Genomic DNA, 57,671 nt, shown 5'->3' on the forward strand with positions numbered 1-57,671 from the left:
GCGCTCGGTCTGCTGCAGGTGTTCGGCATCAACGTCAACCTTCCAGGCTTCCGCAGCGGCGGGGGCACGGGGCCCTTTGCCGTGATCGCGCTCGGAGCCGTCTACGGTCTTGCCGGTGCCTGCACCGGGCCGCTGCTCGGTGCCGTGCTCACCATGGCTGCTGTCGGTGGATCGCCGCTCTACGGCGCCCTGCTGCTGGCGATGTTCGGCGCGGGCATGGTGGTGCCCCTCATCGTTCTGGCCTGGGTCTGGGACAGCACCTCCCTGTCGGAGAAGCTGCGCCCCCGCCCGCTGACGATCGGCCCCGTCACCACGTCGGTGTGGGGTCTGGTGTCCGGGGTGCTGTTCATCGTGCTCGGTGTCCTGTTCCTCACCACCGACGCCACCAGTGCTCTCGGCGGGATCTTCGACGCCCGCCAGCAACTCCGGTTGGAGACGGCACTCGGGAATTTCGCCGACGCGATCCCGGACATCGGCGCACTCCTGGTGGTGGCAGCCGTCGTCGGCCTCATCGTGTGGCACGCGCGAAAGCCACGCGCCAAGGTCTCCTCCCCGACCAAGGACGATTCAGAAGCCCGCTGAAAAGCGTCCTCTGACCGCATTGTTGGACCCAGTCTGGAACCGGTGCCTGACGTTGAGCGATGTGCCGGGTTGCATGCCCGGGAACGGCTTTCCCTTCGGTCTTTCCCTGGGCAGAGCGTGAACACTGTTGACAGGATTCAGGCCGCCCTCTCACCCGCAAGGCGTCTCGATTGGGCCCTAGATGGACCACCTGCTCGTCACACAGCAGAGGTGGTGGGGCGGTGATCGCCTTCGTGAAGGACTGCATGCGACGTGTTCATACGACGCCGCATGAGAGAACGCAGCAGTGCGACCACCCAGACCGCGAGCAATGCGGACCAGAGAAACGCGATGACGTCCAGCCGTACAAGGATGAGCATTTGATCTGACATCCACAGAGTCACCACACCACCGGCTCCACTGGCGAAAGCGAGGAACACGCGTTTCACCGGGGCCTTTGTGGAATCCGTCAAGAACGCCGCTGCCGTGCACAGCCCAACTCCCACGAATGGCACTAGAACAACGGCCATCAGCTGCGCCCCAGGGTAGTCATACGACACCCTGTCACTGAAGGGGATCATCGAAAAAATAGCCCATGGAACGATGGCCGCGGCAACAAAGGGAGCAATGGCGGGGACGACAAATGACGAGGCGCTGGGTTTTGGATTGTTGGGCATGACTTCCTTCGAACGTCGGTGACGCGATGACCATGAGGGAATCATGCCTCATGGCGACCCGTCGCGCTACGGAAAACCGTAAGCCGGCCAGTGCGGGACTACTCCCGAACCGTGCGATTCATCGTGCTCAGGATGGTGGGTTGTGAGCGTGTCGATATACCCCGTGTCCTCATCAACGAGTCGGATTGTTCGTGATGCTGCTGGAATTGTTTAGTGGATGCGGCGGGTTCCGTTGTTGTCGAGGGTGTAGCGGAATCCGAGTGGGCTGGTCCACACGAGTTGGCCGATGCAGGGTTGCATACATGTCCAGAATCCGGCCGTTTTGCCGCGGTGGAGTCGGCGGCTGAACGGCCCCAGATTCCCCAGCCGGGTTTGTGGGTCCCGGCAGGATTGTTGGTAGGCGGTGGTGTGATCGAGATCGAGGCCGCGGCTGGTGCGGTTGCTGTACGGGAATGCCTCTGTGGGGAACAGCAGGCACGCAGCTTCGCGTAGCCGGCGGGAGGGCCGGTATTGGTGCTCCGGGGGGATGGTGTTGAGGTCCAGGACGGGTGTCACGCGGATCTGTTTCCCGTCCAGCAACTCCCGGAGCGTTGCCACGGCGATGGTGGCGGTGTTCTCGATGACGGCTGTTGCGTCGGGGTGGAGGTGGATGTAGATCTGCACTCTGGGCTGGAGCCTGGCGGGGTTGATGGTGATGGTGCCGCAGGTGTGGCCGGTGCAGTGGGCGGGGTCGGAGGCGACTCTGCCGGTCTCGGGGTCAATCGGAAGTCCCTCTCCAACCGGCGCCTCATCCAGTCCGCCCTCGGATCGGTAGCTGGCCGTCTCGTACTGAGTGGTGCCGAACGTGTGGGGCTGGAGTGCTGCCTGGAGCATGGCCAGGGCGATGGCGGGGTGGGCCATGATGCCCAGTGCTTTGGATCGCAGGACATCGGCTGCGTCCCGGCTGTACTCAGGCTTTGCGTGGAGGATCCCGGCCAGTTGTGTGATGGTGGCGTTGACGTATTTCGCGTCGAGGAGGTCGAGTTTGGCGGTGAGGTTCACGGTGGCCTCATACGGTTCCCAGAGGCGGACGTTGCGGTCCTGCAGTTGGCGGGCTTCCCGCGCCGCCGCGATGGCGGGGTCGGCGGCGATGATCAGTGTGTCGCACAGGTCGATGGCGCCCTGCCACGAGAACCGGTGCTGTTTCGTGACCCAGGCCCGGCCCACAGTGTCGGCGGTCTCCGGGTCGAGGATGCCGAACTTCCCGGCGGCTTTTCGGGCACGGTGGGCGTCCAGGCTCAGGTCCTGCACCGCATCCCACAGGCTGGGGTGGCGGTGGTACAGGTTCAGGGTCTCGAACATGATGGTCTTGGCCCGTGCCGGGCTGCATCCCATGAGGGGGCCGAGTTCCATGGCGGCGAATTCGGAGATGGGTGCAGTTCCGGGGGACCCGCCCGGTGTTGTTTGCTCGACGAGTTCGTCGAGGAGTTCATCATTGATGACGGAATCGGTGGCGGCGGTGTAATTCTGGGCGAGCGAAACAATGGCGCGCAGCTGGTCGGCCTGTGCCTGTTTCTCTTGCGTCACGGCGTTCAGCAACAATGTTGTTGCTTCAACACATCTCTGCTTCTCCATATATACAGAATAGATGGCATCACTGACAATTCCATTATGGGCTCAGTGGATGCATTCCGGAACCATGGAACAGGGCTCAGCGGTTGTCGTCGTCGTCCTTGTTGGGGTTCGGGAGCTCATTGGTGCCGCCGGATCCGGGGAATCGTTCGTTGCCGCGCTTCGCCCTGCCGATGATCTGGGGGAGGACGAAAAACATGAACGGCCAGATCATCCACACCATGGCGCTGCCCGCGCCGTTCAGGACCAGCAACAGGACCGCGACGGCGATGAGTGCACCGGCTGATGCACTGATGGCGCGCACCAGGGGAGTCCTGAACCATGGCACGACGGGGCGCGGCACCTCCGGGACCACCAGGGCCGTCGGTAGGGCCAGGTCACTGACGAGTGGCATGAAGTCGCGGAGATAGGTGGCCTGCAGAGCCTGCTCAAGTCGCTGGGAATACTCGGGGTCGCGAAGCCGGCCGTCGGCGTATGCCTCTGCGAGGATGTCGGCGGCGTGGTCGCGGTCGAAGTCTGAGGCACGCAGACCCGAGGCCTCAGGGCTGCGTGGGTCCCGGGCGAAGCCTTGCCATGGATTGGACTGTGGTGTGTTCGTCATGATCTCTGCTCAAGCGTACTGCCCCTGAAGTGCCTGTTCGTGGGGCGGCAGTCCTCGCCCGTCAACCGCTCGTGCAGTTCGTAGACGGCGAGTGCGGCGCTGGCGAGTTCGGCCCACGGCTCGTTGCCGGCCGGTGAGCAGGCTGAGGCGGCGAGAAGATCGCCGACGATGGGTGTGCGACGCAGCCACGCGCGGCCGCTGTCGGGGGCGAGACCCCAGTCGGGGTCCGGGGTGCCACGACGGTGGTCGTGGGTGGTGGCCATGAGAGCGTCCGCCACGGGACGCAGCCAGGTGGTCACAGGGCCTGTGGGGGTGTGCTCGACCGTGGTACGCAGGGCAAGGATGCCGTCGTCGTCGCGCAGTGCGTGGGAGATGGCGGGTCGAAGAGTGCGGCGAGGGGCGGGCCGGAGCAGCGACCGGGTGGTGCGGGGGCGGCAGTCGATGGAGGTGGGTGTTGCGCTGTGGTTCACGACGGAGACCCCGCGCTCGATGACACGATCCGCCAGCAACTCCACGAGCCGTGACGCCCTCTGGCCCCGGCCATCCTCGTCGACAAGCTGCCAGCGGCCAAAGGTCCGATCGATGGCGTGGGTGGCTGCCAGCAGAGCCGGGGCCGAGGGGGAGTGTGTTCCGAGCATGGGGCCGAGGTCGGTGACGAGGACGGACAGTTGCGGATGGTCGAGACGGTCACCCAGGCCGCTCAGCGTCCGATCCAGCCACAGTTGCTGGCGGCCAGTTCTCTCCAGGGGAAGCCCCGGGCCATCGATGCCGAACGCCCGTCGCGCCGCCCAGACCGCGTCCAGGTCATCGATGAGGTCGCGCCACCGCTCGGCAGCCGGGGTTCCGAAGCGATGCGAGATGGCATGGAACTGGGCCCCCCGTTCCGCAGGCAGTTCCAGCGTGGAGCCGTCAGGGAATCGATGCTCGACGGCAGGGGCCTCGACGAGCGCCAGTCCGGCACGGTTCAACTCGGTGACGAGGTGCCCACCCGACTTCTTGAACACATCGCGCCATGTCGCGGGGAGGGACACGAGCTGCGGAAGCGCGTCGACGAGGTGCCCACCGGGGCCCTCGGTGGCGGCCCACCGTCCTCCCAGGGAGGCGCCTTCGGTGACGAGTTCCACGTCGTGGCCAAGCTTCGCCAGACGGGCGCCAGCAGCCAGACCGGAGAGCGTTGCGCCGTGCACCACCAAGGACATGGCCATCAGGATAGTCGGCAGTCACGCTCTGCGACCCGCTGCAGCCGGGGGGCGGATGGCGTGAACGGTCACGGAACCGAGTGGTCCAGGAGAACAGCCAGGGCCCCACGGCGGAAGCGGCAACAAGAGTGTGTGCAGACGCCACCGAAACGAAGCTGGAGATCGAGAACCCCGGGTCGAAGGTGATCGTTCCGCGAACCGAACCACTGGTCGCTGCGCTGCGCAGCGACACCGCACCGGTTCTCACCAGCATCCTTCTGCGCTGAGCGAGCGGTGGGCCCAGACGACACAGGTCCTCCACCGTGACCTGGTTCTGCGGTTGCGGTTGCGGGGGACCGTGCGGTGTCTGGACGACCACGAGACCGGTCAGCCGATACGGACCAGACCGTGAGGCGTCTCCAGTTCCACTGAGAGGGACACGGCACCCTTCCGGATCTCCGACACCGACTCGAGGGCGTCGACGGCTCCCAGAGCTGCCCGGACATCGTCGGGTGCGGGATGGGTGAGCGTCAGCGACAGCAGCGTGACGTCGGGCAATCCGACGGAGGGATGTGTACTGTCCTGCCAGTCGATGAGGAACGGGATGGTGCCCTCGAGTCCGCCGCGGGGCGGGGTCAGACGCCACGTGAGGATGTGCCCGTCGGGGGTCGCGCGATCCATGGGATTCGGCTCGCCGGGGTCGTAGCCGGCCTCGCGGGCCGAGGCGACCTGCGCGTCGAGGTCATCCGGCCGCACCGCCCACCCCACCACCGTGGTGGCGGTGACCTCGTCGACCCGCAGCGGACGCGGTTGCCCGGGCTCGTCCTGGGATGGGTCAGGACCGATGAGCTCGATGTAGCGGCCCTCACCCAGACCGACGAGGTGGTTCGCCGTACCCTGGCCCCCGTGTCTACCACCGGCCACCGGTTGGACGCCGGTGAGGGTGTGGAACTCGGCGACGAGCGCCTCCAGATCCGGGGATGCGATGACGATGTGGTCGAGTTGCGACATGCGTCGACTCTAGTCCGGGATGGTGGACAACGCGTGAGCTCGGCCCAGGGTGACCTGGCCTCTTCGTGTACCGGTGGGGGGGTGTACCTGGCCCGGAGAAGACGTCGACGACGGCCGTCCGGCACGGGTCTTCAAGGTGCTCGCAGCGATCACGGACCGTATGGCTGGCGCTGGTCCTCCATTGGCTCGGTGGACCATGGCGCGATCCACGCCCCCGTGCCCTCGGACGTGTCGATGATCCCGGATTCCAGCCAGGTGAAGTCCCCGGCCAACACCTTCTGTGACAGCTTCCTGTCTGTTTTGTCGCTGTTGGCCCACAGGTCCCGGAACAGGGCTTCGCAGCGATGCTCGGACTGTTCGCAGAACGCCAGGGCCAGCAGCTCGGCCGATGCCGCGTTGTCAGGATCCTGAGTGCGCATGAGCTCGACGCGGGAGATGCAGGCCGCCATGGCGAAGAGTTCCGCTCCCACATCCACCACCCGGCCCAGGAACGCCTGGTGGGTCTCCATGCCCGCCTGCCACGTGGCCATCCCGGCGAAGGTGTGCCGGGCCAGGCGTCGCGAGGAACGCTCGATGAAGCGCAGGATTTTCGCCATCCGGCCATGGTCCGCGAAGGAGTTGGGCAACATGCCGGAGCCAACGGCCAGGGTCGGCAACCATGTGGCGTAGAACCCGGAGGCGCCCATGGCGGCCCTGGCCTTTGCGGACAGATCGGCGTCCTTGTTGGCCAGGTCCCCGGCCGCTTTGAGGTGGGAGTCCACGGCCTCCCGGGCGATGAGGAGGTGCATGATCTCGGTGGAGCCCTCGAAGATGCGATTGATGCGCAGATCCCGCACCAACTGTTCGACGGGGACGCCACGTTCGCCGCGTGCCCGTTGCGACGAGGCGGTCTCGTAGCCGCGACCCCCACGGATCTGCAGCAGCTCGTCGGCGATCCTGCTGGCGACCTCCGAGCAGAACAGCTTGGCGAGGGCGGCCTCGATGCGCACGTCCTTCATGCCGGAGTCGGCCAGGGCGGCGGAGAGCTCGAAGACGGACTCCATGGCAAACGTGCTCGCCGCGATGTAGGAAATCTTCTTGCCGACTGCCTCGTGCTCCCCGACGGGCTTGCCCCACTGGACCCGGACGCTGGACCATTCGCGCGCGATCTTCAACGACCACTTGCCGGCGCCGACGCACAACGCCGGAATCGACAGGCGTCCGGTGTTGAGGGTGCTGAGCGCGATCTTCAGTCCGGCACCCTCCCTGCCCAGGCGGTTCTCGACGGGGACGACCACCTCGCGGAAGCGCGTGACGCCGTTCTCGATTCCGCGGAGCCCCATGAAGGCGTTGCGGTGCTCCACGATGATCCCGTCGGAATCTGCTTCCACCACGAACGCGCTGATCCCACCGCGGGCTGCCGTCCCGTCGGGCAGCGTGTGGGGTGGGACCGTAGCCATCACGACCAGCAACTCCGCCACCACACCGTTGGTGGTCCACAGCTTGGCCCCGTTGATCCGGTAGCTCTTCCCGTCCTCGGACAGGGAAGCTGTCGTCCCGAGACGTGCCGGATCCGAGCCGACGTCGTTCTCGGTGAGCAGGAACGCCGAAATGGCACCTGCTGCGCAGCGCGGGAGATAGGCGCGCTTCTGCTCCGCGGTGCCGAACATCTTCACGGGCTCGGGAACACCAATCGACTGGTGCGCCGACAGGAGTGCGCCCAGGCTGGGGTTCACCGACCCCACCAGCACCAGAGCCCGTCCGTAGTCGGCCAGATCCAGGCCCAGACCGCCGTATTCGCGCGGGATCTTCATGCCGAAGGCACCCACGTCGCGCAGCACCCGGATGACCTCGTCGGGGACACGGGCGTCACGCTCGATGGTGGAGGCGTCAATGTGGGCCATGGCGTCGCGCAGTGTGATCAAGAATTCTGCGCCCCTGGCTGCGGCGTCCGGATCCTGCTGTGGGTGGGGGTGGACCAGGTCCCAGTCGAACCTGCCCATGTAGAGGCCCTTGGCGAAGCTGGGACGTTCCCACCCCTGCTCCCGGGCGGCCTCCGCCACCTGACGGGCGACTTTCTCGTCGACGCGTTCGTCGGCATGCCTCTCATCGATGCTCACGGCGGGCTCCTCTGTTCAGGAAAAGGGCCTGCCACGGACTCCCACAGGCCCTGACGCAACTGATGTCAGCCTATCCCTGTGACGCTCGACCCGTCGGTGAATCCTCTGCTCTGTGAGGTCTCGATCCCGCCCCTGATGGGCGACGTGGGCTGCCCCGCCGTGATGGCCTGCAGCGTGTAGCTGAGGGGAGTGGTTCGTGGCGCTCCCGGAGCCAGAACTCGCCCCCACGGGCCGGCCACCGTGGCAACCCACCGTTGAATGCGCGGCAGCCAGCCGATGGCTCCCACGCGGTGTTGTCCCACGCCGGTGTGGACGAGGCCGAACCGTTGCGCGCCCCAGGCCGCCAGCCATGAGAATTCATTTCTGACCATCCTGATCGCCCTCCCGATCTAGTATGGCGAACAGTCCTGCGGCGCACTCCTCCCTGTTCCCCCCTGAGGTGGGCGCCGGTCTCAGAGAGGAGACACTGGCATGAGATCCATCCCAAAATCTGCTGCAGCGGTTGTCGCTGCCCTGGTGCTCGCCGTCACGAGTGCCACCCCCAGCGTGGCGCACGGTCCCGATCCGAAGCACCACGACCAAGCAACCCTCCCCGTCGTGATCGCCCACCGTGGCGCGTCCGGATACCGTCCCGAACACACGATTGCGGCCTACCAGCTCGCCATCAAGCAGTGCGCCGATTACATCGAACCTGACCTGGTGGTCACCAGGGACGGGATCCTCGTGGACCGTCACGAACCGGAAATCGGTGGTACCACCGACGTGTCGTCCCGGCCCGAGTTCGCCAACCGCAAGACCACCAAGCAGCTCGACGGGAAGCCGGTGACAGGTTGGTTCGCGGAAGACTTCACGCTCGCAGAGCTGAAAACCCTGCGCGCCGTTGAACGGCTCCCGGAACTTCGCCCCGACAACACCGCCTACAACGGCCTGTACCAGGTGCCCACGTTCGAGGAGGTGTTGAAACTCGCGGTGAAGACCAAAGCGTGCTCAGGAAAACGCCTCGGCGTCATTCCTGAAATCAAGCACTCCACCTACTTCCGTCACCAGGGCTTCGACATGGAACGAAAGACCGTGGCGATGTTGAAGAAGTTCGGTCTGACGAGTCATCGCGACCCCGTCGTGATCCAGAGCTTCGAAGTGAGCAATCTCGTGCGGCTCAGCTGGATGACCCGGGTGCGTCTCGTGCAGCTGGTCGACTGTCAGGGCGGCCCCTACGACGCGACCGCCAACGGCATCCCCCTCACCTACGCCAAGATGTCCACCGCCAAGGGGCTGAAAGCCATCAGCCTGTACGCGGACCAGGTGTCATTCTGCAAGGACGTCATGATCCCCAGGCAGGCCGACGGCAGCCTGGGTACACCCACTCGCGTGATTCGGGATGCACATCGCGCGGGGCTGGTGGTGGTCGGCTGGACCTTCCGGCGAGAGAACAACTTCCTGCCGCTCGAGTTCCGCAGCAGTGACAACCCTGCCGATCCGGGTGATCTGGTCGGTGAGATCCAGGTGTTCCTCGACGCCGGGATGGACCAGTTCTTCACCGACAACCCCGATCTGGGGGTGGCCGCGGTCAAGGAATGGAACGGATAGACCACCTCGGCACTGCACATCTCGACATGTTCGACTGCTGGACGGGCGATCCCATTGCCTGTCCGGGACTTCTCGACCGAGGGTATGGCACCCTCTTCCCGCAACCGCACCGCTACCCCCAGGGAGCAACACAATGGTCGCACCACATCGGACTCGGGGGCTGGCCGCACTCGGCCTCGCCCTCGTCCTTGCCGGCGTCTCCGGCACCCCCACCTTCGCCTCACCTCCTACCGACACCGTCTCGAACACCCCACCCTCTGTGACGGCGACGCCATCCGGAACCGTCGCGTCCCCTGCGGGGGACCTCAACACATCCGACAAGAAGCGCTGTCCGCAGCTTGAACTGGCCGCCAACTGGTCCGGTGACAACGCTCGACTGATCCAGGACGCCATCGACAAGTACGGCCGTTGCAGTTGGAAGGCCGGGAACCCGCCGCAGGTTCGCCCGTACGCCGTCTTTGACTGGGACAACACCGTCATCAAGAACGACATCTCCGACCAGACCATCTTCTGGGCTCTCCGCAACGACAAGATCCTGCAGCCGCCCGGACGCAACTGGCACAACACCAGCCGCTACATGACGGTCCAGGGTGCGGTGGCGTTGCGCCGGGCCTGCGGCAGCCTGGCCAAACCCGGCAAACCGTTGCCCACCAGCACCAACCTCCGGTGCGCCGACGAGATCCTGTCGGTGCGCAAGACACAGAAGACCACCGACGGCAAAGCAGTGTTCTACGGCGAGAACCAGCGCTACATGCAGGCCATGTACGCGTGGGTCGGCCAGATCATGCAGGGCTACACGCCTGCACAACTGCGCGCCATCGCCGCCGAGGCAAGGGACGCCGCGCTGAGTGCCCCCATCGGGGCGACGCAGGAGGTGGGTTCCAGCACGGAAACGGCGTGGATTCGCTACTACCCGGAGATGAACGACCTGATCCGCACGCTGAAGCGCGCAGGCATCGAGCCGTGGATCGTTTCCGCCTCGCCGAAGGAGTTCGCCGACGTCTGGGGGCCCGGTGTGGGAGTTGATTCCGCCCACACCATCGGCATCAGCCAGGTGGTTCGCAACGGCAAACTCACCGGTCACCTCAAGGGATGTGGGGGTCTGCCGGACGGCTCGGATGCGATCATGCCCTACATCGATGGGAAGCGTTGTTTCATCAATCAGACCATCCTGGGTGTCAAGGGCGCCCGCGCACTCCGTCCGATGCCGACATCGCTGAGACCCGTCCTGGCGGGCGGCGATGCCACCACGGATGTCTCGATGGTGCTGGATGCCAAGGGTGTGCACGTCGTGCTCAACCGCAACAAGGCAGAACTGATGTGTCGCGCCTACGACAACGCCGACAAGCGCTGGGCCGTCAACCCGATGTTCATTGAGCCGTTGCCGAAGATGGAGGGGACCTACCCCTGCTCCACCACGGCCTTCACGGACGCCGCGGGCAATCCGGGTCCCGTGCGCAGAGCCAACGGATCCATCATCCCGGACCAGGAGGACACTGTTTTCGGTCTCACTCAACCCTGAGATCACACGCACCACCGCCCCGTGCCTTCCGAGCCCCTCCCGTCCACGACGGGGAGTTCGGAGGCACGGGGCCCGGTCCGCTTCGCCGCCCGCGAACCGGAGACGGGAAGTCGCCGATGACAGGACCGCAACGCCTGTCACGGTCAGCCCTGGACAGTCGACGAAAAGGACCCAAGGTCAATGATGAGCCACAGCAGCCCCGAGATCGTCAGCCCTGAATCGGTGGGCATGTCCAGTCAGCAACTCCGCCGCCTGGACGAACTGGTCGCACGCCACATCGAGAGCAATGCCTACCAGGGCAACGTCGTGTTGGTGGCGCGCCACGGCCAGATCTGCCACTTCGCCGCCGCGGGCAAGGCGGATGATGGCGTCGAGATGACCACCGACGCCATTTTCCGGCTGGCGTCGATGTCCAAGGTCCCGGCGGCCGTCGCCGTCCTCCAGTTGTGGGAACGTGGGCTGATCAGCCTGGCGGACCCCATATCGGCGTACCTGCCCGAGTTCGCCACGCCGCAGGTGGCGGTCTGCGCCCCGGACGGCACTTACGAACTCCGGAACGCGAGCCGCGAGATCACCATCCACCACCTGCTCAGCATGACGGCCGGTATGACGAACACCTGGTGGGACGGTGCCTTCACGCACCCCGCCTACGGCGTGGTGCCGGCGCTGTATGCCGAGGCGGGCGTCCGTGATGACATGAATGCCCCGGACCTCACCCTCGAGGAGAACATCAGAGCGGTCGCCACGGTGCCTCTGATCGCGGACCCGGGCGAGATGTTCGACTACTCCAACAGCAGCGTCGACACCCTGTGCCGCCTCGTGGAGGTGGTGTCCGGGAGCAACTACGACGATTATCAGCGCGCCCACATCCTGCAACCGCTGGGGATGGACGAGACGTGGTTCTTCCTACCCGACGAGCACCGGTCCAGGTTGGCCGAGGTGTACTGGCCCGGACGTGACGAGAAGCAGACCCACAACGTGCAGGTGGGGCCGTTGACCCTGGGCCCGGAGGGTGCCCACAGTCCACACCACACCTACTTCAGCGGTGCCGCGGGTCTGCACGGCACCACCCACGACTACTTCAAGTTCGCCCAGATGCTGCTCAACAAGGGCGAGTTCGGCGGAGAGCGGATACTCAGCCCCGCCGCCGTGGGGCTGATGACCAGCAACCAGATCGGTGACCTGGACAACTGGCAGCTCACCCAGAACAAGTGGGGCTACATGCTCGACATCCAGCAGGGGGTCAACGCGGCACCCGGATCGATGCACTATCTGGGAGGGCCGGGCGCCTACAGCTGGCAGGGGTACTTCAGCACCAAGTTCGTCAACAACCCGGCACTCGACACTGTCATCCTGACGATGACCACCCCGGCTGCCGACGGCGCGCTACCGCACAACCTGCGCCTGATAGCAGCGGCAACGGCTGCCGTTGTCGACTGAAGGACGCAGTCCACTGAAGGTGTGACAGGGCCTCAGGGCATCTGACTCCCCGACACATGCCCAGGGTATTCAATGGGTGCATGGTGAATTCCGTCGATGTTTCGTGGCAGCTGGATGGCATGGCGATGGAGGGCACGCTCGCGCGCCCGGAGGGGGAGGGACCGTTCCCGGCCGTGGTCCTCGTCGCCGGGAGCGGGCCGACGGACAGGGATTGGTGTTCGCCCATGCTGCCCGGCACCCAGGGCAGCGCGCGGCTCTTCGCCGAGGCGTTCGCCCGGGCCGGTATCGCCTCCCTGCGCTACGACAAACGGGCCTCGGGCCCGCATGTCATGGACAACCTCCCCCGGTTGAGCGGCAGGATGAGCATGCAGTCCCACCTGGACGAACTGGCCGCCGCCGTCCGGGTCCTTGCGGGGCAGGATTTCGTGGACGCCACCAGGATCGTGGGGCTCGGCAACAGCGAGGGCACGCTGCACGTGCTCCACTACGCGACCAGTGATCAGGACGTGCCGTTTGCCGGTGTCGTCCTCGCCGCTCCGCCGGGGCGTCCCATCAGCGAGTTGCTGGTGTCCCAGTTGGCGCTGCAGGCAGCCCAGGTGCCGGGCGGTGCCGCCATGATGCCGAGGGTGGAGGAGGCCGTCGCCCGCTACACGGCAGGGCAGCCGATGGATCCCGACCCCACGCTGCCGGAGAGCGTCCGGATGGTGCTGTCCAGCTTCGAGACACCGATGAACCTGCCGTTTGCGCGCGAACTGTGGAGTGAATCCGCGAAGGAAGCACTCGTGCGGTTGGAGATCCCGGCGCTGGTCCTGATCGGTGGGAGGGACGTGCAGGTGGACATGCACGCCGACGGCGACCCGCTCCAACGAGCCGCAGCCGGGATGCCGAACGTCACCTTCGCGTTCCCGGCCAACGCCAACCACGTGTTCAAGGAGGACACCCGGACGCCCGCCGAGGTCGCGGCGTCCCCGGGGAACGGGTACAACGATCCCGACACGCACCTGGACCCCGAGAGCCTCACCACCATCCTCGACTGGTTGCGCACCATCCTCAAGGCGTGAGGCTGGGGCTGGCGGGTCACCCACTGGCCCATGTGGGTCTGGAGGTGGCCGGTTGCTGGCCGACTTTTCAGTTGAACAGGACCTGGTTGTTGAACACCCAGAGGTTGTCCTGGGTGTACTTGCCGCCCTTGTGGTCGATGACCGTCGTCAGGATGTAGCTGCGGCAGGCACCACGGCCTGTGTTGGGTGTGTCGCACTCGGTGCGCCACTGACGGCCCTCGGCGCTGGTCCATTTCCCGGTGCGGCCCAGGGGGTTGGTCTTCCACAGGGCGCGGTCGGACCAGCGGTAGGTGAGGGAGTTGAAGGCCCATCCCTTGACGGTTTCGAAGCCAGTGGGTGTCTTCTTGATGACCGTGGCGAAGATGTCGGTGCGGCATCGTGCGGTGGCGGAGTAGCTCTCGCAGGTGGTGCGCCACTGGCGGCCGTTGACGGTGCGTTCCCCGGGGATGGTGTAGACCTCCATCATCGGCCGAAACAGTTTGGCGACCGGCACTGTTGCTTTGCTCAGCCATGTGAGGCCGAGGTCCATTCTTGCTACGGCGCCGGGGGAGAACTGCCAATTGACATCGGTGAAGATGCTCGCATCGGCCCACGCGAACGCCCCGCTGCCGAGCGCCGGAAGCGGTTGCGGCGTGAATTCGTAACCGATGGAATTACTTTCGTAGACTGCCCGGATGCTGTCCTCGACCTCTTTGGGACTCGAGAAGTCGGGGGAGACGAAGAATATCAACCCCAAGGGGATGTCGGGGAGTCCCTTTACCCCGTAGCTGCAGGTGGTGGGAGTTGCCTCGAGGCTCGCCAGGAGGGGTTCAGTGGAAGCGGCTGGGCGGAACTTGTTGATCTCGGCCACGCTGGGACAGGACACACGCTTGACGGGCGCGACGTCAGCGGCTGCCGTGGACACCGGCCAGAGCGCCGAGGCGAGTGCAACGGCAAGCGCCGCTGCAAGGACACGGGGATGACGCTTCATGGCTGCTCCTGGCGTTGTCGAGGAAACCGAGTTGGCTCACCATACGTCGGGCGGGTGCTCTGAGGCCCGACTCGTGGCAATGTGCGTCAGCCAACGGTGCAGCGGTCCCGTATTCTGTGTGGTGACCGCGGCGGGGGATCCGACTTCCCGCTGAAACGGTTCGCAGGCGTGGAGGTTGTTCGTGGTCGGTCAGATCGTGTGGGCCGTCGTCGTGGCTGTGCTCCTCGTGGCGGTGTCCGTCGGATGGGCCATACGCGGGGCCGTGGTGGTCCGCGAGGCTCTCGTTCCACCGAAACAGCGTGGGCAGGTGGCCGTCGTGCACCCCGCGCTCCTCACGCTGCTCAGCGGACGCGCAACTGTCTTCGCGTGGTGCTTTCTCCTCGCCTTCGCGCTCCTGTTCCTGACCCATTCCATGGGTCGTGCCCAGACATGGGTGGGGGCGATGGTGCTGGCTTTCGCCTACGCGCTGTTGTCTGCGATGCTCACCGGGTTCACGGTCTGGGTGCGTGCCCAGCGCAGCGGCCAGGGCACTCTTCCCCCGATCCACGCCGGATCGTTCCGCTGGGCCGCATGGGTGGGGCTCGGTGTTGGCGTTGTGACCATCGCCTATCTCGTGGTCGATGTCGTCACCAGCCTGACCCTCTGAGGCCGCTGTGGTGTCCGCGCCCACGGCGTGTGACCGACTGGTTCGCGCTCATCGTCGCACCGGAATTGGAACACCCGGGTGCTGCCCGGCCACGCGACTCGCGGGGACCTTGACGGACTGTCAGGGGCCGGGCTTATAGTGGTTGTCGTATCGAACAGTTGTTCGAATGAAGCCTTGGGAAGAGGCTCCGAACCACCGCCGATGCACGGAGGGCCGCTTTGGGCCCCGGCGTGGCCTCGACCCCTGCGCCGGGGCCCAAAGCCTCCTCCGGGGACTCCGTCCCGGTGCTCTTGGGCGCCGGAACGAGCGTTTCAGGGGCGCCGTCCTGAGGAGCGAGCATGGGAAAGGATGCCGCTTCGAAGAGTGACAGGCGAGCGTCTCGAAGGATCGAACGCAGTTCTCACGAATGGCAACGAACCCGGAAGGCCCCCATGCGTAGTTATGACGAACCCATTTGCGTCCTGTTCAGCGACCGTCCCCAGCAGTTCATCTGGCGCAACCGGTTGCTGCTGGTCAAGGAGGTCCAGGGCAGGTGGAGCAGATCGACGGCCTGGTGGGAGTCCCCGCGGGTCTCCGCAGCCCGTGGCGATGCGGCCACCACGGGCGCAGCCGTCGACACCGGGCGCCCCCCTGCAGCGGACCTGCTGGAGGAAATGGAGGTATGGCGCGTCGAGGCCGGCAACGGCATGCAGCGGGGCGTCTACGAACTGGCCCGCTCCGTGGGCCGCGACGACTGGGTGCTCCAGGCGGTGTGCGACTGATGGCCTCCGCAACCTCTCGAATGATGGAGGCCCAGGAGTTGGCCACCATCGGCTGCATCGAGCACCCAGCTGACCGCTACATGGCCGCACATCGAGCCGCCGAGCAGTTGGCGCTCGTGGTGATCTCGGGTACACCGGGGCGGGTGCGGGGACGCCACGACGTCTGGGAGCTGCTGGCGCGTCGCGCCCCGCACCTGGCCGAATGGGCGGCCTTCTTCGGATACCTCTCCACACGGGTGAAGGTGGTGGCAGCGGGTGAGCGGGCCATCGTCGGCGAACGCGAGGCCGACGACCTGGTGCGGGACCTCGAACGCTTCCTCACCGACATCAGCCGCCGGACGCGTGTCCGGAGGGTTGTTTCGTGACCGACCAGTTCAGCCACCTGCGGGTGGCTTCCGGGTACTCGTTCCAGTACGGCGCGTCCCATCCCCGAGCCCTGGTGGCTGCGGCGGCGGACTTCGGCATGGACACCCTGGCACTGACGGATCGCAACGGTTTGTACGGGGCGGTGCGGTTCGCCAAGGCATGTCTGAAGTCGGGCATCGCACCCATCATCGGGGTCGACCTCGCCGTGGGTGACGGCAGGCCGCAGACGCGTCGCCCGACGGCCGCCAAGGGGGGACAGCTGCGCGACCTCCGTCTGCCCCGCGTGGTGGTGACGGCCACTTCGCGGGCCGGCTGGGCCACGCTCTGCGCACTCATCACCGACGCCCACCTCAGCGGGGACCGCGGGGACCCGGTGGTCACACCCGAACTGGTGTTCCGGCACTGCGCCGGCCGCGACGTGGTGGTCACGCTGGGCGCCGACTCCGACGTCGGCAACCTGCTGGCTGAGAATCGCTTCGACGATGCGCGCCGGCGTCTGTCCACATGGCGCGACGCGCTGGGCAGCCAGGTGGTGCTGGCGGTCACCAACCACCATGTCGGGGGCCGGGGCGCCACATCGGCCCACCATGCCGCGGGCATCCTGCGGCTGGCATCGGGGGCGGGGGTGCGCTCCGTACTCACCAACATGGTGCGGATGGCGCGCCGTGAACAGGCGGCCACCGTCGACGTCCTCGACGCCACCCGCCGACTGGTCCCGCTGGATCTGCGCAACATCGACCGCCGCAACGCCGAAGGTCACCTCAAGCCGGCCGCCGCCATGGCCTTCGCTGCGCAGGAGGCGGCGCTCCTGGCCGGGGAGGACCCCGACGCGCTGCTGCACCGCACCCGGGAGCTGGCGATGGAATGCGTGCTGGACCCCATCGCCGACATCGGGCTGGGGGAGATCCGTCTGCCGGAGTTCGAGACGCTCGGCACCACCACCGACCAGGCGCCGGGGGTGCTGCGCGCCCGCTGCGAAGCCGGTCTGGCCGCCCGGTTCCCCGCGCTGGGCCGCGACGTCTCGGACCGCCTCGAGGACGAGTTGGCCGTCATCGGGAAGTTGGGGTTCGAGTCCTACTTCCTGACGGTGGCCGACGTGGTCCAGCTCATCCGCGACCTCGGCATCCGTTGCGCCGCCCGGGGCTCGGGGGCCGGCAGCCTCGTCAACTACGCGCTCGGCGTCTCCGGCGTCGACCCCATGGCCCACGGCCTGCTCATGGAGAGATTCCTCTCCCCGCTGCGGCAGGCACTGCCGGACATCGACCTGGACGTCGAGTCCCACCGCCGCACCGAGATCTACGAGAAGGTACTGGAGACGTTCGGCGGCCAGCGGGTCTCGTGCGTGGCCATGCTGGAGACCTATCGGGTGCGCCACGCAGTCCGCGACGTGGGCGCGGCCCTCAGCCTGCCGCCCGCCGAGGTGGACGCCATGGCCAAGGCGTTCCCGCACGTCCGGGCCCGCGATGCGAAGGCGGCACTGCGCGACCTGCCGGAACTGCGGGCCGCCGGCCTGGGGGAGCAGCGGCTGGAGGTGCTGTTCACCCTGGTGGAATCCCTCGACGGGTTGCCCCGTCACATCGCGCTGCATCCCTGCGGCGTGCTGCTCAGCGACTCCTCGCTGGGGCAGCGCACCCCCATGGAGGCCAGCCACGGCGGGTTCCCCATGAGCCAGTTCGACAAGGACGACGTGGAGGACCTCGGCTTCCTGAAGCTGGATGTGCTGGGCATCCGGATGCAGTCGTCGATGGCACACGCCCTGGCCGAGATCGACCGCACGCAGCCGCCGGGACCCACCCCGGACATCGACGCGCTGGCCCCGTTCGACGACCCGGCCACCTACGACATGATCGCCCACCGGGCCACGCTCGGCTGCTTCCAGATCGAGTCGCCCGGCCAGCGAGAACTGGTGGGCAAGTTCGGGCCTGAAACCTTCCACGACATCATCATCGACATCTCCTTGTTCCGGCCCGGTCCCGTGAAGTCGGACATGGTGACCCCCTTCCTGGAGGCGCGGCAGGGCTGGCGGAAGCCGGAGTATCTCCATGCGAGCTTCATCCCGGCCCTCGAGCAGACGGGCGGGGTGGTGGTGTTCCACGAGCAGGTCATCATGTTGATCTCCATCGCCACCGGCTGCTCCCTGGCCCAGGGCGACGAGGTGCGTCGCGCACTGGGGGACAAGGAGGGCCAGGAGGAGGTCAGGCAGTGGCTGTGGCCGCGTGCCCGCGAGCGGGGATATGAGGAGGTGGTCATCGAGCAGTTGTGGCACATCCTGGTGGCCTTCGCCTCCTTCGGGTTCTGCAAGGCCCACGCGGCAGCGTTCGCCCTGCCCACCTACCAGTCGGCGTGGCTGAAACGGCACTATCCGGCGCACTTCATCTCGGGAATCCTCACCCACGACCCGGGCATGTACCCCAAGCGGTTGCTGCTGGAGGAGGCCAGGCGCATGGGCGTCCAGGTGCTGGGTCTGGACGTCAACCACAGCGGCGGCACCTACCACGTGGAGCGGCTGGACGGGGAGGAGAAGGCACTCGACCTGGATGCCACCGCCCTGCCACCGGCGTGGCGATCCACCGGCGACAGTGCGGCCACGGGGCCACCGGGCAGCAGGGTGTCGCAGGTTGCGGGGGTGGGGAAGCCCACCGCAACCACCACGGACACCATCGCCGACGGGGCACACACCGGTGTGCCGGTGGCCGTCAACGGACTACCCGTCATCTCCGGGTGGGGCATCCGGTTGTCCCTGGCGGACGTGAAAGGCATGGGCGAGGCGGAGATCGGACGCATCGTCGCAGGGCAGCCCTACGCGTCGCTGAGCGACTTCTGGTCGCGTGCTGCTGTGGAGTACCCCGTGGTGGAGCGACTCATCCTGGCGGGTGCGTTCGACAAGGTGTACGGCATTGGCCGCCACGCCGCCGTCGCACGCCGCGACCAGGTCACCCGCCGCGACCTGCTGCTGGCGCTGGCGGACCTGCACCGCATGCGCCGCTACGACGACCGCGCGCGGTCGCGTGCCGGTGGCCGCCGTCGCATGGTCCTCCAGGGCACGGAGGACCCGGGGACGCTTGCCCGCGCACAGAGCCAGAAGACCCGCGTCCCCGTGGACCTGGCGGTGCAGGGGGCGTTCGACTTCACGGAGGGCGACGAGGTCTCCGACGTGGTGGCCACGGGGCTGCCGGAGATGGATGACGACCAGCGGCTGCACTCCGAGCTGGAGATCCTGGGGCTTGACGCCAGCCAGCACATCATGGAGCGATACCTGCCGTTCCTTCGCGCGTTCGGCGCCACCAGTTCGCAGCGCCTCATGCAGCAGCGCAACCGCTCAGAGGTGTTCGTCTGCGGGGTGAAGGTGGCCACGCAGACCCCGCCGGTGCGCTCAGGTCGGCGCGTGGTGTTCCTCACCCTCGACGACTCCACGGGACCCACCGACGCGACGTTCTTCGAGGATGCGCAGGGGCCGTACGCGTCGACGGTGTTCAACAGTTGGATGCTGATGGTGCGCGGCACCATCAGGCGCACTGGTCCACGTGGTCTCTCCATCCGCGCCACAGGTGCCTGGGATCTCGGGTTGCTCTACGACGCGTGGCGCGGGGCACTGGACGTCGGCGCCAACGGCGAGGAGGCGCTGGCCGCCGTGCGGGAGATCGTCGATGCTGAGCCCATTGGCTTCGGACCGGTCGGAGAGTGGATTCCCGACGATTGGGGGGAGAAGGGTGAGCAGGAACGCCGCGACGCCCGAGCCTCACACCGCAGGGTTGGGGGAGTCGGTGACAAGCCGGCGGAGCCCGTGCCGGAGGGCTTCGAGCCGCCGCCGGACCCCCAGGAGCACACACGGGCGGGCGGTATGGGGCGCCGCCGTGTGATCGTGCACGCCAGCGGGTTCGAACAGTCGCCCTACGCCGACATCAAACCATCAGGGACAGGGGCCGCAGAGGCACCACGCAAGCTGTGGCACTCCAGCCCCGGAAGCTCAGGAAGATGAGACACATGAAGACGATCCTGCACGTGGACATGGACGCGTTCTACGCCTCCGTGGAGATGGCCCGCGACGCCTCGCTCGCCCACATCCCCATGTTTGTGGGGGGCTCCGCCCGCGGGGTGGTCCTGTCGGCCAACTACCCGGCCCGGGTCTACGGCATCACGGCTGGCATGCCGTCCACCCGGGCGCGGCGGCTGTGCCCGCAGGTGGCGGTGGTGCACCCCGACTTCGACCACTACACCGAGGTGTCCAAGGCGGTGGCGGAGGTGTTTGACACGCTGACTGACCGGGTGGAGATGGCCTCCATCGACGAGGCCTTCATCGACCTCACGAGCGCCCTGCGACGGCTCGGCGGGGACGCCGCCGCCGTCGCGGAGGGCGTGCGGGCGCAGGTGATGGATGAGCAGGGCATCGCCTGCTCGGTGGGCATCGGTCCCAGCAAGTTCATCGCCAAGCTCGCCTCCAAGGCGGCCAAGCCCGATGGTCTGAAGGTGGTGCACCCCGACGACGTGATCTCCTTCCTGCATCCACTGCCCGTCGACGCCATCTGGGGTGTGGGGGAGGTGACGGCCGAGAAGCTGCACCGGCTGGGGCTCATGACGGTGCGCGACATTGCGAACACGCCCCGCACCACACTGCAGCGGGCGATGGGGGAGGGGCAGGGCGGGTTGTTGTTCGACCTGGCGTGGGGGCAGGACGAACGGTCGGTGCTGGCCCGCGAACCGGCCGAGCGCAGCATCGGTTCCCAGGAGACCTTCGGGCGTGACACCGACGATGAAGAGGTGGTGGCCACCGAGATCCTGAGGATGGCGGCGCGCACGGCCTCCCGGATGCGGGCACAGGCGATGGTGGGCAGGGTGGTGACGTTGTCGGTACGGTTCGCGGACTTCACCACGATCACCCGCACGGGCACGTTGAAGGCCCCCACGGACCTGACGGGCGACATCCACTCCGAGGCCATGCGGTTGTGGCGCAAGCTGCACCTGTCCCGCGCTCGTATCAGACGGGTGGGGGTGCGGGTGGAGAAGCTGGCCTCGAAGGACGACACCTACACCCAGCCAGCACTCGACGAGCCCCGCTGTGGGTGGGAGCAGGCAGAGCAGGCAGTGGATCAGGCGGTCCTGAGATTCGGTCCAGCGGCTGTGCAGCGTGCGCGTCTCACGCGACGCGGCACGAGAGCCCCCGTGGGATGAGCCTCGGGGGTGGGGGGCGCCCTCAGAGGTCGCCGCCCTCCTGACGCTTGCGCCAACGCTCCTCGAGCTTTTCCATGAAGTCCTGGCTCGTGGGCTTCGGCGGAGGAGGCGAGTCGGATGGGCGCTCGGACGGCTGCCCCTCACCACTGACCCGTTGCCACGCGTTCACGCCGATGATGGCGGAGGCCAACATGACCACGAACCCCACGATGCTGACGGCCGGGTGGATCTGCACTCCGCCGATCAGCAAGAGAAGTCCAAGGACGAATCCCACACCCGCCAACGTGGCGCGTCGACGGTGGACGCGGATGCTGCCGGCCCCGCTCAGCGTCTGGGCGAATTTGGGGTCTTCGGCCATAAGGGACGCCTCAAGCTGTTCCAACAGCTTGCGCTCCTGCTCTGATAGAGCCATACCGATCTCCCTCGCCTCGATTCGGCTGATGTCCTCGATTGTATGTCCGCTCGACGCCCCACGAAAGCTTTAGCCTCTTCGTATGTTCATCGGTGCCAACGACAGGGGCAAGAGTAGTGCCCGTGTCTGTCGGTTACCCGGTTGGGTCCGTAACAGGGCGCGTCGGAATTGCCGCACATGGACCCCCAGATCGGAGGTGTCGGCGCCGTCCCGGGCGTAGCGCGCCCGCTGCACGATGCCCGCCACCGCGCCCAGCTCGGACGCGGCCGAGGGATCCAGGTGCTTGCCCAGTTCTTTGGCCGCCAGCACGGGCGAGGCGTCGCTGAACTCCAGTCCGGTGTCGGTGAACAACGCACCCACCTCCCGCCAGGCCGCGTCGGCTGCGGCAGCGGGTTCCTGCCCGGCCCGCAACCGCCACACTCGCACGCCGCTGCGTGCGGCCATGGGTGCGGCGAGGAGCACCAGCACACCCAGCAGCAGGAACCATCCACCCGGATTGGAGGAGTCGGACCCCCCCGGGGGTGTTGGGGCCACGGTGGGCTCCGGTGGCTCCACGGGAATGCTGGGGGATGCACTGGGCGCCCCCGTCGCGCTCGGGCTGGGCGTTGGGGAGGGCGACGCGTTGGGCGCCACGTCAGGGTCGGTGTACTCGGGCGGCGACGCCACGGACTTGGTGGGCTCGAAGGGGACCCAGCCCAGCCCCTCGAAGTACAGCTCCGGCCAGGAGTGCATGTTGTGGGTGGTGACGACCCATTCGTCGCCATCCCTCTTGCCGGGGGTGAACCCGATGGCCATGCGGGCCGGGATCCCCTCGATGCGGGCCATGGTGATCATGCCGGCGGCGAAGTGGATGCAGTAGCCGGCGTGGTCGGTCAGGAGGAAGCTGCTGATGGCGTCGGTGTCGGCCTCCTCCGGGGCGTTCAGGCTGTAGCTGAACTCGTCGGAGCGCAGGAAGCTCTGGATGGCCAGGGCTTTCTCGCCAGCCGTCCTGGCCTGCGCCGTGACGGAGGCGGTGAGTGTCGCCACACCGGGGTCGAGGCCCCCCGGAACGCTGAGAGTGTCGTCGCCGGCGGGATCAGTGCCCGCCGCCGCAGCCTCCAGTTCCGAGCGATCAGGTCTCGGAACTGTGGAGGACACCTCGTACTCAAGGCCCTCCGTCTGTTCGGTGCGTGCGCCGCCGGTGGCGACGATGCTCATGGTGTCGCGGTCGTGCGCCCAAGCGCCGGCCGCGGAGAACCGGTCCACCGCGAACGGCACGGGCAGGTACTCCGATGCCAGGAGCATGCGAACCCGGGTCTTGACGCTCTCCCCGGGTGCCGTGTAGGCGCCACTGAGGCCCGTGGTGGACAGGCGCATTCCCGTGAGTGCCGCACCGTCGGTGGTCAGCCGGGTCAGCGCCACGGTGCGCAGGTAGACGGGTGTCTCCGAGTCGGTGCTGTAACGCAGCACCACTTCGTCGGCGGGCCGCCGCAGGTTCTCGTTGAGGGCCACCGTGGGGTCGGACAGTGTGATGGGCTTGTTCCGGCCCGCCTGGAGCCACGGCTGCTTGTCGCCCAATGGAACGAAGTTCGTCAGAGCGGGTGCCAGCACCGATGCCACGACGAGCGTCACCAGGATCACGGCGGCTCGAGTGGCCTGGTGGCTGGTCCGCCCGGGGCTGGCGCCGGACAGGTGGGTGCTTGTCGCCAGGACGAGGGCGTAGCCCACGGCCACGGCCGCGAACGAGGTCCACTCCATCTCGTTGGCAAGGGTCAGCGCCCCCACCCCGTAGATCACGCCCAACGGGGCCAGGGCCCAGGCCGGCTGCTCCAGCACGTTGACGAGCGTCTCCATGGCCAGGACCACGAGGGCAAGGATGCACAACAACAGCCAGACCAGCCCGGGTTCGGTCGGCAGTGGAGTGCTGCTCTCCCGCACGGCCTTGGTGCCCAACGCCCCCAGCATCACGAGCGGCTCGTACCAGGATGCGTCCGGGTCATCACTGCGCGGAGCGTCCCGGAACCCCAGCCACAGGAGCAGGGAGGCCATGACCACGGCCTGCGCCCCCAGCGTGACGGCCCGGGGGAACCGCAGCAGGACGCCGAGAGCCCCCACCACGGCGGCCGCACCCACCAGGGCCGGAACCCAGGTGAGGAAGGCGGTGTCGATGAACATGGGGCGCAGTGTCCACGCGGCCAACCACACTGCCAGGGCGATCGCGACGGAACTCAGGGCGCTCGGCTGGAACCTCATGCTGCCTCCACCCGCGCCATGAGCCGGTCCCATGCGTCCACGACCCGTTCGTCCGGGCCGTAGTGGTGCAGTGTCCACCCCGACGAGGTGAGGAGCCGGCACGCGGCGCGGTGTGCGTCGGCGATGGCTGGTGTGACACCCCAGGTCACGGGGTCGGGCACGAGTGCGGACGCCTGCTGCATTCTGGACCCCACAGCCGTGAGTGCAGCCGCGTCGGCGGCCTGAAGGAAGCCGAGGGCGGCCATGATGGACTGCGAAGTTCCCATGGAGTCGGAGTTCGACAAGCCGCTGCTGAGGGAAGGACGGTCGGAGCCGGTCAGGTCCACCATGGCACCCATCATGGTTTCCCGGGCGGCCAGTGCGTCCGTGTGCAGGGTGGTGTAGATCTCGGTCTCCGCCGAGACGACGGTGATGCGGCAGCGTGAGGCCAGCAGGGTGATGGCGATGGAGGTCACCGCGGAGATCGACCACTCGAATCCACCGTCCGGGCCGGACCCGGCGTGCGCCGCGCTGCGGTTGTCGACGACGAGGGTGACGGACGGGTCCCAGGGGTGCTCTTCCAGGCGGACCATCAGCTCGCCCTGTTTGGCGGTCATCCGCCAGTGGACGCGGCGCAGGTCGTCGCCGTGACGGTGCTCACGCACCAGCACGTCGTCCTGGCCGAAGTGGCCGATGCGCTGTGGGGTGCTGTCCCCGGAGGAGCCGGACCCGATGAGGCGGCGCGGCAAGGTCAGGTTCCAGACGCGGGGGGTGACCCGCAGGCTGGAGGCGTTTCCCGGCACCTCCCAGGTGCAGCGGGCGAGGCCGAACGGGTCGTGGTGTGTCACGTCGAGAGGGCCGAGCTCGAAGTGTCCGCGGTGCTCCGCCCGCACCTCGTAGCCCACCGACTGGTGCCAGCGGCCGACGCCGTACGCCAGCGCGAACCGGGCGGCAGCACCGAGGGCGCCGGGGCACGTGTCCCGGAACTCCAGCGAGGAGAAGGACAGGAATCGCGAGTTCTCGATGGAGAGCTCCGTGCGGGGGCGTTCGCCGATGGGTACCTGAGGCGGGGTGATCTCGCGTGTCACCCGCAACTGGGGGCGGAGCAGGAATGTCAGCAGCAGACCCACCAGGGGCAGCCCCAGCAGGAGGAAACCCAGCCACACGAGGTCGGGTTCCCCCACCCATGCGGCGGCAACGATGATGATGACGCCGACGATCAGCAGCGCCAGGCCCCGGCCGGTGAGGCGCAGGGTCTGCCCGGCCAAGGGGTCAGCCCCTGTTCGGTCGGGGAACCTGGGTGACGACCGCAGCCACCACCTGTTCGCTGGTCCTGCGCGCCACCTGCGCGTCCACCGTGAGAAGGACTCGGTGGGACAACACTGTGGTGGCGAGCTGGGCCACGTCCTCGGGGATCACGTAGTCGCGCCCGGCCAGGGCGGCCTCCACGCGCGCCGCCCGCATCAGGTGGAGCGAGGCGCGGGGGCTGGCGCCGAGACGCAGGTCCGGGGAGTTGCGGGTGGCTTCCACCAGCGTGACGATGTAGTCGTTGATGATGGGTGCCACGTACACCTGCCGCACCGTCGTGACGGCGCGGGCGATGAAGTCGACGTCGGTGACGGGGGAGATGCTGGCCATCTGGTCCCCGGCGGCCTGCGAGGTCAGCATGGCCACCTCCGAGGATCGGGCCGGGTACCCCATCTGGATGCGTGCCATGAAGCGGTCGCGCTGGGCCTCCGGGAGGGGGTAGGTGCCCTCCATCTCGATGGGGTTCTGCGTGGCGATGACCATGAACGGCTGGGGCAGTGGGTAGGTGTGGCCGTCCACCGAGACCTGGTCCTCGGCCATTGCCTCCAGCAGAGCGGACTGCGTCTTGGGGGACGCACGGTTGATCTCGTCGCCCACCACGATATTGGCGAAGATCCCGCCGGGCTTGAACTCGAACTCGCGGGTGGTCTGGTTGAACACCGACACGCCCGTCACATCGCTCGGGAGCAGGTCGGGTGTGAACTGGATCCGCTTGGCCTCGCCGTCGATGGAGCGGGCCAGCGCCTTCGCCAGCGCAGTCTTGCCCACCCCCGGGACGTCTTCGATCAGGAGGTGGCCCTCGGCAAACAGCACGACGACGGCCGTGTGGATCTGACGGGGTTTGCCCTCCAGGACACGGGCGATCGACTGGCCCACAGAGGTGGCGACGTTGGCCACCTCGGCCAGGGACGGGGTCGCAGCGTTGTCCACGCTTGGCTCCTCACAGGTTTGCGTCGTGGGCGCAGCAGCGCACACCACAGCAGCGTAGTTGGTATCCCGCAACCACGACGACCCCGTGGGGTGGCTGCGACCCCCATGACACGCCGCTTTCGCATTCCAAGTGGAGGGATGTGGGGTAATGTGGAGGCAAGTGGAGGATCGTGGAGAACCGATGGCGAAGAAGGGGGGTGGCCGCGCGTGCTGATGGGGACATACACACCCAAGCTCGATGACAAGGGCCGCCTGATCCTGCCCGCCAAGTTCCGCGATGTCTTCGAGGGCGGCCTGGTGGTGGCCCGAACGCAGGAGCGGGCCCTGGCCATTTACACGGCCGAGGCCTTCGAGGAGTTGATGACCCCGGTCAGTTCAGCCCCCAACACCCTCAAGCAGGTCCGCGACTATCAGCGCATGATGGCCGCCGGTGCCAGCTTCGAGGTCCCCGACAAGCAGGGCCGGATCACCATCCCGCCCATGCTGCGCACGTACGCGGGACTGGACCGTGACGTTGTGGTCATCGGTGCGTTCGGCCACGCCGAGGTCTGGGACGCCACCCAGTGGGCGAGGTATTCCGAGCAGGCCGAGGCCGGCTTCTCGGAGATGGATGAGGAATTGCTGCGCCCGCCGGGGTGAGCAACGCGCCTGGTCGGTGGTTCCCGGCCGGAATGCGGCCCTGACTTCCCTTCCCCGATGTCAGGTCCGCAGGCCGGAAGGGAACCACCCCCCAGGGGCACAGAAAGCAACGAAGGGTCGAGATGCAGCAGTTCGCGGACGTGCACGATCCGGTCATGCGTGACCGGATCGTTGATCTGTTGCGCCCTGCACTGACCCGCCCCGGCGCCGTGTACGTGGACGGCACCCTGGGACTGGCCGGCCATGCCCGCGCCATCCTGGAGGCCTGTCCCGAAGCCCGACTCATCGGTATCGACCGCGACCTCGACGCGCACGAGGTGGCCCTGCAACGGCTCGGCCCGCTCGCGGATCGTGCCACCCTGGTGCACGCCGTCTACGACGAACTGCCCGAGATTCTGGAGGACCTCGGTATCGACCACGTCGACGCCATGCTCCTTGACCTCGGCCTGTCCTCCCTCCAGATCGACCGCACCGAGCGCGGCTTCGCCTACAGCGTCGACGCACCACTGGACATGCGCATGGATGCTGTGGACGGGCCCACGGCCGCCGACGTCCTCAACACCTACGCGCCCGGCGACCTCCTGCGGATCCTTCGCCGCTTCGGTGAGGAACGCTTCGCGGACAGGATTGTGCGCGCCGTCGTGGATGAACGCGCCAAGGAGCCCTTCACGCGCTCCGGCCGCCTCGTTGAGGTCATCAGCAACGCCTTGCCCGCCGCGGTGCGCTACAACGGCAGTCACCCCGCCAAGCGCACCTTCCAGGCCCTGCGCATCGAGGTCAACCGGGAACTCGAGGCACTCGCGGGCGCCGTGCCGGCCGCCATCGACGCACTCGCCGTCGGTGGACGACTGGCGGTGTTGTCGTACCACTCGCTGGAGGACCGGCTCGTGAAGAAGGCGTTCGCGGCCCTGGCCACCGACCGCGCGCCGCGTGGCATGCCCGTGGTGCCCCACCACCTCACCGCTGAACTGCGCCTGATCACCAAGGGCGCCGAGAAACCCGGCGACGACGAAGTCGCAACCAATCCGCGAGCCGCATCCGCCAGGCTCCGAGTGGCAGAACGAACGAGGGAATCATCATGAGTGCACAGGCAGCGTTCTCGACGGAGGAGCGCCAGGAGCAGGGACCCAGGCTGACGTTGGTCCCGCCGTTGCGCTCCACCGTCTCCACCGTCGGGTTCGCCCTCATCATCATGGCCCTGGTGGCGGTGGGCATGGGGTTGGTGATGGTGGTGACCACCTCCGTGGCCGCCCAGTCCAAGGAACTCTCGGGTCTGCGTACTGAGGCGACACTGCTGGAGTACCGGACCGCCTCGCTCACCACGGAACTGCAGACCACCTCTGCCACGGGACGCCTGGCCACGCGCGCAGCCGATCTCGGCATGGTGCCCAACCCGTACCCCGCCTTCATCCGGCTCTCGGACGGGAAGATTCTGGGCGAGCCCACACCCGTGCGCGGCAACGAGGTGCCCTACCTGCGGCAACACGAACTGACACCTCCCACGGCGCCCCGGATACGCGTGTTGGCCGGACAGGATGACGCAGCCGCGCCCACTCCGACGCTCCCGATGGCACCCGGGGTCGATCAATGACGGGCAGCCGGCGCCCCGCAGGCAGCAGCGGTCGGCCGCGCCCGGCCGCCCACCAGAAGCCCACCGCGGTGAAGCCCCGTGGTGCCAAGGGTTCATCCACGGCGCCGACGACCCCTCCGCATGCGCGGCGCTACCGCAGGAGTTGGCAGCTGCCTGTTGGTCGGTCCTCCCTGCGGATCCGGGCCTTCATGGTGGTGATGGCGCTGCTCGTGGCCGTCTGCGTGGGGCGTGCCTTCCAGTTGCAGGCCATTGATGCGCAGGCCTTCGCCGCCGAGGCCTCCAGCAAGATGCAGTCCACTCGTGAACTCCCTGCCACCCGTGGCACCATCACGGACCGCAACGGCGTGGTCCTGGCCGCCACTGAACCGGCCATGCGGATCACGGTGGATCCGGACATGGTGGCCAGCAATGGCGCCGACAAGCGGTATCCCATGAATGACAAGAAGCAACTGGACGCCAAGGCGGCCCCCGGCGCCGTCGCCCGGATTCTGGCAAAGCACCTCGGCGGCCAGCCCACGGACTACCTCAAGGTCCTGCAGAAGAAGAAAAAGGACTCCAAGGAGTACTCCCGCTACGAGATCGTCGCCAAGCAGGTGCCGGCCTCGGTCTGGAGCGAGATCCAGGCTGACATGCGCAAGGGCATCGACGCCGACGGAAAACGTCCCCTGTACGGGCTCTTCGCCGCGTCCGACCCCATGCGCACCTACCCCAACGGCCGCCTCGCCAGCAACGTGCTGGGTTTCGTGAACGCCGAGGGCAAGGGCGTCGCCGGTTTGGAGGGCGTCCTCGAGGACGACCTCGACGGCGAGCCCGGACAGAGCATCTACGACTCCTCCCGGTACGGGCGCATCCCGCTGGGGACGAACGTGCTCACCCCGCCGATCGACGGTGTCAGCTACGAGACCACGCTCGACAGTGACCTCCAGTGGCTCTCGGAGCAGGCACTGGCCGACGGCATGGCCACGTCCGGTGCCAAGACCGGTATCGCCATCGTCCTGAACGTCAAGAACGGGCAGATCCTCGCCCTCGCGAACGGCCCCTCCTTCGATCCCAGCGAGCTGGCCGGCGTCGACGCGGGCGACCTCGGCAACCGCGCCGTCACCGACGCGTACGAGCCCGGCTCCGTGCAGAAGGTGCTGACCATCGCAGCCCTCGCGGATGCGGGACTCGTGACCGGTGACACTGAAGTGGTGGTGCCACCCCAGATCGCCTCCGGTGGCGGCTTCGTGCGCGATGCGTTCAGCCACGGCACCATCAATCTGACGACCCGGGGCATCATCGCCCAGTCGTCCAACATCGGCACCATTGACCTGGCGCGCCGCATGCCCAAGGACAAGCTCAGCCAGTACCTGAAGGACTTCGGTCTGGGGAGCAAGCCCAATTCGGGCCTGCCGGGGGAGACGTCAGGCTCCGTGCCCGGCGGCGACATGGCCGACTACACGCGGGACCAGATCTCGTTCGGGCAGGGCCTGTCCGTGTCGGCCGTCCAGATGTCTGCGGCCGTGGCGAGCGTCGTCAACGGCGGCGTCTACCACCAGCCCACCATCCTCAAGTCCGCCACCCGCGCCGACGGCACCCCCGTCGAGCTCCCGCAGCCGGTGGAGCGCCGCGTCGTCTCGGAGAAGGCCTCAGCGGTCACCCTCGACGTCATGGAGGCGGTCATTGCACAGATGGGCAACGGCAAGCGGACCATTCCCGGCTACCGCACAGCCGGGAAGTCGGGGACCTCGCAGCGGTTCGACCCGAAATGCAAGTGTTACAACGGCTACACGGCATCCTTCGTGGGTGTGGCACCCGCCGAAGATCCCCAACTGCTGGTGTACGTGGTGCTGGACCAGCCGAAGAACGGCAACCTCGGCAGCCAGCTCGCGCTGCCCGTCGTCAACAACATCCTGCAGGCCGCCCTGCCGCGCTACAACGTGCTGCCCTCCACCACGCCGGCGCCCGAGCGTCCGCTCACCTTCGATTGACATGACCTTCTGAGATGACAGCGATCCGACCCGCCCGGTCCCACCCTGCCCCGCTGACCGAAATGGTCGCGGGGCTTGGCCTGTCCGGCCCCATCGACTCCACGGCGCTGATTCGGGACATCACACTCGACTCGCGCGACGCCGCGCCGGGAACGCTGTGGGTGGCGCTACCGGGCAGCCGCGGGCACGGGGCCTCCCATGCCGCGTCCGCGGTGGCGGCGGACGTGACGGCGATCCTCACGGATGAGGCCGGGGCCGCCCTGCTGGCGGGCGTTGACGTCCCGGTTCTCGTCTCCGGCGCTCTGAGGCGCGACATGGGTGTGGTGGCGTCGCGCGTGTTCGGGCACCCCGCCGACCGCATGATGACACTGGGCGTCACCGGTACCAACGGCAAAACCACGACGGTGGCACTGCTCGAGGCTGCACTGGCGGGAGCCGGCCACACGGTGGGCACCATCGGCACCATCGGATTCCGCCTCGCGGGACAGGAGCTGCCGTCGGCGCGCGGCACGGTGACCACCCCCGAGTCGCCGGACCTGCAGGCGCTCCTGGCCGTGATGGGGGAACGGGGCGCCGACGCCGTCGCACTCGAGGTCTCCAGCCATGCCATGGTGCTGGAACGCGCCACCGGGATGGTGATGGACGTCGCAGGTTTCCTCAACCTCGGACGGGACCACCTGGACTTCCATGGCGACATGGACAGCTACTTCGAGGCCAAGGCCCGTCTTTTCACTGCCGCACACACCAGGGCTGCCGTGTGCTGGGTCGACGACCCCCACGGCTCCCGCATCGCGGAGAGGGCACGCCTGTCCGGGCTGCCGGTGACAACCGTCGGTACCGGTGACGACGTGGACTTCCGCCTGTCGGGGTGGGAACCCGTGGACCCCCTCGGGGGGCGCGCCGTGATCAGCCACGACGGCCGGGATCTGGGGATCACCATCTCCATGCCGGGCCTGCACAACATGGTGGATGCGCTGATGGCCCTGGCCATGGCCCACACCGTCGGGGTTCCCCCGGAAGTGGCGGTGGAGGGCTTGCGCTTCGCCCAGGTACCCGGGCGCATGCAACTGCTGGACCTGCCCCACGGTGCGCCCACCGTGGTCGTCGACTTCGCGCACACCCCCCAGGCTGTTGCCGCCTCACTGGACGCACTGGCGTCGTCCTTCTCCAATGTGATCACGGTGTTGGGGTGCGGCGGTGACCGTGACCGGGAGAAGCGGCCCCTCATGGGCCGCGCAGCCGCCGAGCGCTCCGACCTGCTCGTGGTGACCGACGACAACCCCCGCACCGAGGATGCCGCCAGCATCCGTCGCGCCATGCTCGAGGGTGCCTGCGACGCGCGTGCGGACGTGGTGGAGGTGCCGGGCCGAAAGTTCGCCATCGAGCATGCGCTCGCGGCAGCCTCCGCCGGTAGTGTGGTGGCGATCCTCGGGAAGGGACACGAACGCGGCCAGCAAATCGGACATGAAGTCCTGGAATTCGACGATGCCGTGGAGGCGCGCCGTGCCTGGGGCAGGAACCTGGAAGGACACCCTTGATGAGGCAGCGCATGCTCTCTGAGCTCGTCGGGCTCATGCACCCTTCACCCGCGGAGGTCTTCGGTGACGATGTCCTCGTGGGCCCCGACATCATCCTTGACAACAGATCCGCCACACCCGGATCCGTTTTCGTTGCCATTCCCGGCGAACGGGTCGACGGCCACGACTTCGCCCCGCAGGCCGTGGCGGGTGGCGCCACCGCCGTCCTCGCGTCCCACACCACCGACGCCGATGCCGCGCACCTCCTGGTGCAGGACACCGTGGTGGGGCTGTCCGCGCTGGCGCGTGGCCTCGTGCGGGAGGCCCGCAGCCGCGGGATGCTGAGCCTGGGTATCACCGGCTCCTCCGGGAAGACCAGCACCAAGGACCTCCTCGCGCAGATCCTGGAGGGCCACGGCCCCACCGTTGCCCCCGTCGGCAGCCAGAACAACGAGATCGGCGTGCCACTGACGGCCTGCCGCATCGACGACGACACCGCCCACCTCATCAGCGAGATGGGGGCCCGGGGGCTGGGCCACATCTCCTGGCTGACCTCCCTGGTCCCCCTCGACGTGGCCGTCGTCCTCAACGTCGGTCACGCCCACGTGGGGGAGTTCGGTGGACTCGCCCAGACCGCTCAGGCCAAGGGCGAACTCGTGGAGTCCGTCGGCCCGAACGGCTGGGCGGTCCTCAACGGCAACGACGACGCCGTCGTCGGCATGCGCAGCCGCACCGGCGGCCACCTCGCATTCTTCGGCGAGGGTGAACTGCCCGCCGGCGACATGCATGTCAGGGCACGCAACGTCACGATGGGTGCTTTCAGCCAGGCGCGTTTCGATCTTGTCGTCAGCCGCGACGGGCGCGAGGAGAACGCCACCGTGCAACTACAGGTGGTGGGCCGCCACCAGGTGGCCAACGCGCTGGCCGCAGCCGCCGCCGCCGTCGCCGTCGGTGTCCCCGTGGATGCTGTGGCCGCCGCCCTCTCGGATGCGCAGGTGCGTTCGAGTTGGCGCATGGAACTCCACACCCGCCACGACGGCGTGCTGGTACTCAACGACTCCTACAACGCCAATCCCGACTCGATGGAGGCCGCCCTGCGCACCGCCACCGAACTCGTGCAGTTCCAGCGCGCCGAGCACCCCGACGCCCGCGTCGTCGCGGTCCTGGGGGACATGCTGGAACTCGGCCCGTTGGCCGACGATGCGCATGCCGCGCTCGGTCGGCTGGCCAAAGACCTGGGGGTTGCACAGGTGGTGGCGGTCGGTGGTTTCGCCGACCAGATCTGCGAGGGTGCCCGGCGCGAAGGCCTTGAGGCCCGCGTCGCACACCGCGACGACGTCATCGACAACATGGATTTGCACGCCGGGGACGTGGTGCTCATCAAGGGCTCCCGCGGCGTGGGACTGGAAGCGGTCGCGAACGCTCTCATGGAGGACAACGCATGATCACCATCGTCCTGGCGGGAGGGTTGTCGCTGATCTTCACGCTCATCGGCACACCCCGCCTCATCAAGTTCCTGACGGCCAGACAGTACGGCCAGTTCATCCGGGAGGACGGGCCCAAGGAGCACCTCGTCAAGCGCGGGACCCCCACCATGGGAGGCATCGTCATCGTCGCCGCCACGGTGCTCGCCTATTTCGTGGCGCACCTGGTCCGGTGGACGGAGCCCACCCTGTCCGGTGTGCTGTTGCTGGCGTTGACAGCCTCGCTCGGGTTTCTCGGGTTCCTCGACGACTGGGCCAAGATCTCCCAGGAACGCTCCCTCGGTCTGACGGCCCGCGGGAAACTGATCGGCCAGTTCTCCATCGGTGCCGTCTTTGCTGTGATCGCCCTCAACTTCCCCGACGAACGGGGCCTGCGTCCCGCCTCCCAGTTCGTCTCATTCCTGCGGGATGTTCCCTGGCTGTACCTGCCGTTCATCGTGGCCGTCCTCTGGATCCTGTTCCTCGTGATGGCATGGTCCAACGCCGTCAACCTCACCGACGGCCTCGACGGTCTGGCGGCGGGCAGCGCCACGCTGGTGTTCGCAGCCTTCGCCATCGTCAACATCTGGCAGTTCAACCAGTGGTGTGCACGCACGTCGACAGCCGGCCCCCGCTGCTACGAGGTGCGTGACCCGCACGACGTCGCCGTGGTGGCACTGGCACTGGCCGGGGCATGCTTCGGATTCCTGTGGTGGAATGCCAAGCCCGCGAAGATCTTCATGGGCGACACAGGATCCATGGCGCTCGGTGGCGCCCTCGCCGGCCTGTCGGTGCTGACCCGCACCGAACTGCTGCTCGTGATCATGGGCTTCCTCTTCGTCATGGAGGCCGGCTCGGTCACCCTCCAGGTGGCGTACTTCAAGGCCACGCGCGGCAAGCGCATCTTCAAGATGTCGCCCATCCACCACCACTTCGAGTTGTTGGGGTGGCAGGAGGTCACCGTCACCATCCGGTTCTGGATCATCGGCGGCATCTGCGTGGCTCTGGGCCTCGGGATCTTCTACGCGGAATGGGTGGTGGGACAGTGACGAAGGACTGGATGGCGACGGCGGACCGGCTGAGCGACTGGCGCTCGGCGCACGTCGTGGTGGCAGGCCTGGGGGTTTCGGGCTTCGCGGCCGCGGACGGTCTCATGTCCCTGGGCGCCAGGATCACGGTGCTCGACGAGTCCGAGGCGCACGCCGAGAAGGCCGGGCTGCTGGAGATGCTGGATGTCACGGTGCGGCTCGGTGCCGGGGCCACCGCCACGCTTCCTGACGATGTGGACCTGGTGGTCACCTCACCCGGGTGGCGGCCCACCGCGCCGCTCCTGCAGCAGGCCGCGGAGCGGGGCGTCCCCATCTGGGGAGAGACCGAACTCGCGTGGCGAATGATGCACCCCGATCGCGTCGTCCCCTGGCTGGCCGTCACCGGCACCAACGGCAAGACCACCACCACACAGATGCTCGAGTCCATGCTGCGGGCCGCCGGGCTGAAAACGGCCGCCGTCGGCAACATCGGACGGCCCATCGTCGAGGCCATCCTGGACGACACGGATTACGACGTGCTGGCCGTGGAGTTGTCGAGCTTCCAGCTGCACTGGATGCACACCGTGGAGATGCACTCCGCCGCGGTGTTGAACCTGCACGCCGACCACCTCGAGTGGTACGACGGCGACGACGGGTACGAGCGCTACGTCGCCGACAAGGCCAAGATCTTCACAGGGGTTCGCCACGCGGCTGTGTACAACGTGGCCGAGCCCGCCACCGAGAAACTTGTGGAGGAGGCCGAGGTCACCGAGGGCGCACGCGCCATCGGATTCACCACGGGCATCCCCAGCGTCAGCATGCTCGGCGTCGTCGACGACCTCCTCGTCGACCGCGCCTTCGTCACACAGCGCCGGGACTCCGCACTGGAGTTGGCGAAACTCTCCGACGTCACCCCGTATGCACCGCACAATGTGGAGAACGCACTGGCTGCCGCGGCACTGGCCCGCAGCTTCGGCGTCCCGGCCGCGGCGATCGCGCAGGGGCTGCGGGACCTCGAACTCGCTGGTCACCGGATCCAGAGCGTCGCCACAGGAGACGGTGTCACCTGGGTCGACGACTCCAAGGCCACCAACCCGCACGCCGCGAACTCCGCCATGTGCGCCTTCCCATCCTTCGTGTGGATCGCTGGCGGCCAGGCGAAGGGCACCACCTTCGACGACCTCGTGTCCGAGCACGCTGCGCAGATGCGCGGGGCCGTCGTCATCGGCGTCGACCGCGCCCTGGTGGCCGACGCACTTGCACGACACGCGCCCGAGGTCCCCGTCCACGTGCTCGAGAACACCGACAGTGGTGTCATGGATCAGGTGGTGACGCTGTGCGCGCAACTCGCACGGGACGGCGACGTGGTGCTCCTGTCCCCGGGCTGCGCCAGCCTGGACATGTTCACGGGCTACGACGACCGCGGCGACCAGTTCGCCGACGCCGTGCGCCGCCACCTCGCCACGACCGACACCGACCACTGAGAGCGACGGGAACATCATGGCCATCGCGACCGACACCGCCGCCCCACCGCGGCCCACGGAGGCTCCCACGGGGATCCGTGCCCTGGCCGCCTCGCCCATGGCTGACTTCTACCTGGTGACGTTCGCCGTCACCATCCTGTGCGCCATCGGCGGGATGATGGTGCTCTCAGCCTCCTCGGTGCTGGCCCAGGCCGACGGTCGCTCGCCCTACTACTACGCCACCCGCCAGATGATCTTCATGGTCGTCGGGGTCGTCGCCGCAGTCGCCATCAGCCGAATCAACCCCCGCGTGCTGCAGCGGCTGGGATGGGCGGGCTGGGGTATCGCCATGGGCGGTTTGCTGCTCGTCCTGAGCCCGCTCGGCCACAGCGTGAATGGCAACCAGAACTGGATCAACATCGGTGGCTTCACCTTCCAGCCCTCGGAGTTCGCGAAACTGGGCCTCATCATCTGGGCGGCTGCCATCTGGCACACGAAGCGCGGACGACTGCACGAGGTGCCCCAGTTGCTCATCCCCTTCGTGCCCGGCGCAGGGATCCTGCTGGCGCTGATCCTGGCAGGCAAGGACCTCGGCACGGGCATCGTCGTCGGCATCGTGATCATCGCCCTGCTGTTCTTCATCGGCACCTCGCTCAGGGTGCTCGTGCCCTCCATGATCCTGGGCGTCACGGCCATGTTGCTGCTCGTGATCGGCTCCGGCAACCGGATGGCCCGGGTCAACGTCTTCCTGGATCCGCAGTCCAACACCGACCTCTCGTCGCAGCCCATGGCCGCCGTCTACGCGCTGGCCTCCGGTGGCTGGTGGGGTCTCGGGCTCGGCGCCAGCAAGCAGAAGTGGGGAGGGCTGAAGGACGCCGCCCACACCGACTTCATCTTCGCCGTCATCGGGGAGGAGTTGGGGCTCTTCGGCGTCCTGGTGGTCATCGCCATGTTCGCCCTCCTGGCACGGGCCGGGTTCTCCATTGCCCTGCGCTCCGACAAGATCTTCAACCGCATCGTCGCCTCGGGCATCACTGCCTGGCTGCTGGTGCAGGGCCTCATCAACATCATGGTGGTCATGCACCTGCTGCCGGTGCTGGGAATTCCGCTGCCGTTCGTCTCCTCGGGCGGCTCGGCGCTCCTGGCGAACCTTCTGGCCGTGGGTGTGCTGCTCGCCTGTGCCCGCGACACCCCCGATGCCCGACGCCACCTGGCGTCGAGGAAACGCGTCGCCCGCCCCCGCATGACAAGCATTCTCGCGGCCGGCCGGGCCCGATGACCAGCGTGGTGCTGGCCGGTGGCGGAACAGCCGGTCACACGTCGCCCCTCATCGCCACGGCCCAGGCGCTGCAGTCGCTGCGGCCCGGCATCGACCTGGTGTGCGTCGGCACGTCCCGAGGTTTGGAGACCCGTGTCATCCCGGCAGCCGGGCTCCGGTTGGAGCTCATCACCCCGGTGCCGATGCCGCGCCGACCCAATCTGGACCTTGTGAAGCTGCCGTGGCGGCTGGCAAAGGCGGTGGGGGAGTCCCGCCGGATCCTGCGCAGCGCAGGCGCGGATGCACTCATCGGGTTCGGGGGATACGTCTCGATCCCCGCCTATCTGGCGGCCCGCACCCTCGGGGTGCCGGTGGTGATCCACGAGGCGAACAAACTGCCGGGCATTGCCAACCGGATCGGTGCACGGTTCGCCGCGTTCGTGGCCACCACCTTCGCCGAGACCGAATTGCCGAACTCCCACCTGCTCGGCATGCCCATGTCCGACGCCATCACCCGCCCCACCCTGGGCAGGGCCGAGGCGCGCGCACGGTTCGGCCTCGACGCCGACGCACCCGTGCTGCTCGTGAGCGGTGGCTCACAGGGCGCCCGGAGCATCAACGAGGCCACCCGCGCCGCCGCTGACGACCTCATGGCCGCCGGCATCCAGGTGCTCCACGTCCTTGGACCCAAGAATTTCACGCACGACGACGTCGCCCGCAGCCATCCCAGCGGCGGCCGTTACGAGCCGGTGGCGTTCGTCGAGCAGATGGCCGACGCCTACATTGCCGCGGACATGATGGTGGCCCGCGGGGGTGCGGCAACGGTGATGGAGACCGCCGTGAGTGGTCTCCCGGTGGTGTTCGTCCCCCTGCCGTGGGGCAACGGCGAGCAGGAGAAGAATGCAGCCGACCTCGTCGCCGCCGGTGCGGGCCTGCTGCTGCAGGACGACGCCTTGGATGGTCGTACACTGTGCTCGGTGGTGTTGCCACGGATCTCCGATCCGTCGGTGCTGCGGGGAATGTCTCAGAAGGCACGCACGCAGTACCCGCGCGATGCGGCTGAAGCCCTCGCCCGCGCGACCGTCACCGTGATCGAAGCGAAGGACTCCTGACTTGACTCTCCTGAACCCCATCGACGTTCTGCCTGCGCGCACCGTCGGCCCCGTGCACTTCATCGCTGCCGGCGGCTCCGGCATGAGCGGCATCGCCCGCCTGTACGCCGAACTCGGCATCGAGACCTCGGGCTCGGACCAGAGCGATTCCACGGCCCTGCAGTCACTCACCCGCGTCGGCGTGACGACGCACGTGGGTCACGACCCGGCCAACCTCGGGAACGCCGCCACAGTCGTCATTTCCTCCGCCATCCGCACCACCAACGTCGAACTCGTCGAAGCGCGCAGGCGTGGTCTCCGGATCTGGCACCGGTCGGCCGCGCTGGCCGCGCTGATGAGCGGCAAGCGAGCCGTCTCCATCGCCGGCACCCACGGCAAGACCACCACCACGGCCATGACCTCGGTGATGCTGGCTGAGGTGGGCGCCGATCCCAGCTATGTCATCGGGGGACCACTGTCCACGACAGGGGTCAGCTCCGCCATCGGCGACGGCGACGCGTTCGTGGTGGAGGCGGACGAGTCCGACGGCTCCTTCCTCCAGTACCCCACCGAGATCGCCGTCATCACCAACGTCGGCGCCGACCACCTCGTGAACTGGGGCACACCCGAGGCCTACGCCGACGGGTTCCGTGCGTTCGCCACCCGGCCCCATGTCCGTCACGTCGTGATCAACATCGACGATCCGGGTGCCCGCGTGATCGCCGGCCAGATTGCCGACGACGTGCCACACCTCATCACCTACGGCGAATCAGCCGACGCGGACGTGCGCATCACGGATGTACGGGCCGCGGGCAATGGGGTCACGGCCACGCTCACGTACGGGGACGATCACGGCCCCATCACGCTGCAGGTGCCCGGCAACCACAACCTTGCCAACGCCTCCGCCGCCTACGCCGTGGGACGTCTGCTCGGCTACAGCCACGACACCTGCATCATGGGCCTCTCGCGCTACGAGGGCACGCTGCGAAGGTTCCAACTCATCACCGACACCGCCGGGATCCGCGTTTTCGACGACTACGCCCACCACCCCACGGAGATCCGGGCCGCCCTGACGGCGGCCCGCCGCGCCACCGAGGCGGGCAACGAGGCCACGGGGCTCCCCGGCCGCCTCATCGCCTGCTTCCAGCCGCACCTGTACTCCCGCACCGTCGACTTCTCCGACGAGTTCGGCGAGGTCATGACGCTGGCGGACATCGCCGTGATCAACGACATCTGCGGTTCGCGGGAGGATCCCATCCCCGGTGTCACCGGTCAGATGGTGGTGGATGCCGCCAAGCGGCACGGCGCCAAGGACGTGGTCTACGTGGTCGACAAGTACGACCTGCCCGAGGCGTTGAACGACATCGCGAAGCCCGGGGACCTCATCATCACGCTGGGCTGCGGGGACGTCACGATCGTCGGGCCCCTGCTGGCTCCTCTCCTGGCGCAGCGGCCGGAGGCCCGAGGCGCTTGAGCACCACCAGTCCGGGAGAGTTCGCAGCGGCCCTGCAGGAGAAGAAGCTGCGTGACCGACGGCGTCAGCTGATCCGGTGGGGCGTGGGAGCCGGGACTCTGCTGCTGGCCGCATTCCTCGTGTGGCTCCTCGGGTTCTCACCCGCCTTCCGGGTGCACTCCGTCACCGTGTCGGGAACGTCCCTGCTGCGCGTCGACGACGTCACCGCTGCCGCCGTGGTGCCAATGGACACCCCGATCCTCGCCCTGGACACGGGTGCCATCGCCGCCCGTGTCAGGAAACTCCCCGCCGTGCGCTCCGTCGAGGTGACGCGCGACCTCCCCACGACCGTGGCCATATCCGTCGTGGAGCGCGCAGTGGCCTACCAGAGGGTGGAGGGGGAATCGTTCGAGTCCGTGGATGCCGACGGTGTGGTGTTCGCCACCTCCAGTAGCCGCTCGAAGGGTGCGATGCTGGCGGTCACGGCCGGCAAGGACACGCGGCTGCTGCGCGATGTCGCCACGGTGGTCAGCCATATACCCCTGGCGCTGCTCCCCAACGTCGAAAAGGTCCAGGCGCAGGCCGTGGACCGCATCACCCTCCAGCTCGATGACGGTGACCTGGTGGTGTGGGGGAGCGCTGAGCAGTCGCAGTTGAAGGCGGATGTCCTGCTGGCGCTCCGGTTGCAGGTGGAGGACGCGACGCTCTACGACGTGTCGGCTCCCAGCTACCCGACCACCAAGTAGCGGGGCGCCCGGCCGGGCCAACCCTGAAGTTGCACTTGAGGTGATGTCGGGGGGTTGGGGGTGTGCGTTGGACTGGCACGCATCAGGCCCCCTAGCCTTCAGTAGCAAGAGACTGGGCGATCCGACAGAACAGTAGGGCAGGCATGGCAAGCGCATCACAGAACTACCTCGCAGTGATCAAGGTTGTCGGTGTCGGTGGTGGCGGCGTCAATGCCGTCAACAGGATGATCGAGGCCGGTCTTCGCGGCGTCGAGTTCATCGCCATCAACACCGATGCGCAGGCGCTGCTCATGAGCGACGCCGACGTCAAGCTCGACATCGGGCGTGAACTGACCCGCGGGCTCGGCGCAGGCGCCGACCCGGCCAAGGGCCAGCAGGCAGCCGAGGACCACGCAGACGAGATCGAGGAGGCGCTCAAGGGCGCCGACATGGTCTTCGTGACGGCGGGCGAAGGCGGAGGCACCGGAACGGGTGCTGCACCCATCGTCGCCAAGGTCGCCCGCTCCCTCGGTGCGTTGACCATCGGCGTGGTGACGCGTCCGTTCTCCTTCGAGGGACGACGCCGCTCCAACCAGGCGGAAGCCGGCATCGATGCGCTGCGCGAGGAGGTGGACACCCTCATCGTCATCCCCAACGACAAGCTGTTGCAGATGACTGACCACACGGTGGCCATCCTTGACGCCTTCAAACAGGCCGACCAGGTGCTGATGCAGGGCGTCTCCGGCATCACGGACCTGATCACCACCCCGGGCCTCATCAACCTGGACTTCGCGGACGTGAAGTCCATCATGAGCCAGGCCGGCTCCGCGCTCATGGGCATCGGCTCCGCCCGCGGCGAGGACCGCGCCCGTGCCGCAGCCGAGATGGCCATCTCGTCCCCGTTGCTGGAAGCCAGCATCGACGGCGCACACGGCGTCCTGCTGTCGGTGGCCGGTGGCAGTGACCTCGGACTCTTCGAGGTGTCGGCTGCTGCTCAGCTCATCGAAGAGGCCGCACACGACGAGGCCAACATCATCTTCGGTACGATCATCGATGACTCCCTGGGCGACGAAGTCCGGATCACGGTGATCGCCGCAGGTTTTGACGGCGGAATGCCGCAGAAGCGCACGACCCGGCCCGATTCGGCGCGCCCGCCGCAGAACCGGCCGTCGCCCCAGCAGAACCCGTATGGCAGCAACTCGCCGTCGGCGCCCCACGCCAACCCGATGCCGTCGCAGCGCGTCGAGTACCAGAACACGGCGCCGCGTCCCGCTGCGCCGCGGCCGGCCGACGACGACGAACTGGATGTGCCCGACTTCATGAAGTGATCCCCACGGGGTCACCAGAGGTCACGAAGCGATGCAAGGGCGGCAACCGCCCTCGCATCGCTGTCTTTTCTGAGCGTGTCAACCGTGGCTGCAACGCATGCGGGCATCGGGCAGGATAGGGTTCCACGGGTAGGCACGGACATGAGGAGATCACTGTGGGCGTACGAAAGCTGGCCGAATGGATGGGCCTGGTGGAGGACAGCCGGTACACGGACCCGTCCGAGGAAGTCTCAGCCGAGCTCACCGAGGATGTCTACGTCGATGAAGAACCCGAGGAGTTGGTGAGCCGAGTGTCGAAGTTGCCACAACAGCGACCCCATGTCAGCGTTGCGACGACCGAGCCCGAGGTGGCCGACATCAGCCGCATCGTCAGCGTGCGTCCCCGGTCCTACAACGAGGCCCGGGCCATCGGTGAGAACTTCCGCGACGGCATTCCGGTCATCATGAACCTCTCCGACATGGAGTCCGGCGAGGACAAGCGACTCGTCGACTTTGCCGCCGGCCTGATCTTCGGCATGCGAGGCAACATCGAGCGCGTCTCCAGCCAGGTGTTCCTGCTGTGCCCGCAGAATCTGGTGGTGGGCCCCGAGGACAAGGAACGTCTCGCCACGGGTGGCTTCTTCAACCAGAGCTGACGCGTGATCGGGTTCCTGCTCTTCCTCCTGCTGCGCCTGTACCTCCTGGTGCTGTTCGGCAGGATCGTGCTGTCGTGGGTGCCGTCCTTTGCACCCGGATGGCAGCCGCGGGGACCTGTACTGGTGGTCACGGAAGGCATCTACTGGGCGACGGACCCCCCGCTCACGTGGTTGAGACGTGTCTTCCGCCCCGTCCGCCTTGGTGGCGTCGCACTCGACCTCAGCGTCATGCTGCTGTTTCTGGGAGTGCAACTGGCAGCCAGCATGGCTCGCCTCCTCCCCGTCTGATCCGCCCGGTTTCTCAGCGACTCAGCGATCACTGCACGCCCTGACTGCGTTAGAGTAATGTCGAATGTGTGCCCCCGGGGCTCCACGCCCCTCCACCCAGCAATGGAGTAGAAGATGAGCCTTACCCTCGAAGAGGTCCGCCGCGTCAGATTCCGCATGGCCAAGCGCAATGTCAGCGGGTACGAGGTCGGCGACGTCGACACGTTCATCGACAAGGTGGAGGAGTCCTTCTCCCAGTTCGAGAACGAACGCGAACTTCTGCGCCGCGAGGCTGACTCTGCACGCAACGCAGGGGATGCCGCCGTGCAGGGCGGCGACGTCGAGGCACTGTCGGCCAAGGAGGCCGAGATCGCGGAGCTCCGCGCCGAACTCGACCGCGTCAAGGGTGAGGCGGCTGCCTCACCTTCCGCGTCCGGCGACGACCAGGCCGATGAGCGCACCCAGCGCCTCGCAACGCAGAACGAGCAGCTGGAAGCGCAGAATGATGGACTGCGCGCCGAACTCGCCCGCGTGCGTGCTGAGCTCGACGAGGTCCGCACCCAGCGCATCAGCGAGGTCGCCGGACAGGTGCAGACCATCAAGGTCGGTACCCGCGACGACGCCAGCCCGGCGGTCATCCGCCTCGTGCAGCTCGCCACCGAGCAGGCCGAACAACTCGTCGAAGAGGCCGAGGCCGAGGCGAAGCGAAAGATCGAGGACGCCAAGCAGCAGTCCTACGAAATCACCACGGATGCCCGCACCAAGGCGGAGCGCGTCGAGTCCGAGGCCCGTGTCAATGCCGAGCAGATGACCCGGGAGGCCGACTCGCGCGCCCACAACGTGGACGCCGAGGCCACCCAGCGTCGCACCGAATTGTTCTCTGACCTGGAGCGCGAGCAGAGCGAGCTGACCACCAAGGTCGGGGCGCTGCGGAGCTTTGAGAGTACCTACCGCGCCAACCTCAAGGGCTACCTCAGCCGGCACCTCGCCGTGCTCGACGAGGACCTCCCCGAACCGGCAGATGCGCCGGAACTTGCGCAGCGTCGCGAGTCCGACACGCCCCGCCTGGATGCTCTGGCACAGGGCCACGACGCCTGATCAACACCCCTTTCCAGAAGCTGGCCGGTCCCTCCGGGGGCCGGCCAGCGTCTTCAATTGACTTGCCGCCGCTGGGGTGTATTCTCTGCGGACACTCATGAGCCAGAAAGACCCATCATGCCCACGAAGAAAGCAGTACCCACCGCGCCGAGCGTTGACCTCCCGGTCCGTGACGGGGAAGATCCGTGGACCTCTGAGGAGGTCGTCGAGCAGCGCACCGCGCTGGCCGAGGAACTGGAGCGACTCGAGAAGAAGATCGCAGCCAGCGAGCAAGAGCTGAGCGACATGCTGAAGGGTGGCACCGACGGTGCCGGCAGGGACCCGGCCGACCTTGGCTCCAGCAACTTCGAGCGTGACCAGGAGGTCGCGTTGGCCCAGAACGCCCGCGAGATGGCCGACCAGGCCCGGCTCGCGCTCCACCTCTTCGACGATGGCAACTACGGTCTGTGCGAGGTGTGCGGCAACCCCATCGGCAAGGGTCGGCTGCAGGTGTTCCCGCGTGCGACGCTGTGTGTCACCTGCAAGCAGCGAGAGGAACGACGCTGACCGCTGCACGGTGGCGGCCTGCTCTCCTGTTGGCGATCGGCGTCGGGGTCCTCGGCTATTCGCTGGACCAGCTCACCAAGTGGTTGGCGGTCAAGAACCTCGTTCCTCGGCAACCGGTGGAAGTCCTCGGTCCGGTCCTCCGGCTCACGCTGATCCGCAACCCCGGTGCTGCCTTCAGCATGGGCAGCAACTCGACGGTGGCGCTGTCCATCTTCGCCATTGTTGCCCTGCTGGCGTGCCTCGTGGTCGGAATGCCGCGGGTTCGGACGATGTCCCAGGGCCTTGCCCTGGGGCTCCTGACGGCCGGCATCGCCGGCAACCTGCATGATCGGCTCACCCGTGAACCCTCCCCGCTCCGGGGACACGTGATCGACTTCTTCCAGTTGCCGTACTTCGCCATCTTCAACGTGGCCGACATCTGCATCACGAGCGCCGCAGTCCTCGTCATCTGGTTGGGCTTCCGCGACACCCGGGCCGCCAAGCCGGCCGCGCCGGCCGCGCAGGACCCGGACGCATGAGTGTGTTCCTGGTGCCCCCGGACCTCGCGGGCGAGCGTCTTGACGCCGTCGCGGCCCGGATCACAGGGCACAGCCGTTCGCGCATCGAGGCGCTGATCGCGGCTGGGGGCGTCGAACTGGCCGGCGTGCCCGTCACAAAGCCGTCCCTGCGGGTGATGGGGGGCGAGATGCTGGAACTCGTGTCCGAGCCCCGCCCCGACACCGTCACGGTCCGGCCGCGCGAGGCGGCTGGCATGGGCATCGTGCACGAGGACCACGACCTCGTCGTGGTGGACAAACCCTCTGGTGTCGCAGCCCATCCGAGCCTGGGCTGGGACGGGCCCTCGGTGACGGAGCATCTTGCGGCCGCCGGCATCCGCATCTCCACGTCAGGTGCTGCGGAGCGCCAGGGTGTGGTGTCGCGGCTCGATGTCGGGACCAGTGGACTGATGGTGGTGGCCAAGTCGGAGAACGCCTACAGCGTGCTCAAGCAGGCCTTCCGCGACAAGACGGTGGACAAGACCTACCTGGCGCTCATCCAGGGCCATCCGGATCCCTTCACCGGCACCATTGAGGCGCCCATCGCGCGGCATCCGGGTGCTCAGTGGAAGATGGCCATCGTGGAGGGTGGTCGGGCCAGCACCACCCATTACGAGACGCTCGAGGCCCACAGGGCCGCAACGCTCGTGGAAGTGAAGCTCGAAACTGGGCGGACCCACCAGATCCGTGTCCACATGGCCGCCATAGGCCACCCGTGCTGCGGGGACCCGCTCTACGGGTGCGATCCGGCGCTCGCGACCCGGCTGGGGCTCCAACGGCAATGGCTGCATGCTGCCGGGCTGGGATTCACGCATCCCGGCTCCGGTGAGTGGGTGGAGTTCACGTCCCCGACGCCTCTCGATCTGGCCCGGGCACTCGAGATGGTCCGTCAGGACTGACCCGGATGACGCCCTGCGTGGGCTTCACGGGGCATGTCCAGTACAGTGTCCCCGTGCGCAGAGCTAAAATTGTATGTACCCTCGGTCCCTCCTCCAACACGACTGAGCGTCTGGTCGAGCTGATCAACGCCGGTATGAACGTTGCCCGACTCAACATGAGCCACGGCGACTACACCGAACACGGTGAACGCCTCAGGGCCGTCCGCGAAGCCGCCGAGATCACGGGTAAGACCGTGGGCGTGCTCGCTGACCTCCAGGGCCCCAAGATCCGTCTGGGTCGGTTCGCTGGTGACAAGAAGCACCAACTCAACGTCGGTGACCGCTTCACCATCACCATTGACGACATTGAGGGCGACGGCACCCGTTGCTCCACCACCTTCAAGGGCCTCCCGGGCGACGTCAACATCGGCGACGACATCCTCATCGACGACGGCAAGGTCGGCCTGAGGGCCATCGAGGTCACCGCCACTGACGTTGTGTGTGTGACGACCGTCCCCGGACCCGTGTCCAACAACAAGGGCATCAACCTTCCCGGTGTTGCCGTATCCGTCCCCGCCCTCAGCGAGAAGGACGAAGCCGACCTGCGGTGGGCCCTCGGCCAGGACATTGACCTCATCGCCCTGTCGTTCGTGCGCTCCGCCGACGACATCAAGCGCGTCCACGAGATCATGGACGAAGTGGGTCACCGTCTTCCGGTGATCGCCAAGCTGGAGAAGCCGCAGGCCATCACGAACCTGCAGGCCATCATCGACGCGTTCGACGCCTTCATGGTGGCCCGTGGTGACCTTGGTGTGGAGCTGCCGCTCGAAGAGGTGCCGCTGGTCCAGAAGCAGATCGTCCGTGCCGCCCGCAAGTGGGCCAAGCCCGTCATCGTGGCAACACAGATGCTCGAGTCGATGACCACCGCCCCGCGCCCGACGCGCGCCGAGGTCAACGATGTGGCCAACGCCATCCTCGATGGCGCCGACGCTGTCATGCTCTCGGGCGAGACCTCCGTCGGTGACTTCCCGGTGGAGACGGTGGCCACCATGGCCCGGATCGCCGAGAACACCGAGCAGATGGGCCACGATGAGATCAACATCATCGACTGGGACCCGCACACCACCGGTGGCGTCCTGGCCAAGGCTGCGGCCGAGGTTGCTGACCGTGTGGGCGCGCGCTACCTCGTCGCGTTCACCAAGTCCGGTGACACGGCACGCCGCCTGTCCCGCCTGCGGTCCTCCATCCCGCTGCTGGTCTTCTCCCCGGAGCACAGCACCCGTCAGGCCATGACCCTCTCGTGGGGCGTCGAGACCTACATCACTCCGGACTTCAACAACCAGGACGAGATGGTTGCCGCCGTTGACGCGTTCCTGCGGGAACGTCAGCTCATCGAGGTGGGCGAGCGGATCGTCATCCTGTCAGGTTCCCCCATGGGTGTGCCCGGCAAGACCAACAACCTTCGCGTCCACAAGATCAAGGAATCCGGCGAGAGCATCTGAGCCGGTCCTCGGTCGTACGGCTGAGACACAGAAGAAGGGGAGCCCGCGCAGGCGGGCTCCCCTTCTTGCACGATGACTCTGGGACACCACTTCGTGTGGTGAGTACCCGGAAGGGGAGTCGAACCCCTACGGCCTTTCGGCCAGACGGGTTTGAGCCGTCCGCGTATACCATTCCGCCACCCGGGCTGGGCGTCCAACATTGTGCCACAGCTCACACCATTGGCGCTCCTCGGAGGCCCGAGCCAGGCCGAGGCCGTGCAGTCGGTGGCTCCAAGTATGCGTCCGCTTGGCTTCCGCGTGAGCGGTCACGGTAGTATTCCACACGCTGCGCAGACGCAGCGTTCACACCCCATTGATGAGGGAGCAAGAATGCCCGACAACTCACGACCGACGCGGGTCCTGGTCGCCGAGGATGAGGCTCTCATCCGGCTGGACCTCGTGGAACTCCTCACCGACGAGGGTTTCGAGGTCATCGGTCAGGCGGCTGATGGTGAAGAGGCCATCAAACTGGCCCGTGAACTGCAGCCTGACCTCGTCATCATGGACGTCAAGATGCCGAAGATGGACGGCATCACCGCGGCTGAGGCCATCGCGGAGGAGCGCATCGCGCCCATCGTCATGCTGACCGCCTTCAGCCAGCGCGACCTGGTGGAGCGGGCGCGCGACGCTGGCGCCATGGCCTACGTGGTCAAGCCGTTCGATGCCTCCGACGTCATCCCCGCCATCGAGATCGCCATAGGCCGTTTCGCCGAGATCAAGGCCATTGAGGAAGAACTCGCCTCCCTGGAGGACCGGTTCGAGTCCCGCAAGATCATCGACCAGGCCAAGGGCATTCTGCAGGAGGGACTGGGGCTCAGCGAGCCCGAGGCGTTCCGGTGGATCCAGAAGACCGCCATGGACCTGCGCAAATCAATGCGCGAAGTCGCCGAGGGCGTCATCAGTCACCGCAAGAAGTAATGCACGCGCGGGGGCTCCGCCCCCGTGCCCACGGCTGCCGTCACGAGTGTTCCGGTTCCCCCGGGCGGTCGATCATCTGACATGTGAGGCGGCCGATGGCCGTGCGACGGCCCTCGTCGTCGGTGATCTCCACCTCATAGATTGCGGTGCGACGGCCAAGATGCAGCGCCGTTGCCACGCCCGTCACCCTGCCCCGGGTGGCCGAGCGGATGTGTGTGATGTTGAGGTCGACGCCCACCGCCACCTTGCCCTGCGGCCGACCGTGCGCGACGGCACCCATCGAGGCCAGCGACTCCAGCAGCACCGCCGAGGCGCCGCCGTGCAGGATACCGAAGGGCTGGGTGTTGCCCTCCACCGGAATGCTGCCCACCACCCTCTCCGCCGTCAGCTCGTGCATCACGAAACCCATCTTCGAGTCGAGCGGGAACTCGAGGTCCTGCAGCCAGTCGGGCAAAGGGGTACTCATGGTGTCACTGTGCCACACCGAAATCACCCGTCCCCGGCGGCCGCTATCCTCGGTGGGGTGAATTCCAAACCGCGTTTGCTGCTCATTGACGGTCACTCCGTGGCGTACCGGGCGTTCTTCGCGCTGCCCGTCGACAACTTCTCCACCTCCACGGGCCAGCACACCAATGCCGTGTTCGGTTTCACCTCGATGTTCATCAACGTGCTCCGCGACGAGAACCCCACACACGTGGCGGTGGCCTTCGACGTGTCACGACACTCCTTCCGGACCGACAGCTACCCCGAGTACAAGGCGAACCGTTCCGCGTCCCCTGATGAGTTCAAGGGCCAGGTCACCCTCATCAAGGAAGTGCTCGACGCCCTCAACGTCCCCCATGTTGAACTTGCCGGTTTTGAGGCCGACGACGTCATCGCCACACTGACCACCCAGGCGGTCGCGGACGGGTTCCACGTTCTCGTGGTCACCGGCGACCGGGATGCGTTCCAGCTGGTGACACACGACGTGACAATCCTGTACCCCCGCAAGGGCATGTCCGACCTCGCACGGATGACACCGGAGGCGGTGGAGGAGAAGTACCTGGTGCCACCGGGACGCTACCCCGAGATCGCGGCGCTGGTGGGGGAGACGAGCGACAACCTCCCCGGCGTGCCGGGTGTGGGACCCAAGACTGCGGCGAAGTGGATCACGGAGTACGACGGCCTCGACAACATCGTGGCCCGGGCCGAGCAGATCAAGGGGAAGGCCGGCGAGTCGCTGCGCGCGCACCTGGATTCCGTCGTGCGCAACCGCCGTCTCAACGCCCTCGTTCGCGACCTGGAACTACCGCTGGCCATCCCCGCCACCCTGCGGCAGGAGTGGGATCGTGAGCGGGTGCATGAGCTGTTCGATGCTCTGGAGTTCCGGGTGCTGCGGGAGCGACTGCTGGAGCTGTCGCCCGAGGCCCCCGAGACTGCCACGGGTGCCTTCACCGTGGAGGGGAGCGCGCTGGCTCCCGGTGAGGTGCAGGCGTGGTTGTCGGAGCATGGGCAGGATTCCACCGGTGTCCACTTCGTGGGCGAGTGGGGCTCCGGCGCCGGCGACATCCGGGGTATGGGGCTGGCTGCCGCTGACGGTGCGGGTGCCTGGATCGACGTGACGGAGCTGTCGCCGGCCGACGATTCCGCCCTTGCGGACTGGCTTGCGGACGAGACGCCCCGCAAGGTGGTGCATGAGGCCAAGGGCCCGACGCTCGCTTGCTGGGCGCGTGGCTGGGACGTGCGCGGTATCGAACTGGACACGCTGCTGGCCGCCTACCTCCTGCGCCCCGACCAGCGCACCTACGACTTGGGCGACCTGGTCCTGCGGCACCTGAAGCGTGAACTGGCAGCCGAAGCCGCCACCGATGACTCCCCACAGCTCGCGCTGGACTTCCCCAGCGACGAGGACGAGTCCGCCAACATCGCCATGCTGCACGCGCGTGCAGTGTTCGACCTGGGGGAGGCGCTGCGGGTCGAACTGGTGGAGCGCGACGCCGACGATCTGCTCCGGGAGGTGGAGCTGCCCCTGCAGCGCACCCTCGCCGAGATGGAGAAGGTGGGTGTCGCCGTCGACGTCGAACGTCTCGAGACCCTGCGCAAGGACTTCGACGGCGCCGTCACGGCGGCCCAGGACGCCGCCTGGGAGGTGCTGGGCCACGAGGTGAACCTGGGGTCGCCCAAGCAGTTGCAGAGCGTGCTGTTCGACGAGTTGGACATGCCGAAGACGCGGCGCACCAAGTCCGGCTACACCACCGACGCGGAGGCGTTGGAGGGGCTGTTCGCCAAGACGGAGCATCCCTTCCTGGGGCACCTCCTCCAGCACCGGGACTCCATCCGGCTTCGACAGACCGTGGATGGACTGCTTTCAGCCATCCAGCCGGACGGACGCATCCACACCACCTATGTGCAGACCATCGCGGCGACGGGCCGGTTGTCCTCCACCGACCCGAACCTGCAGAACATCCCCATCCGGACCTCGCTCGGGCGTCAGATCCGCAGCGCCTTCATCCCTGGCCCGGGGTTCGAAACGCTCATGAGTGCCGACTACTCCCAGATCGAGATGCGCCTCATGGCGCATGCCAGCGGTGACGCAGGGCTCATCGAGGCGTTCCGCTCGGGGAGGGACTTCCACAACGAGATGGCATCCAAAGTGTTCTCCGTGGAGCCCACGGGGGTCACGCAGGAGATGCGTGCCCGAATCAAGGCCATGAACTACGGGCTGGCCTACGGTTTGAGCGCCTTCGGCCTGTCCAATCAGCTGAAGATCTCCGTCGGCGAGGCCAAGGTGCTCATGGAGGACTACTTCTCGCGTGTCGGTGGCGTGCAGGCCTACCTCGCCGACGTGGTGTCCGAGGCTCGTCGCTCCGGCTACACCTCCACGATGCTGGGCCGCCGCCGCTACCTGCCGGACCTCACGTCCAGCAACAGGCAGCGCCGTGAGATGGCGGAGCGCGCAGCCCTCAACTCGCCCATCCAGGGGTCGGCCGCAGACGTGATCAAGATTGCCATGATCAACGTGGGACGCGCCCTGGAGGAGGGCGGTTTCGTCAGTCGCATGCTGCTGCAGGTGCATGACGAGCTTGTCATCGAGGTGGCCCCCGGCGAGCAGGATGCAGTGGCCGAGTTGGTGCGTCGCCACATGGGCGCCGCCATGGACCTGGACGTGCCATTGGAGGTGTCCGTGGGCGTCGGCAACTCCTGGTTCACCGCGGCCCACTGATCGCGCAGATGCCCCCATCGTTCCCTGAGTAGCCCCGCGACGAAGGAGGGCGTGTCGAAGGGCCTCCTGCACGTCTCTGGCCCGTCGATACACCGCCGGCTCGTTCCTCGCGGGCGGCACTCAGGAGACGAAGCATCCGAGGGGCCCCCGCACCTCACCAGCCCTTGTTCAGTCGCCCACAACCTGCTTGGAGTAGAAGAACACGCGCGAGTCCCATGCCTTGGAGCCCTTGACGTAATCCCAGCAGACGATGATGGTCAGCAGCGGCTTGCCGTCGTAGTCGACCATGTCGTTGGAGGCGGGGTCGTAGTCCACCACCGCCACCTTCTTGGCCTCCACGAAGTCGTAGCACGCCACCTCGCCAGCAGCGCCGCGCAGGATGATGCGGTCACCCGGCTGCAGTGCGCTCTTCCCCCCGTCGAACAATGTGTTCCCCATGGCGCCGCCCCGGCGGTACGTGTGGATGGAAAGGACCACCTTGCCTGCTTCCGAACCTGCACGGGGGCCCTGGTTCCACCAGGAGGCGATGCGGGGTTCATCCAGAGGGGGCGCTGCGATGGAGCCCTCCTTGTCGAGGCCCAGCGACACCACCTTCTCGTCGGAGCCGAACCGCTCGATCTCGTAGCGGACGGGCACGAATCCCTCCGCGCTGGGGGGCTCGCACAAGCCCGTGGGGGAGGGCGACGGGGACGGCGGTGGCGGTGGCGGTGCGGAAGTGCTCGCAACAATGCTCGCAACCACGGTGGGGGACGCGGAGGGTGAGGGTGACGGTGATGGCGACGGGGGTGCGACCGTCGACGGTGCGGCCCTCGTGGAGACGGGAGCCGGTTCGGCCAGAGTCGTCGCGGGTGGGCTCAGCAGGAACCAGCTGAGCAGCCCCACGATGACCACCACTGCAGCAATGAGGACGATGAGACGACGGCGATCACCGATCACGGGGAGGTTGGTCACACCACAAGGGTAACGGGTCGATCCATAGGGATGACGGGTTGATCCGCGCGGCTTGTTTGACCGGCGAGGGCGCACCCGGCTAGAGTGAAACGGCATTGTGGCCTGTCCATCCCCGGACGTAGTGGGGTGGACGCGTTGAACGGTCCTACTCGAAGTTACTGGCTCCCCGACGACAAGGCTGCGAAGCGCCTGACACACCCCTTTTCGGAGCCCTACTACATGACCTCCTCCTCTGAGGCATCGACTATCGCAGTCGACGACTTTGGCACACCAGAAGCCTTCATGGCTGCCGTGGACGCCACCATCAAGTACTTCAACGACGGCGACATCGTCTCCGGCATCGTCGTCAAGGTCGATCGGGACGAAGTCCTGCTCGACATCGGTTACAAGACCGAAGGCGTCATTCCTTCCAAGGAACTCTCCATCAAGCACGACGTCGACCCGTTCGACGTGGTCAGCGTCGGCGATGAGATCGAGGCTCTTGTCCAGCAGAAGGAGGACAAGGAGGGTCGCCTCATCCTGTCCAAGAAGCGGGCTCAGTACGAGCGCGCCTGGGGCACGATCGAGAAGATCAAGGAAGAGGACGGCGTCGTCTCCGGCACCGTCATCGAGGTCGTCAAGGGCGGCCTCATCGTCGACATCGGCCTGCGTGGATTCCTCCCCGCATCGCTCGTGGAAATGCGTCGTGTCCGCGACCTGCAGCCCTACGTCGGCATGGAACTCGAAGCCAAGATCATCGAGCTCGACAAGAACCGCAACAACGTGGTCCTGTCCCGCCGTGCCTGGCTCGAGCAGACGCAGTCCGAGGTCCGCCAGACGTTCCTCACGCAGCTGCAGAAGGGCCAGATCCGCAAGGGTGTCGTGTCCTCGATCGTCAACTTCGGTGCCTTCGTGGACCTGGGTGGCGTCGACGGCCTCGTGCACGTCTCGGAGCTGTCCTGGAAGCACATCGACCACCCCAACGAGGTTGTGGAGGTCGGCACCCCGGTCACCGTCGAGGTGCTCGAGGTGGACATGGACCGCGAGCGCGTCTCCCTGTCGCTGAAGGCCACGCAGGAAGACCCGTGGCAGACGTTCGCACGTCTGCACCAGATCGGTCAGATCGTGCCCGGCAAGGTCACCAAGCTGGTGCCGTTCGGTGCATTCGTCCGCGTGGGCGACGGCATTGAGGGCCTGGTCCACGTGTCCGAGCTCGCCGAGCGCCACGTCGAAATCCCGGAGCAGGTTGTCTCCGTGGGTGACGAGGTCATGGTCAAGGTCATCGACATCGACCTCGAGCGCCGTCGCGTCTCACTGTCGCTGAAGCAGGCGAACGAGGGCTTCGACATCAACGCCGAAGAGTTCGACGCGTCCCTGTACGGGATGGCCGACAGCTACGACGACCAGGGCAACTACATCTACCCCGAGGGCTTCGATTCGGAGACCCAGGAGTGGAAGCCCGGCTACGAGGAGCAGCAGGGTGCATGGGAGCGGCAGTACGCCGAGGCCCAGACCCGCTGGGAAGCCCACAAGAAGCAGGTCTCCGATGCGGAGAACTCCGAGCGCGAGGCTGCCGTGCAGGCCAGCACCGGCTTCTCGTCGGCTTCCACGCAGGAGGACACCGGCGAAGGTTCGCTGGCCTCCGACGAGGCGCTGCAGGCGCTCCGCGACAAGCTCACCGGCGGCAACTGATCACCAGTTGATCGGCTGCCAGTAGCAGACAAGGAGGCCCGCCCCGGACAGGGGCGGGCCTCCTTGTGTCATGCAGTCATGCACGCGGGGTGCAGCGGGCCGGAGCCCATGCGCGCGGATCGGCGGGTCAGAGGGTCTTGCGACCCGTGATGAGGTTGATGACCAGCACGACCAGGGCCACGACGAGGAGGATGTGGATGAGGCTGCCGGCGACGTGCGTGAGGAAGCCGACGAGCCACAGCACCAGCAGTACGACGAGAACGATCCAGAGAATACGAGCCATGATGGTTGTGCCCTTCTTGGGTTGTGGGGCCGAATGGCTCCGTGTGAACGACTCAAAATCGTAGCGGTACAGCGGGCCATCGTCGCATGGCGGCATCATCGGAGGCCCTCACCGCCCGCTAGGGTGCCAGCATGGTTCGCATCGGGGTGACGGGCGGCATCGCGTCGGGAAAGACGTTGGTGGCCGATGAGCTCGCAGGACTCGGCGCCATCGTCATCGACGCCGACGTGTTGGCGCGACAGGTGGTCCAGCCCGGAACCACGGGCCTGGCGGAGATTGTCCTCCGCTTCGGGAGCGAGGTGCTCCAGCCCGACGGGTCGCTCGACCGGGCCCGGCTGGGCGATGTCGTGTTCCGCGACGATCGCGCCCGGGCAGACCTGAACGCCATCGTCCATCCGCGAGTCAGGGCAGAGGCTACTCGGCTGGAGGAGGCAAGCCCCGCAGGCGCGGTGGTGGTGCACGTCATCCCGTTGCTGGTGGAGACGGGACAGCAGAACAGCTTCGACGGGGTCATCGTGGTGGATGTTCCCGAGGAGACGCAGGTGGAGCGGTTGATGCGGCGCAACGGTCTCACGCGACAGCAGGCACACGACCGCCTGAACTCACAGGTGTCGAGGCAGGAACGCCTGGCCGCTGCCGACTGGGTGGTGGACAACGCTGGAGCCCCGGAGAGGACAAGACGCCTCGTGGGAGACCTCTGGGACGGTGCGCTCGCGAACCTGCGAAAGGCTGTCAGCGGGGACTGACCGCCGAACGGGCTCGTGAATCCGGCTGGAACGAAGACGCGTAGCGCAACGGATGCGCCGCGAGGTGGGCTGCCCTATTTGTTGGCCTCAATCATCTGCCGCAGTTCCTTCTTCAGGTCCGAAATCTCGTCGCGGTGGGCGGCTGCCACCTCGAACTGGAGCGCTGCGGCGGCTTGGTGCATCTGGCTCGTCAGGTTCTCGATGAGATCGCCCAGCTCGCCCGTGGCCATGGTGGAGGCGTCCAGTCCGCCGCTGCGCTTCGACGTGCGGGTCATCTTGCCCTTCGCGAGCAACTCCTCGGTGTCGGCGTCCTCACGGTTCAGCATCTCCGTGATGTCGGCAATCTTCTTGCGCAGCGGCTGGGGGTCGACGCCGCGTTCCTTGTTGTAGGCCACCTGCTTGGCGCGCCGCCGGTTGGTCTCGTCGATGGCCGCCTCCATGGACCGGGTGATCCTGTCGGCATACATGTGCACCTCACCGGCCACGTTGCGCGCCGCGCGGCCGATGGTCTGGATCAGGGAACGCTCCGAGCGCAGGAACCCCTCCTTGTCCGCATCCAGGATGGCCACGAGTGACACCTCGGGCAGGTCCAGGCCCTCCCGCAGCAGGTTGATGCCCACGAGGACGTCGTACTCACCCATCCGCAGCTCCCGGAGCAGCTCGATGCGCCGCAGGGTGTCGATGTCGGAGTGCAGATACCGGGTCTTGATGCCGTTGTCCATGAGGTAGTCCGTGAGGTCCTCGGACATCTTCTTCGTGAGGGTGGTGACCAGGACCCGCTCGTTGCGTTCCACCCGCAGCTTGATCTCGCCCATCAGGTCGTCGATCTGGCCCTTCGTGGGCTTCAGCACCACTTCGGGGTCCACAAGTCCGGTGGGGCGGATGATCTGCTCCACGTAACCGTCCGAGCGGTCCAGCTCGTAGGGGCCGGGTGTGGCGGACAGATAGATGGTCTGACCGATGCGGTCCACGAACTCGTCGAACTTCAGAGGCCGGTTGTCCATGGCGCTCGGGAGGCGAAACCCGTGCTCCACGAGGGTGCGCTTGCGGGAGGCGTCGCCCTCGAACATCCCCCCGATCTGGGGGATGGTCACGTGGGACTCATCCACCACCAGCAGGAAGTCCTCCGGGAAGTAGTCCAGCAGGCACGACGGCGCCGTGCCGGGTGCGCGGCCATCCACGTGCGACGAGTAGTTCTCAATGCCGGAGCAGGTACCGATCTGGCGCATCATCTCGATGTCGTAGCTGGTGCGCATCCTGAGCCGTTGGGCCTCCAGGAGCTTGCCCTGGGCCTCGAGTTCCTGCAGCCGCACCACGAGTTCGGCCTCGATGCTGGTGATGGCCCTCTCCATCCGCTCTGAGCCCGCCGAGTAGTGGGTGGCAGGGAAGACGTAGATCTCCTGCTCGTCGTGCAGCACCGTGCCCGTGAGGGACTGCATGGTGGAGATCCGCTCGATCTCGTCGCCGAAGAACTCGACGCGAATCGCGTTCTCCTCGTACATGGGAAAGATCTCCAGGGTGTCGCCCCTGACACGGAAGGTGCCTCGTGTGCCGGCGAGGTCGTTGCGTGCGTACTGGATGTTGACGAGGTGGCGGAGCAGCGAGTTCCGGTCGAACTGTTCGCCGACGCGTAGTGTGACGCGTTGTTTGAGGTACTCCTCCGGTGTTCCGAGGCCGTAGATGGCGGACACGGAGGCCACCACGATGCAGTCGCGACGCGTCAGCAATGAACTGGTGGCCGAGTGGCGGAGCCGTTCGACCTCCTCGTTGAGGGACGAGTCCTTCTCGATGTAGGTGTCCGTCTGCGGAACGTAGGCCTCTGGCTGGTAGTAGTCGTAGTACGACACGAAGTATTCGACGGCGTTGTCCGGGAAGAAGGACCGCAACTCGTTGGCGAACTGTGCCGCCAACGTCTTGTTGGGCTGCATCACCAGCATGGGCCGCTGCACGCGCTCCGCGAGCCAGGCGACGGTGGCCGTCTTGCCCGTTCCCGTGGCGCCCAGCAGCACCACGTGCTGCTCGCCGGCGTTGATGCGCCGCTCGAGTTCGTCGATGGCCTTGGGCTGGTCACCGGAGGGTTCGAACTCGGCCTGCACCTTCAGGGGGGCCACCTGTCGGCGCAGTTCATCGATGGGTCTCATGTCAACAGCCTAATCTCGTCCGCCGACAGTTCCGCTGACAGCCGAAGCGCCCCACCACGTTGCGTGGTGGGGCGCTCATGCAGCCATGTGGGTGTCTGATCCGTCTACTCCTGGAAGGCGACGCAGTAGGTGCGCGCCGGCAGCATGTAGCTGACGGGCGACTCATCGGCGGCGCACGTTGCCTCCGACTCCTCGATCACCTTGGTGACGCGGAGCGATGCGCCATCGCAGGGCGCAATCTCCTGCACCTCGTCGGTGATGTTGTAGCACTTGCCCTCGAAGAGCTGGGGGATGACGCAGCCCGTCTTCTTCGTGTTCGTCTTGCCGGAGTTCTCCGTCGTCAACGTGTACGGAGATGCGCCGGGGTCCGTGCACGCTGCGCTGCCGTCCACGACCTCGCCCACGTACTCGGAGTACAGGCTGTCATCCGTGCAGTCGACGGTCTTGACGTCGAGGTCCTCCTGGTTGTCGCCGGCCCACACCAGGCAGTTGCCCACCGTCAAGGCAGCCTGCTTCTGCTGGTCACCCCAGATGAAGTACGCGCCGACGGCGAGGACTGCGACCACCAGTAGGGCGCTCAAAAGCTTCTTGATCCCGAAGGGGTTGCTCCT

The 57,671-nt window shown here is 67.1% G+C and carries 51 protein-coding genes and 1 tRNA gene (2 of these 52 running past the window's edge); 34 read left to right on the forward strand and 18 right to left on the reverse strand.

Annotated elements, in window-relative coordinates; genetic code table 11:
* On the forward strand, positions 1–582 hold the 3' portion of the coding sequence (locus tag EAX62_RS07835; protein ID WP_121901144.1) for a cytochrome c biogenesis CcdA family protein. 255 nt of this gene lie to the left of the window's left edge; only the last 582 of its 837 coding nucleotides appear in the window; the start codon falls outside the window, past its left edge; the stop codon is at positions 580–582.
* 197 nt (positions 583–779) lie between these two features.
* Here the strand turns inward: EAX62_RS07835 and EAX62_RS07840 are convergent, their stop codons facing one another.
* The 7 genes from EAX62_RS07840 to EAX62_RS07875 form a co-directional block, all read right to left on the reverse strand.
* A complete protein-coding gene (locus tag EAX62_RS07840) occupies positions 780–1,238 on the reverse strand; it encodes a hypothetical protein (RefSeq protein ID WP_121901145.1) in 459 nt (152 codons plus the stop codon).
* Positions 1,239–1,448: 210 nt separating this feature from the next.
* Positions 1,449–2,852, reverse strand: coding sequence for a hypothetical protein (locus EAX62_RS07845; RefSeq protein ID WP_147454060.1), 1,404 nt, complete (start codon positions 2,850–2,852; stop codon positions 1,449–1,451).
* Between the two features lie 76 nt (positions 2,853–2,928).
* Positions 2,929–3,450: a DUF1707 SHOCT-like domain-containing protein gene (locus tag EAX62_RS07850; RefSeq protein ID WP_121901147.1), complete on the reverse strand. Its 522-nt coding sequence runs from the start codon at positions 3,448–3,450 to the stop codon at positions 2,929–2,931.
* Complete coding sequence (locus EAX62_RS07855; protein WP_158600588.1) at positions 3,447–4,649, reverse strand: NAD(P)-binding protein; 1,203 nt, start codon at positions 4,647–4,649, stop codon at positions 3,447–3,449. The genes EAX62_RS07850 and EAX62_RS07855 overlap by 4 nt, the downstream gene beginning before the upstream one ends.
* A 366-nt stretch (positions 4,650–5,015) precedes the next feature.
* On the reverse strand, positions 5,016–5,639 hold the full coding sequence (locus EAX62_RS07865; protein ID WP_121901150.1) for a VOC family protein: 624 nt from the start codon (positions 5,637–5,639) through the stop codon (positions 5,016–5,018).
* A 149-nt stretch (positions 5,640–5,788) separates the two neighbouring features.
* The gene (locus tag EAX62_RS07870) at positions 5,789–7,738 is read right to left on the reverse strand and encodes an acyl-CoA dehydrogenase family protein (RefSeq protein WP_121901151.1); all 1,950 of its coding nucleotides are present in this window, start codon (positions 7,736–7,738) and stop codon (positions 5,789–5,791) included.
* Between the two features lie 65 nt (positions 7,739–7,803).
* Positions 7,804–8,109, reverse strand: a complete 306-nt coding sequence (locus EAX62_RS07875; protein WP_121901152.1) for a hypothetical protein — start codon at positions 8,107–8,109, stop codon at positions 7,804–7,806.
* Positions 8,110–8,209: 100 nt separating this feature from the next.
* Between EAX62_RS07875 and EAX62_RS07880 the strand changes: the two genes are divergently transcribed.
* The 4 genes from EAX62_RS07880 to EAX62_RS07895 all read left to right on the forward strand — a co-directional run bounded on the left by EAX62_RS07880 (position 8,210) and on the right by EAX62_RS07895 (position 13,348).
* Positions 8,210–9,325, forward strand: a complete 1,116-nt coding sequence (locus tag EAX62_RS07880; RefSeq protein WP_121901153.1) for a glycerophosphodiester phosphodiesterase — start codon at positions 8,210–8,212, stop codon at positions 9,323–9,325.
* Positions 9,326–9,458: 133 nt separating this feature from the next.
* Positions 9,459–10,847 carry an HAD family hydrolase gene (locus EAX62_RS07885; protein ID WP_199711205.1) on the forward strand — a complete coding sequence of 463 codons (1,389 nt, stop codon included), beginning with the start codon at positions 9,459–9,461 and terminating at the stop codon, positions 10,845–10,847.
* A 180-nt stretch (positions 10,848–11,027) separates the two neighbouring features.
* Positions 11,028–12,287, forward strand: a complete 1,260-nt coding sequence (locus tag EAX62_RS07890; protein WP_199711206.1) for a serine hydrolase domain-containing protein — start codon at positions 11,028–11,030, stop codon at positions 12,285–12,287.
* Positions 12,288–12,367: 80 nt separating this feature from the next.
* Positions 12,368–13,348 (forward strand): alpha/beta fold hydrolase, encoded by a 981-nt coding sequence (locus EAX62_RS07895; RefSeq protein WP_121901154.1) that lies wholly within the window; start codon positions 12,368–12,370, stop codon positions 13,346–13,348.
* 67 nt (positions 13,349–13,415) lie between these two features.
* Here EAX62_RS07895 and EAX62_RS07900 read toward each other — a convergent pair whose 3' ends face one another.
* Positions 13,416–14,318 (reverse strand): hypothetical protein, encoded by a 903-nt coding sequence (locus EAX62_RS07900; protein WP_121901155.1) that lies wholly within the window; start codon positions 14,316–14,318, stop codon positions 13,416–13,418.
* Between the two features lie 181 nt (positions 14,319–14,499).
* On the opposite strand from EAX62_RS07900, the gene EAX62_RS07905 reads away from it, so the two are divergent.
* The 5 genes from EAX62_RS07905 (at position 14,500) to dinB (ending at position 21,260) form a co-directional block, all read left to right on the forward strand.
* Positions 14,500–14,964 carry a hypothetical protein gene (locus tag EAX62_RS07905; RefSeq protein WP_121901156.1) on the forward strand — a complete coding sequence of 155 codons (465 nt, stop codon included), beginning with the start codon at positions 14,500–14,502 and terminating at the stop codon, positions 14,962–14,964.
* Between the two features lie 431 nt (positions 14,965–15,395).
* Entirely contained in the window at positions 15,396–15,725 is a 330-nt protein-coding gene (locus EAX62_RS07910) for a DUF6504 family protein (protein ID WP_121901157.1), read from the forward strand.
* Positions 15,725–16,090, forward strand: a complete 366-nt coding sequence (locus tag EAX62_RS07915; protein WP_147454061.1) for an SAV_6107 family HEPN domain-containing protein — start codon at positions 15,725–15,727, stop codon at positions 16,088–16,090. Before EAX62_RS07910 ends, EAX62_RS07915 begins: the two co-directional genes overlap by 1 nt.
* Entirely contained in the window at positions 16,087–20,070 is a 3,984-nt protein-coding gene (locus tag EAX62_RS07920; protein ID WP_121901159.1) for a DNA polymerase III subunit alpha, read from the forward strand. Before EAX62_RS07915 ends, EAX62_RS07920 begins: the two co-directional genes overlap by 4 nt.
* A gap of 5 nt (positions 20,071–20,075) precedes the next feature.
* The gene (gene dinB, locus EAX62_RS07925) at positions 20,076–21,260 is read left to right on the forward strand and encodes a DNA polymerase IV (protein WP_233557867.1); all 1,185 of its coding nucleotides are present in this window, start codon (positions 20,076–20,078) and stop codon (positions 21,258–21,260) included.
* A gap of 22 nt (positions 21,261–21,282) precedes the next feature.
* On the opposite strand, the gene EAX62_RS07930 is transcribed toward dinB, so the two are convergent.
* The 4 genes from EAX62_RS07930 to EAX62_RS07945 all read right to left on the reverse strand — a co-directional run bounded on the left by EAX62_RS07930 (position 21,283) and on the right by EAX62_RS07945 (position 26,121).
* Positions 21,283–21,672, reverse strand: coding sequence for a DUF3040 domain-containing protein (locus EAX62_RS07930; RefSeq protein ID WP_121901161.1), 390 nt, complete (start codon positions 21,670–21,672; stop codon positions 21,283–21,285).
* A 69-nt stretch (positions 21,673–21,741) separates the two neighbouring features.
* Positions 21,742–23,904 carry a transglutaminase family protein gene (locus EAX62_RS07935; protein WP_158600589.1) on the reverse strand — a complete coding sequence of 721 codons (2,163 nt, stop codon included), beginning with the start codon at positions 23,902–23,904 and terminating at the stop codon, positions 21,742–21,744.
* Positions 23,901–25,151 (reverse strand): DUF58 domain-containing protein, encoded by a 1,251-nt coding sequence (locus EAX62_RS07940; RefSeq protein ID WP_158600590.1) that lies wholly within the window; start codon positions 25,149–25,151, stop codon positions 23,901–23,903. Before EAX62_RS07940 ends, EAX62_RS07935 begins: the two co-directional genes overlap by 4 nt.
* 4 nt (positions 25,152–25,155) lie before the next feature.
* Positions 25,156–26,121 carry an AAA family ATPase gene (locus EAX62_RS07945; protein WP_121901164.1) on the reverse strand — a complete coding sequence of 322 codons (966 nt, stop codon included), beginning with the start codon at positions 26,119–26,121 and terminating at the stop codon, positions 25,156–25,158.
* A 207-nt stretch (positions 26,122–26,328) separates the two neighbouring features.
* Here EAX62_RS07945 and mraZ point away from each other — a divergent pair, with 207 nt between their 5' ends.
* The 20 genes from mraZ (at position 26,329) to pyk (ending at position 47,109) form a co-directional block, all read left to right on the forward strand.
* Positions 26,329–26,760, forward strand: coding sequence for a division/cell wall cluster transcriptional repressor MraZ (gene mraZ, locus EAX62_RS07950; protein ID WP_121901165.1), 432 nt, complete (start codon positions 26,329–26,331; stop codon positions 26,758–26,760).
* 122 nt (positions 26,761–26,882) lie between these two features.
* Positions 26,883–27,842, forward strand: coding sequence for a 16S rRNA (cytosine(1402)-N(4))-methyltransferase RsmH (gene rsmH, locus EAX62_RS07955; protein ID WP_121901166.1), 960 nt, complete (start codon positions 26,883–26,885; stop codon positions 27,840–27,842).
* A complete protein-coding gene (locus tag EAX62_RS07960; protein ID WP_121901167.1) occupies positions 27,839–28,351 on the forward strand; it encodes a hypothetical protein in 513 nt (170 codons plus the stop codon). The genes rsmH and EAX62_RS07960 overlap by 4 nt, the downstream gene beginning before the upstream one ends.
* Positions 28,348–30,321, forward strand: coding sequence for a peptidoglycan D,D-transpeptidase FtsI family protein (locus EAX62_RS07965; RefSeq protein ID WP_121901168.1), 1,974 nt, complete (start codon positions 28,348–28,350; stop codon positions 30,319–30,321). Before EAX62_RS07960 ends, EAX62_RS07965 begins: the two co-directional genes overlap by 4 nt.
* A 14-nt stretch (positions 30,322–30,335) precedes the next feature.
* Positions 30,336–31,859: a UDP-N-acetylmuramoyl-L-alanyl-D-glutamate--2,6-diaminopimelate ligase gene (locus EAX62_RS07970; RefSeq protein ID WP_121901169.1), complete on the forward strand. Its 1,524-nt coding sequence runs from the start codon at positions 30,336–30,338 to the stop codon at positions 31,857–31,859.
* Positions 31,860–31,870: 11 nt separating this feature from the next.
* Positions 31,871–33,283 (forward strand): UDP-N-acetylmuramoyl-tripeptide--D-alanyl-D-alanine ligase, encoded by a 1,413-nt coding sequence (locus tag EAX62_RS07975; RefSeq protein WP_407703322.1) that lies wholly within the window; start codon positions 31,871–31,873, stop codon positions 33,281–33,283.
* Positions 33,280–34,350 (forward strand): phospho-N-acetylmuramoyl-pentapeptide-transferase, encoded by a 1,071-nt coding sequence (gene mraY, locus EAX62_RS07980; protein WP_121901171.1) that lies wholly within the window; start codon positions 33,280–33,282, stop codon positions 34,348–34,350. Before EAX62_RS07975 ends, mraY begins: the two co-directional genes overlap by 4 nt.
* The gene (murD, locus tag EAX62_RS07985; RefSeq protein ID WP_121901172.1) at positions 34,332–35,813 is read left to right on the forward strand and encodes a UDP-N-acetylmuramoyl-L-alanine--D-glutamate ligase; all 1,482 of its coding nucleotides are present in this window, start codon (positions 34,332–34,334) and stop codon (positions 35,811–35,813) included. The genes mraY and murD overlap by 19 nt, the downstream gene beginning before the upstream one ends.
* Before the next feature lie 16 nt (positions 35,814–35,829).
* On the forward strand, positions 35,830–37,071 hold the full coding sequence (gene ftsW, locus EAX62_RS07990; RefSeq protein ID WP_121901173.1) for a putative lipid II flippase FtsW: 1,242 nt from the start codon (positions 35,830–35,832) through the stop codon (positions 37,069–37,071).
* Entirely contained in the window at positions 37,068–38,162 is a 1,095-nt protein-coding gene (gene murG / locus EAX62_RS07995) for an undecaprenyldiphospho-muramoylpentapeptide beta-N-acetylglucosaminyltransferase (protein WP_121901174.1), read from the forward strand. The genes ftsW and murG overlap by 4 nt, the downstream gene beginning before the upstream one ends.
* Position 38,163: 1 nt before the next feature.
* The gene (murC, locus tag EAX62_RS08000) at positions 38,164–39,615 is read left to right on the forward strand and encodes a UDP-N-acetylmuramate--L-alanine ligase (RefSeq protein ID WP_121901175.1); all 1,452 of its coding nucleotides are present in this window, start codon (positions 38,164–38,166) and stop codon (positions 39,613–39,615) included.
* Positions 39,612–40,340, forward strand: a complete 729-nt coding sequence (locus EAX62_RS08005; protein ID WP_121901176.1) for a cell division protein FtsQ/DivIB — start codon at positions 39,612–39,614, stop codon at positions 40,338–40,340. Before murC ends, EAX62_RS08005 begins: the two co-directional genes overlap by 4 nt.
* A gap of 143 nt (positions 40,341–40,483) precedes the next feature.
* The gene (gene ftsZ / locus EAX62_RS08010; RefSeq protein ID WP_121901177.1) at positions 40,484–41,647 is read left to right on the forward strand and encodes a cell division protein FtsZ; all 1,164 of its coding nucleotides are present in this window, start codon (positions 40,484–40,486) and stop codon (positions 41,645–41,647) included.
* Positions 41,648–41,829: 182 nt separating this feature from the next.
* The gene (locus EAX62_RS08015; RefSeq protein WP_121901747.1) at positions 41,830–42,282 is read left to right on the forward strand and encodes a cell division protein SepF; all 453 of its coding nucleotides are present in this window, start codon (positions 41,830–41,832) and stop codon (positions 42,280–42,282) included.
* 3 nt (positions 42,283–42,285) lie between these two features.
* Positions 42,286–42,570, forward strand: coding sequence for a YggT family protein (locus tag EAX62_RS08020; protein ID WP_121901178.1), 285 nt, complete (start codon positions 42,286–42,288; stop codon positions 42,568–42,570).
* 114 nt (positions 42,571–42,684) lie between these two features.
* On the forward strand, positions 42,685–43,647 hold the full coding sequence (locus tag EAX62_RS08025; RefSeq protein ID WP_121901179.1) for a DivIVA domain-containing protein: 963 nt from the start codon (positions 42,685–42,687) through the stop codon (positions 43,645–43,647).
* Positions 43,648–43,764: 117 nt separating this feature from the next.
* Positions 43,765–44,193 carry a TraR/DksA family transcriptional regulator gene (locus tag EAX62_RS08030; RefSeq protein ID WP_121901180.1) on the forward strand — a complete coding sequence of 143 codons (429 nt, stop codon included), beginning with the start codon at positions 43,765–43,767 and terminating at the stop codon, positions 44,191–44,193.
* A complete protein-coding gene (lspA, locus tag EAX62_RS08035) occupies positions 44,166–44,711 on the forward strand; it encodes a signal peptidase II (protein ID WP_121901748.1) in 546 nt (181 codons plus the stop codon). Before EAX62_RS08030 ends, lspA begins: the two co-directional genes overlap by 28 nt.
* Complete coding sequence (locus tag EAX62_RS08040; RefSeq protein WP_121901181.1) at positions 44,708–45,628, forward strand: RluA family pseudouridine synthase; 921 nt, start codon at positions 44,708–44,710, stop codon at positions 45,626–45,628. Before lspA ends, EAX62_RS08040 begins: the two co-directional genes overlap by 4 nt.
* A 53-nt stretch (positions 45,629–45,681) precedes the next feature.
* Entirely contained in the window at positions 45,682–47,109 is a 1,428-nt protein-coding gene (gene pyk / locus EAX62_RS08045; RefSeq protein WP_121901749.1) for a pyruvate kinase, read from the forward strand.
* A gap of 103 nt (positions 47,110–47,212) precedes the next feature.
* Here the strand turns inward: pyk and EAX62_RS08050 are convergent.
* Positions 47,213–47,295: transfer RNA gene (locus EAX62_RS08050), tRNA-Leu, on the reverse strand.
* 183 nt (positions 47,296–47,478) lie between these two features.
* On the opposite strand from EAX62_RS08050, the gene EAX62_RS08055 reads away from it, so the two are divergent.
* Positions 47,479–48,066: an ANTAR domain-containing response regulator gene (locus EAX62_RS08055; RefSeq protein WP_121901182.1), complete on the forward strand. Its 588-nt coding sequence runs from the start codon at positions 47,479–47,481 to the stop codon at positions 48,064–48,066.
* A 40-nt stretch (positions 48,067–48,106) separates the two neighbouring features.
* Here EAX62_RS08055 and EAX62_RS08060 read toward each other — a convergent pair whose 3' ends face one another.
* Positions 48,107–48,532, reverse strand: a complete 426-nt coding sequence (locus EAX62_RS08060) for a PaaI family thioesterase (RefSeq protein ID WP_121901750.1) — start codon at positions 48,530–48,532, stop codon at positions 48,107–48,109.
* 57 nt (positions 48,533–48,589) lie between these two features.
* Between EAX62_RS08060 and polA the strand changes: the two genes are divergently transcribed.
* Positions 48,590–51,268 carry a DNA polymerase I gene (gene polA, locus EAX62_RS08065; RefSeq protein WP_121901183.1) on the forward strand — a complete coding sequence of 893 codons (2,679 nt, stop codon included), beginning with the start codon at positions 48,590–48,592 and terminating at the stop codon, positions 51,266–51,268.
* A 168-nt stretch (positions 51,269–51,436) separates the two neighbouring features.
* Here the strand turns inward: polA and EAX62_RS08070 are convergent, their stop codons facing one another.
* The gene (locus tag EAX62_RS08070; protein ID WP_121901184.1) at positions 51,437–52,219 is read right to left on the reverse strand and encodes a class F sortase; all 783 of its coding nucleotides are present in this window, start codon (positions 52,217–52,219) and stop codon (positions 51,437–51,439) included.
* 219 nt (positions 52,220–52,438) lie between these two features.
* Between EAX62_RS08070 and rpsA the strand changes: the two genes are divergently transcribed.
* Complete coding sequence (gene rpsA / locus EAX62_RS08075; RefSeq protein WP_121901751.1) at positions 52,439–53,890, forward strand: 30S ribosomal protein S1; 1,452 nt, start codon at positions 52,439–52,441, stop codon at positions 53,888–53,890.
* A 127-nt stretch (positions 53,891–54,017) separates the two neighbouring features.
* Here the strand turns inward: rpsA and EAX62_RS08080 are convergent, their stop codons facing one another.
* Positions 54,018–54,173, reverse strand: coding sequence for a lmo0937 family membrane protein (locus EAX62_RS08080; RefSeq protein WP_121901752.1), 156 nt, complete (start codon positions 54,171–54,173; stop codon positions 54,018–54,020).
* A gap of 131 nt (positions 54,174–54,304) precedes the next feature.
* Between EAX62_RS08080 and coaE the strand changes: the two genes are divergently transcribed.
* On the forward strand, positions 54,305–54,919 hold the full coding sequence (gene coaE / locus EAX62_RS08085) for a dephospho-CoA kinase (RefSeq protein ID WP_121901185.1): 615 nt from the start codon (positions 54,305–54,307) through the stop codon (positions 54,917–54,919).
* 74 nt (positions 54,920–54,993) lie between these two features.
* Here coaE and uvrB read toward each other — a convergent pair whose 3' ends face one another.
* Positions 54,994–57,060 (reverse strand): excinuclease ABC subunit UvrB, encoded by a 2,067-nt coding sequence (gene uvrB, locus EAX62_RS08090; RefSeq protein ID WP_121901186.1) that lies wholly within the window; start codon positions 57,058–57,060, stop codon positions 54,994–54,996.
* A gap of 104 nt (positions 57,061–57,164) precedes the next feature.
* Positions 57,165–57,671, reverse strand: partial view of a hypothetical protein gene (locus EAX62_RS17320; protein WP_199711207.1) — the 3' portion only. 303 nt of this gene lie beyond the right edge of the window; 507 of the gene's 810 nt are visible here — the last part of the coding sequence; its start codon lies beyond the right edge, outside the window; the stop codon is at positions 57,165–57,167.

It is taken from the genome of Tessaracoccus antarcticus (assembly GCF_003688855.1).
GTDB classification, from domain to species: domain Bacteria; phylum Actinomycetota; class Actinomycetes; order Propionibacteriales; family Propionibacteriaceae; genus Arachnia; species Arachnia antarctica.

Bases quoted from the DNA above. Each gene is read 5' to 3' on its own strand.
- EAX62_RS08025 (WP_121901179.1), top strand. From the start codon at position 42,685: ATGAGCCTTACCCTCGAAGAGGTCCGCCGCGTCAGATTCCGCATGGCC.
- EAX62_RS07965 (WP_121901168.1), top strand. From the start codon at position 28,348: ATGACGGGCAGCCGGCGCCCCGCAGGCAGCAGCGGTCGGCCGCGCCCG.
- EAX62_RS07855 (WP_158600588.1), bottom strand. From the start codon at position 4,649: ATGTCCTTGGTGGTGCACGGCGCAACGCTCTCCGGTCTGGCTGCTGGC.
- EAX62_RS07960 (WP_121901167.1), top strand. From the start codon at position 27,839: ATGAGTGCACAGGCAGCGTTCTCGACGGAGGAGCGCCAGGAGCAGGGA.
- EAX62_RS08055 (WP_121901182.1), top strand. From the start codon at position 47,479: ATGCCCGACAACTCACGACCGACGCGGGTCCTGGTCGCCGAGGATGAG.
- EAX62_RS07875 (WP_121901152.1), bottom strand. From the start codon at position 8,109: ATGGTCAGAAATGAATTCTCATGGCTGGCGGCCTGGGGCGCGCAACGG.
- EAX62_RS07930 (WP_121901161.1), bottom strand. From the start codon at position 21,672: ATGGCTCTATCAGAGCAGGAGCGCAAGCTGTTGGAACAGCTTGAGGCG.
- mraY (WP_121901171.1), top strand. From the start codon at position 33,280: ATGATCACCATCGTCCTGGCGGGAGGGTTGTCGCTGATCTTCACGCTC.
- EAX62_RS07850 (WP_121901147.1), bottom strand. From the start codon at position 3,450: ATGACGAACACACCACAGTCCAATCCATGGCAAGGCTTCGCCCGGGAC.
- murG (WP_121901174.1), top strand. From the start codon at position 37,068: ATGACCAGCGTGGTGCTGGCCGGTGGCGGAACAGCCGGTCACACGTCG.
- EAX62_RS07865 (WP_121901150.1), bottom strand. From the start codon at position 5,639: ATGTCGCAACTCGACCACATCGTCATCGCATCCCCGGATCTGGAGGCG.
- uvrB (WP_121901186.1), bottom strand. From the start codon at position 57,060: ATGAGACCCATCGATGAACTGCGCCGACAGGTGGCCCCCCTGAAGGTG.
- ftsZ (WP_121901177.1), top strand. From the start codon at position 40,484: ATGGCAAGCGCATCACAGAACTACCTCGCAGTGATCAAGGTTGTCGGT.
- dinB (WP_233557867.1), top strand. From the start codon at position 20,076: ATGAAGACGATCCTGCACGTGGACATGGACGCGTTCTACGCCTCCGTG.
- murD (WP_121901172.1), top strand. From the start codon at position 34,332: ATGGGTGGTGGGACAGTGACGAAGGACTGGATGGCGACGGCGGACCGG.
- EAX62_RS08040 (WP_121901181.1), top strand. From the start codon at position 44,708: ATGAGTGTGTTCCTGGTGCCCCCGGACCTCGCGGGCGAGCGTCTTGAC.
- EAX62_RS07900 (WP_121901155.1), bottom strand. From the start codon at position 14,318: ATGAAGCGTCATCCCCGTGTCCTTGCAGCGGCGCTTGCCGTTGCACTC.
- EAX62_RS08030 (WP_121901180.1), top strand. From the start codon at position 43,765: ATGCCCACGAAGAAAGCAGTACCCACCGCGCCGAGCGTTGACCTCCCG.
- EAX62_RS08015 (WP_121901747.1), top strand. From the start codon at position 41,830: ATGGGCCTGGTGGAGGACAGCCGGTACACGGACCCGTCCGAGGAAGTC.
- coaE (WP_121901185.1), top strand. From the start codon at position 54,305: ATGGTTCGCATCGGGGTGACGGGCGGCATCGCGTCGGGAAAGACGTTG.
- EAX62_RS07970 (WP_121901169.1), top strand. From the start codon at position 30,336: ATGACAGCGATCCGACCCGCCCGGTCCCACCCTGCCCCGCTGACCGAA.
- rsmH (WP_121901166.1), top strand. From the start codon at position 26,883: ATGCAGCAGTTCGCGGACGTGCACGATCCGGTCATGCGTGACCGGATC.
- EAX62_RS07845 (WP_147454060.1), bottom strand. From the start codon at position 2,852: ATGGAGAAGCAGAGATGTGTTGAAGCAACAACATTGTTGCTGAACGCC.
- EAX62_RS07840 (WP_121901145.1), bottom strand. From the start codon at position 1,238: ATGCCCAACAATCCAAAACCCAGCGCCTCGTCATTTGTCGTCCCCGCC.
- ftsW (WP_121901173.1), top strand. From the start codon at position 35,830: ATGGCCATCGCGACCGACACCGCCGCCCCACCGCGGCCCACGGAGGCT.
- EAX62_RS07910 (WP_121901157.1), top strand. From the start codon at position 15,396: ATGCGTAGTTATGACGAACCCATTTGCGTCCTGTTCAGCGACCGTCCC.
- EAX62_RS07885 (WP_199711205.1), top strand. From the start codon at position 9,459: ATGGTCGCACCACATCGGACTCGGGGGCTGGCCGCACTCGGCCTCGCC.
- EAX62_RS07915 (WP_147454061.1), top strand. From the start codon at position 15,725: ATGGCCTCCGCAACCTCTCGAATGATGGAGGCCCAGGAGTTGGCCACC.
- EAX62_RS07890 (WP_199711206.1), top strand. From the start codon at position 11,028: ATGATGAGCCACAGCAGCCCCGAGATCGTCAGCCCTGAATCGGTGGGC.
- EAX62_RS07880 (WP_121901153.1), top strand. From the start codon at position 8,210: ATGAGATCCATCCCAAAATCTGCTGCAGCGGTTGTCGCTGCCCTGGTG.
- EAX62_RS07975 (WP_407703322.1), top strand. From the start codon at position 31,871: ATGCTCTCTGAGCTCGTCGGGCTCATGCACCCTTCACCCGCGGAGGTC.
- rpsA (WP_121901751.1), top strand. From the start codon at position 52,439: ATGACCTCCTCCTCTGAGGCATCGACTATCGCAGTCGACGACTTTGGC.
- EAX62_RS07935 (WP_158600589.1), bottom strand. From the start codon at position 23,904: ATGAGGTTCCAGCCGAGCGCCCTGAGTTCCGTCGCGATCGCCCTGGCA.
- EAX62_RS08080 (WP_121901752.1), bottom strand. From the start codon at position 54,173: ATGGCTCGTATTCTCTGGATCGTTCTCGTCGTACTGCTGGTGCTGTGG.
- EAX62_RS08060 (WP_121901750.1), bottom strand. From the start codon at position 48,532: ATGAGTACCCCTTTGCCCGACTGGCTGCAGGACCTCGAGTTCCCGCTC.
- EAX62_RS07895 (WP_121901154.1), top strand. From the start codon at position 12,368: ATGGTGAATTCCGTCGATGTTTCGTGGCAGCTGGATGGCATGGCGATG.